This window comes from Bradyrhizobium sp. CCBAU 45389, assembly GCF_028128625.1.
Lineage (GTDB): Bacteria > Pseudomonadota > Alphaproteobacteria > Rhizobiales > Xanthobacteraceae > Bradyrhizobium > Bradyrhizobium liaoningense_B.
Window position 1 is genome coordinate 1 of the sequence record NZ_LBIY01000092.1, and the last position, 57,671, is coordinate 57,671.

The 57,671-nt window shown below is 61.6% G+C and carries 46 protein-coding genes and 3 pseudogenes (1 of these 49 running past the window's edge); 20 read left to right on the forward strand and 29 right to left on the reverse strand.

The window, feature by feature from the left end; genetic code table 11:
* Window positions 1–1,301: 1,301 nt before the first annotated feature.
* Complete coding sequence (locus XH79_RS22485; protein WP_271582965.1) at window positions 1,302–1,532, forward strand: DUF2188 domain-containing protein; 231 nt, start codon at window positions 1,302–1,304, stop codon at window positions 1,530–1,532.
* An 891-nt stretch (window positions 1,533–2,423) separates the two neighbouring features.
* On the opposite strand, the gene XH79_RS22495 is transcribed toward XH79_RS22485, so the two are convergent.
* Window positions 2,424–2,870, reverse strand: coding sequence for a tyrosine-type recombinase/integrase (locus XH79_RS22495; RefSeq protein ID WP_271582966.1), 447 nt, complete (start codon window positions 2,868–2,870; stop codon window positions 2,424–2,426).
* Window positions 2,806–3,528: a phage integrase central domain-containing protein gene (locus XH79_RS22500; protein WP_271582967.1), complete on the reverse strand. Its 723-nt coding sequence runs from the start codon at window positions 3,526–3,528 to the stop codon at window positions 2,806–2,808. Before XH79_RS22500 ends, XH79_RS22495 begins: the two co-directional genes overlap by 65 nt.
* 497 nt (window positions 3,529–4,025) lie before the next feature.
* On the opposite strand from XH79_RS22500, the gene XH79_RS22505 reads away from it, so the two are divergent.
* Complete coding sequence (locus tag XH79_RS22505; RefSeq protein WP_271582968.1) at window positions 4,026–4,235, forward strand: hypothetical protein; 210 nt, start codon at window positions 4,026–4,028, stop codon at window positions 4,233–4,235.
* Between the two features lie 159 nt (window positions 4,236–4,394).
* On the opposite strand, the gene XH79_RS22510 is transcribed toward XH79_RS22505, so the two are convergent.
* A complete protein-coding gene (locus XH79_RS22510; protein WP_271582969.1) occupies window positions 4,395–4,640 on the reverse strand; it encodes a hypothetical protein in 246 nt (81 codons plus the stop codon).
* A 1,832-nt stretch (window positions 4,641–6,472) separates the two neighbouring features.
* Here XH79_RS22510 and XH79_RS22515 point away from each other — a divergent pair.
* The gene (locus tag XH79_RS22515; RefSeq protein WP_271582970.1) at window positions 6,473–7,333 is read left to right on the forward strand and encodes an alpha/beta fold hydrolase; all 861 of its coding nucleotides are present in this window, start codon (window positions 6,473–6,475) and stop codon (window positions 7,331–7,333) included.
* A gap of 95 nt (window positions 7,334–7,428) precedes the next feature.
* Here XH79_RS22515 and XH79_RS22520 read toward each other — a convergent pair whose 3' ends face one another.
* Both XH79_RS22520 and XH79_RS22525 read right to left on the reverse strand, forming a co-directional pair.
* The gene (locus XH79_RS22520; protein ID WP_271582971.1) at window positions 7,429–8,595 is read right to left on the reverse strand and encodes an acyl-CoA dehydrogenase family protein; all 1,167 of its coding nucleotides are present in this window, start codon (window positions 8,593–8,595) and stop codon (window positions 7,429–7,431) included.
* Between the two features lie 112 nt (window positions 8,596–8,707).
* Complete coding sequence (locus XH79_RS22525; protein ID WP_271582972.1) at window positions 8,708–10,969, reverse strand: iron-containing redox enzyme family protein; 2,262 nt, start codon at window positions 10,967–10,969, stop codon at window positions 8,708–8,710.
* Window positions 10,970–11,071: 102 nt separating this feature from the next.
* Between XH79_RS22525 and XH79_RS22530 the strand changes: the two genes are divergently transcribed.
* Window positions 11,072–11,986 carry a hypothetical protein gene (locus tag XH79_RS22530; protein ID WP_271582973.1) on the forward strand — a complete coding sequence of 305 codons (915 nt, stop codon included), beginning with the start codon at window positions 11,072–11,074 and terminating at the stop codon, window positions 11,984–11,986.
* Between the two features lie 43 nt (window positions 11,987–12,029).
* On the opposite strand, the gene XH79_RS22535 is transcribed toward XH79_RS22530, so the two are convergent.
* The 9 genes from XH79_RS22535 to XH79_RS22575 are packed head-to-tail and all read right to left on the reverse strand — an operon-like array spanning window position 12,030 to window position 23,537.
* Window positions 12,030–13,064, reverse strand: a complete 1,035-nt coding sequence (locus XH79_RS22535; protein WP_271582974.1) for a C45 family autoproteolytic acyltransferase/hydolase — start codon at window positions 13,062–13,064, stop codon at window positions 12,030–12,032.
* Window positions 13,061–13,690 carry a GNAT family N-acetyltransferase gene (locus XH79_RS22540; protein ID WP_271582975.1) on the reverse strand — a complete coding sequence of 210 codons (630 nt, stop codon included), beginning with the start codon at window positions 13,688–13,690 and terminating at the stop codon, window positions 13,061–13,063. The genes XH79_RS22535 and XH79_RS22540 overlap by 4 nt, the downstream gene beginning before the upstream one ends.
* A 1-nt stretch (window position 13,691) precedes the next feature.
* The gene (locus tag XH79_RS22545) at window positions 13,692–13,946 is read right to left on the reverse strand and encodes an acyl carrier protein (RefSeq protein ID WP_271582976.1); all 255 of its coding nucleotides are present in this window, start codon (window positions 13,944–13,946) and stop codon (window positions 13,692–13,694) included.
* Window positions 13,943–15,451 carry an AMP-binding protein gene (locus XH79_RS22550; protein ID WP_271582977.1) on the reverse strand — a complete coding sequence of 503 codons (1,509 nt, stop codon included), beginning with the start codon at window positions 15,449–15,451 and terminating at the stop codon, window positions 13,943–13,945. The genes XH79_RS22545 and XH79_RS22550 overlap by 4 nt, the downstream gene beginning before the upstream one ends.
* A gap of 1 nt (window position 15,452) precedes the next feature.
* Window positions 15,453–18,812, reverse strand: a complete 3,360-nt coding sequence (locus tag XH79_RS22555) for a non-ribosomal peptide synthetase (RefSeq protein ID WP_271582978.1) — start codon at window positions 18,810–18,812, stop codon at window positions 15,453–15,455.
* Complete coding sequence (locus XH79_RS22560) at window positions 18,809–19,126, reverse strand: acyl carrier protein (protein ID WP_271582979.1); 318 nt, start codon at window positions 19,124–19,126, stop codon at window positions 18,809–18,811. Before XH79_RS22560 ends, XH79_RS22555 begins: the two co-directional genes overlap by 4 nt.
* Complete coding sequence (locus XH79_RS22565) at window positions 19,120–21,162, reverse strand: class I tRNA ligase family protein (protein WP_271582980.1); 2,043 nt, start codon at window positions 21,160–21,162, stop codon at window positions 19,120–19,122. Before XH79_RS22565 ends, XH79_RS22560 begins: the two co-directional genes overlap by 7 nt.
* Window positions 21,163–21,187: 25 nt before the next feature.
* The gene (locus XH79_RS22570; RefSeq protein WP_271582981.1) at window positions 21,188–22,225 is read right to left on the reverse strand and encodes an NAD(P)/FAD-dependent oxidoreductase; all 1,038 of its coding nucleotides are present in this window, start codon (window positions 22,223–22,225) and stop codon (window positions 21,188–21,190) included.
* Window positions 22,226–22,235: 10 nt separating this feature from the next.
* On the reverse strand, window positions 22,236–23,537 hold the full coding sequence (locus XH79_RS22575; protein WP_271582982.1) for a lysine N(6)-hydroxylase/L-ornithine N(5)-oxygenase family protein: 1,302 nt from the start codon (window positions 23,535–23,537) through the stop codon (window positions 22,236–22,238).
* A gap of 389 nt (window positions 23,538–23,926) precedes the next feature.
* On the opposite strand from XH79_RS22575, the gene XH79_RS22580 reads away from it, so the two are divergent.
* The 6 genes from XH79_RS22580 (at window position 23,927) to XH79_RS22605 (ending at window position 34,350) form a co-directional block, all read left to right on the forward strand.
* Window positions 23,927–24,157 (forward strand): MbtH family protein, encoded by a 231-nt coding sequence (locus XH79_RS22580; RefSeq protein WP_225143554.1) that lies wholly within the window; start codon window positions 23,927–23,929, stop codon window positions 24,155–24,157.
* A 376-nt stretch (window positions 24,158–24,533) separates the two neighbouring features.
* Window positions 24,534–24,884, forward strand: a complete 351-nt coding sequence (locus XH79_RS22585) for a hypothetical protein (RefSeq protein ID WP_271582983.1) — start codon at window positions 24,534–24,536, stop codon at window positions 24,882–24,884.
* Between the two features lie 143 nt (window positions 24,885–25,027).
* Complete coding sequence (locus XH79_RS22590) at window positions 25,028–25,501, forward strand: hypothetical protein (RefSeq protein WP_225143558.1); 474 nt, start codon at window positions 25,028–25,030, stop codon at window positions 25,499–25,501.
* 221 nt (window positions 25,502–25,722) lie between these two features.
* Window positions 25,723–27,489 carry an alpha/beta fold hydrolase gene (locus tag XH79_RS22595; RefSeq protein WP_271582984.1) on the forward strand — a complete coding sequence of 589 codons (1,767 nt, stop codon included), beginning with the start codon at window positions 25,723–25,725 and terminating at the stop codon, window positions 27,487–27,489.
* Between the two features lie 106 nt (window positions 27,490–27,595).
* Window positions 27,596–34,048 (forward strand): non-ribosomal peptide synthetase, encoded by a 6,453-nt coding sequence (locus tag XH79_RS22600; protein ID WP_271582985.1) that lies wholly within the window; start codon window positions 27,596–27,598, stop codon window positions 34,046–34,048.
* Between the two features lie 89 nt (window positions 34,049–34,137).
* The gene (locus tag XH79_RS22605; protein ID WP_271582986.1) at window positions 34,138–34,350 is read left to right on the forward strand and encodes an MbtH family protein; all 213 of its coding nucleotides are present in this window, start codon (window positions 34,138–34,140) and stop codon (window positions 34,348–34,350) included.
* A gap of 391 nt (window positions 34,351–34,741) precedes the next feature.
* Here XH79_RS22605 and XH79_RS22610 read toward each other — a convergent pair whose 3' ends face one another.
* The gene (locus XH79_RS22610) at window positions 34,742–35,467 is read right to left on the reverse strand and encodes a haloacid dehalogenase type II (RefSeq protein WP_271582987.1); all 726 of its coding nucleotides are present in this window, start codon (window positions 35,465–35,467) and stop codon (window positions 34,742–34,744) included.
* 29 nt (window positions 35,468–35,496) lie between these two features.
* Here XH79_RS22610 and XH79_RS22615 point away from each other — a divergent pair, with 29 nt between their 5' ends.
* Window positions 35,497–35,670 (forward strand): hypothetical protein, encoded by a 174-nt coding sequence (locus XH79_RS22615; protein ID WP_271582988.1) that lies wholly within the window; start codon window positions 35,497–35,499, stop codon window positions 35,668–35,670.
* 199 nt (window positions 35,671–35,869) lie between these two features.
* Here XH79_RS22615 and XH79_RS22620 read toward each other — a convergent pair.
* From XH79_RS22620 to XH79_RS22630, 3 pseudogenes are all read right to left on the reverse strand, one after another.
* A pseudogene (locus tag XH79_RS22620) lies at window positions 35,870–36,872 on the reverse strand (4-hydroxyproline epimerase).
* Between the two features lie 2 nt (window positions 36,873–36,874).
* Window positions 36,875–38,118, reverse strand: a pseudogene (locus XH79_RS22625) (NAD(P)/FAD-dependent oxidoreductase).
* 45 nt (window positions 38,119–38,163) lie between these two features.
* Window positions 38,164–38,340 (reverse strand): annotated as a pseudogene (locus XH79_RS22630) (dihydrodipicolinate synthase family protein); the annotation flags it as partial.
* Here XH79_RS22630 and XH79_RS22635 point away from each other — a divergent pair.
* On the forward strand, window positions 38,340–38,627 hold the full coding sequence (locus tag XH79_RS22635) for a hypothetical protein (protein ID WP_271582989.1): 288 nt from the start codon (window positions 38,340–38,342) through the stop codon (window positions 38,625–38,627). The pseudogene XH79_RS22630 and the gene XH79_RS22635 sit on opposite strands and share 1 nt — an antisense overlap.
* 219 nt (window positions 38,628–38,846) lie before the next feature.
* The gene (locus tag XH79_RS22640; protein ID WP_271582990.1) at window positions 38,847–39,149 is read left to right on the forward strand and encodes a hypothetical protein; all 303 of its coding nucleotides are present in this window, start codon (window positions 38,847–38,849) and stop codon (window positions 39,147–39,149) included.
* A 22-nt stretch (window positions 39,150–39,171) separates the two neighbouring features.
* On the opposite strand, the gene XH79_RS22645 is transcribed toward XH79_RS22640, so the two are convergent.
* Entirely contained in the window at window positions 39,172–39,633 is a 462-nt protein-coding gene (locus tag XH79_RS22645; protein WP_212341144.1) for a DUF6314 family protein, read from the reverse strand.
* 123 nt (window positions 39,634–39,756) lie between these two features.
* Here XH79_RS22645 and XH79_RS22650 point away from each other — a divergent pair, with 123 nt between their 5' ends.
* From XH79_RS22650 to XH79_RS22665, 4 genes are all read left to right on the forward strand, one after another.
* Window positions 39,757–39,990 (forward strand): hypothetical protein, encoded by a 234-nt coding sequence (locus XH79_RS22650; protein ID WP_271582991.1) that lies wholly within the window; start codon window positions 39,757–39,759, stop codon window positions 39,988–39,990.
* Window positions 39,991–40,221: 231 nt separating this feature from the next.
* Window positions 40,222–42,963: a DUF2235 domain-containing protein gene (locus XH79_RS22655; RefSeq protein ID WP_271582992.1), complete on the forward strand. Its 2,742-nt coding sequence runs from the start codon at window positions 40,222–40,224 to the stop codon at window positions 42,961–42,963.
* 123 nt (window positions 42,964–43,086) lie between these two features.
* The gene (locus XH79_RS22660) at window positions 43,087–43,770 is read left to right on the forward strand and encodes a response regulator (protein WP_271582993.1); all 684 of its coding nucleotides are present in this window, start codon (window positions 43,087–43,089) and stop codon (window positions 43,768–43,770) included.
* Window positions 43,767–45,686 carry a sensor histidine kinase gene (locus XH79_RS22665; RefSeq protein WP_271582994.1) on the forward strand — a complete coding sequence of 640 codons (1,920 nt, stop codon included), beginning with the start codon at window positions 43,767–43,769 and terminating at the stop codon, window positions 45,684–45,686. The genes XH79_RS22660 and XH79_RS22665 overlap by 4 nt, the downstream gene beginning before the upstream one ends.
* 149 nt (window positions 45,687–45,835) lie before the next feature.
* Here XH79_RS22665 and XH79_RS22670 read toward each other — a convergent pair whose 3' ends face one another.
* Entirely contained in the window at window positions 45,836–46,126 is a 291-nt protein-coding gene (locus XH79_RS22670) for a hypothetical protein (protein ID WP_212341154.1), read from the reverse strand.
* 235 nt (window positions 46,127–46,361) lie between these two features.
* Between XH79_RS22670 and XH79_RS22675 the strand changes: the two genes are divergently transcribed.
* Together XH79_RS22675 and XH79_RS22680 are read left to right on the forward strand one after the other, a co-directional pair.
* Complete coding sequence (locus XH79_RS22675) at window positions 46,362–46,586, forward strand: cysteine rich repeat-containing protein (protein WP_212341155.1); 225 nt, start codon at window positions 46,362–46,364, stop codon at window positions 46,584–46,586.
* A 112-nt stretch (window positions 46,587–46,698) separates the two neighbouring features.
* Window positions 46,699–48,279, forward strand: a complete 1,581-nt coding sequence (locus tag XH79_RS22680; protein ID WP_271582995.1) for a GMC family oxidoreductase — start codon at window positions 46,699–46,701, stop codon at window positions 48,277–48,279.
* Between the two features lie 104 nt (window positions 48,280–48,383).
* On the opposite strand, the gene XH79_RS22685 is transcribed toward XH79_RS22680, so the two are convergent.
* From XH79_RS22685 to XH79_RS22700, 4 genes are all read right to left on the reverse strand, one after another.
* The gene (locus XH79_RS22685) at window positions 48,384–49,061 is read right to left on the reverse strand and encodes a hypothetical protein (RefSeq protein ID WP_271582996.1); all 678 of its coding nucleotides are present in this window, start codon (window positions 49,059–49,061) and stop codon (window positions 48,384–48,386) included.
* Between the two features lie 89 nt (window positions 49,062–49,150).
* Entirely contained in the window at window positions 49,151–49,864 is a 714-nt protein-coding gene (locus XH79_RS22690) for a hypothetical protein (protein WP_271582997.1), read from the reverse strand.
* A gap of 133 nt (window positions 49,865–49,997) precedes the next feature.
* Window positions 49,998–50,246 (reverse strand): hypothetical protein, encoded by a 249-nt coding sequence (locus tag XH79_RS22695; RefSeq protein WP_130363391.1) that lies wholly within the window; start codon window positions 50,244–50,246, stop codon window positions 49,998–50,000.
* Between the two features lie 150 nt (window positions 50,247–50,396).
* Complete coding sequence (locus XH79_RS22700) at window positions 50,397–51,362, reverse strand: NAD(P)H-dependent flavin oxidoreductase (RefSeq protein WP_271582998.1); 966 nt, start codon at window positions 51,360–51,362, stop codon at window positions 50,397–50,399.
* A 108-nt stretch (window positions 51,363–51,470) separates the two neighbouring features.
* On the opposite strand from XH79_RS22700, the gene XH79_RS22705 reads away from it, so the two are divergent.
* Window positions 51,471–53,033, forward strand: a complete 1,563-nt coding sequence (locus XH79_RS22705; protein WP_212341162.1) for an AMP-binding protein — start codon at window positions 51,471–51,473, stop codon at window positions 53,031–53,033.
* A gap of 327 nt (window positions 53,034–53,360) precedes the next feature.
* Here XH79_RS22705 and XH79_RS22710 read toward each other — a convergent pair whose 3' ends face one another.
* The 5 genes from XH79_RS22710 to XH79_RS22730 form a co-directional block, all read right to left on the reverse strand.
* Window positions 53,361–54,134, reverse strand: a complete 774-nt coding sequence (locus XH79_RS22710; RefSeq protein WP_212341163.1) for a thioesterase family protein — start codon at window positions 54,132–54,134, stop codon at window positions 53,361–53,363.
* Between the two features lie 73 nt (window positions 54,135–54,207).
* A complete protein-coding gene (locus tag XH79_RS22715; protein ID WP_212341164.1) occupies window positions 54,208–55,176 on the reverse strand; it encodes an NAD(P)H-dependent flavin oxidoreductase in 969 nt (322 codons plus the stop codon).
* A 261-nt stretch (window positions 55,177–55,437) separates the two neighbouring features.
* Window positions 55,438–56,838 carry an aspartate ammonia-lyase gene (locus tag XH79_RS22720; RefSeq protein WP_271582999.1) on the reverse strand — a complete coding sequence of 467 codons (1,401 nt, stop codon included), beginning with the start codon at window positions 56,836–56,838 and terminating at the stop codon, window positions 55,438–55,440.
* Window positions 56,839–56,874: 36 nt separating this feature from the next.
* Window positions 56,875–57,414, reverse strand: a complete 540-nt coding sequence (locus tag XH79_RS22725; RefSeq protein ID WP_212341166.1) for a hypothetical protein — start codon at window positions 57,412–57,414, stop codon at window positions 56,875–56,877.
* Window positions 57,415–57,452: 38 nt separating this feature from the next.
* On the reverse strand, window positions 57,453–57,671 hold the 3' end of the coding sequence (locus XH79_RS22730) for a YqaA family protein (protein WP_212341167.1). It continues 384 nt past the right edge of the window; 219 of the gene's 603 nt are visible here — the last part of the coding sequence; its start codon lies off the right edge, out of view — the gene reads right to left on this strand; it ends in the stop codon at window positions 57,453–57,455.

The following is a 57,671-nucleotide window of genomic DNA, read 5'->3' on the forward strand; positions in this document are numbered from 1 at the left end:
CTTGGCCTTCAGAGGTTGCGGCAACTGAAGCAGAGATATGGGGAGATCAGCGCACAGTTCGCGGCGCTCTGATCGTTTCTGCATGCCCACCAATCCCGGTAGGCGATTGCTTGGCGGCGCCTTGCTAGAATCCACTACCGGGATTTGCGGCACGTGATAGGGACAGCGCCTTCCCTGCTTGCTCCATTCCAGGTGGAATGCGCCGAGTCACGTTCGTCGCCAACCTTCCCGGAAGTGCGGATGCGGCAGGCAGCGCCCCCTATCCAAGACCCCCTGGTCGATATGGGCGCCGAGTCGCATCCGCGCTGCTTTCCGCAGACATCGATTTATCAATGGGCGTAGTCTTCACCCCCTTACCGACTGAGGGTCGCAAGGTGGTTCAGTCTGTGTAAGGAATGTCACCCTACAAAAAGCCCCTAAAATCAGTGGCTTAAAGCGGATTTGGCGTTGACAGAAACGGCGCGGTTGTGCATTGTATGGTTGCACAGTCGATAGATTGCGCGGGGCCTAAGAACCCCATTAAAGGCGCCCACAGCGCCGAGCTTCGAACGGCGCTTTTTTGTGTCCGGCTTTCCGTTCAACGTTCCGCTATGGCGGGAGGGCCGCGAAATAAGGCTGGAAACAGCACGAATAAGCGCGCCTGTCCTCTACAGGTTCTTAGCCTCCCGCCGCCAGCGGAGGCTTCCATCAGTCTCTGCGGGGTTTCACTAAGAAGCCTGTAGGGGAACTAAAATGGAAGTCATTCGCAACGTCTCGAACTCGAAGATCGCCGAGACTGATCGCCCAAGCGCCTGGCGACGACCAGTCCTGGTAGTTGTGCCACGGGCTTTCCGGACGAGACTTTCCGCCGTCAGCTTCAGGCGCTTGAGGCTGGCCATGTTGAAGTTAGCGGCGCGTGGTAGGGGACAGCGCTTTTTCTCTAAGCGGGCGCCGAGTCATGTTGCCGCTAACTTCTACCATAGGTCCAAATGGACGGTGATCATCAGCGTGACAAACCTTCGCCCGCAGAGCTGAGACGTTCGGAGCGGATACTACGCGCCGATCAGATCGCGCCTCGGGGCCCCCACTAAGGCCGACGCGGGCCGCCTATTGTGGTTGCTCCAAGGACGCGTTCGACACGTGGATTAACGTGCGGGCCGGTGAGACACCCAGGTAACGAGATCGTCGACTTAAATGTCGCCCACCCCGCGCGTTAGCGACGCTACGAGGCGGCCACCAACTCGGGTAGTTGAGGCGACCGCGTCAGGTTTGCAAAGATCATCCGGACCAACGATCATAGAGGCGATGCTGGAGAAAGCTTTATGGCTGGCGTTCAATACTTCGTCACGCGCTACAAGGGCCAATGGGCGGTTTCGCTCAAGGATGTGTACTCCGGCCCCTATGCCACTGAGCAAGAGGCCATCGGTGTCGCAGTGAAAAACGCCCACGAGCAGGGGCAGGCAGGAAACGACGCGCAGGTTCTGGTCCAAAGCCACGACAATAGATTCAGAAGCGAGTGGGTATATGGGCGCGATCCGTACCCACCAGGTTAAACCGGGCCAACGGAATGCACATTTTCGAGCGGCACATCACAGCCCTACGGTCGCAAGCGCTTGAGGTGCTTGCAGCCAATCAGGCCCGCGCGGCCGATCAGTCTTTGAGCCTGGCAGATCGCCAAGTCGCGACATCTGATGCAGAGGAGGCTCAGGCAGTGTTGGGCATACTCGATAGTGTGAAGCCCAATCTTAGGCCGAAGGACGCGCGGCGGATCGCTGCACGCATACGCGATCTTCTAGAGGGTGAGGGGTGAGTGCCACCCGACCCTCTGGGGGCTAAAGGTCACAAGCTTTGCTTGTGATATGGCTGGCCACCGAGTTGGCGGCGCGAGACGCTCGTTTACTCGCGCAGGGCGAGTATGGATAACCGCCTTTTGTTTTTCAGAAATGCAAATTCTGCAAGGAGCGAAATTTCTGCGGCCTTGTCGATGGCTGCGATCTTTCGGTGGACAAAGTAGCCCGTTTATTTGACGACTCACCCTTAGTAAGGGTCGGCGGCTGGTCATATATGATTCCCCTCATTGCCACCTTTGCGGGTCTTGAGCTCAGGTGTCAATCCCGGAGAATGTCACGGCAAACGGCTATTTAATAGACAGCTTCCGAAAATCCGTGCGACTACAGGGCTGATGCTTGTCGCCCCTGAAGGTCTGCCGATGGTCAGAACGGAAAGCCCCAATCAATCCGCGTTCACGCGCCCTCGCAGGGGATTGCGACGTGAAGACGCGGAGTTCTACGTCGGGGTGTCTCCGTCCACATTCGATAACTGGGTTGAGGACGGCACGATGCCGAGGCCCATCAGGCGCGGCGGCATGGTCTTGTGGGACATGCGACTGATTGACCGCGCCTTCGAAGTTCTCTCGGGCGATGCGGAAGATGCGAACCCGTGGGCTAGTGTGAGCCTAACGCGGCAATAGCCTGCTTGGCGAGCAGCCTTTGCTCCGCAGCCTTCGTGTATCGTTCCAGCTCTTTCAAGCTGTCGTGGCCGGTGATGCTGGCAATCACCTTCAGTGACAACCCCAGCTCGGCAAGTCGACGGGCTGCCGCGAAGCGCAACGTGTGGGGGCTGCATTGCGTCGTGATCCCGGCCGCTTTGCCCCAGGCTGAAAACTTGCCGGTGAACGACTTGTCGCTGTAAGGCTTTCCGCGTTCAGTCAGGATGAATGCTGGCGCATCGGCTGCGATCTTGCAGGCCTTGAGCGCGGCTGCGAGTTGTGCAGCTAGTGGGATTTCCAGCTCTTTGCCGGTCTTGTTTTGTCGGACTTCGATGCTGCTATCGTAGGTTATCGAGATCGAACTTGCCGCCGACCACGCTGTGAGGCCCGAGCCTGACCGCATCGCCGCGCCGTTGGCCGGTGTAGGGCAGTACGGTCATAGCGAGATGTTGCCGAGTGCCGAGGGACCACCGCTCGAAAAACTCGGCTATGTTGGTTTCCGACAGCGTGTCCCAACCTTTCTTCGCGCCTTTCGGTCGACGCTTCTTTTTGATGTCCTTGGCCGGATTGTCCTTTCGGTACTTGTGGTCCTTGGCGAACGCCATGAGCAGCCGGAAGATTCGCCGCGTACTGTTCCCGGCCTCTATGCCGCCTTCAGCAGCCCGTTCGTCGACCATGCGCTGAATGTCCTCCTCCGTGATCTTGGCGACGGGCAGGCTTCCAGCGGCCTCTTCGAGCCGGGCAAATAGGCGGGTGTAGTTGTCCTGAGTGACTTGGCCCAGCTCGGGGAACTTGGACTTTTTGTAATGCCGGATAAGGGCCGCCATACTGCCAGCGGGAACGGTTTTGACGGGCGTGCGCCGCTTGCCAGCTTCAGGCGCGCTCGTTGCCTGTCCGGCCTTGCTGCCCTCCTCCAGGGCGGTTGCGTAGGCCCGCATAAACTCTTCCGACCAGGGCAGCCCGGGCAGGGTGGCGCGCGGTATGCCCTTCTTTCGGACGTAGTGTCGCAGATGGCCGTGGCTGTCTAAAAAGCCTTGCACATACCTTGCATGCCTGAGCATGGGGGGAATGCGGCCGGAACTGTCAAGGTGGCCGTTCCTAAGGTCCCTCGGTTGACACTCAGCCTAAAAATGTAAGTAAAATCAATGCTTTCCTCTGATCTTGGCGCTCCCTAGGGGAATCGAACCCCTGTTTCAGCCTTGAGAGGGTAAAGTTGTTCCGCATGATGTTCGTGAGAGAGTCCTGCGATGAAGACCTTACTCGGCTCTTCTGCATGAGCACGCGTTACTGCACCAGTTTCGCACCAGAAACGCACTTGGTACCCAGTTCGGTGTGAGCATAAGGACGACGGGTTTCGAGCTTGCCAACAGCGCTTCCGATTAGTCCAATTTGCATGCCAGAGCGCGCAGGGGTTAGTGGCGGAATGAGAATGCCTTTTGCTCGGCACCGTGGGCGATAAAGTTCAATAGATCCCGGATAGTTGGGCTCGGCATAGAAATGCCCACGTCGCTCGATGGGGCCTAATCCGATCGTGGCAGAGATTATCGAAGCACATACCATGATTGACAATGATAACAACAGCCGGCGCCGACTCGCCGAGTTCAAAGACGGTTGCCGCTATGGCAAGTTCGGAAAGACTAAGGCTTACGAGTTGATCGCCCACGAGAGGATCAGGGCCTACAAGATGGGAGGTAAGACTCTGATCGACCTCGACAGTGTGGATGAATATCACGCTTCGCTGCCGAGGGTCGAAACGAGAGCGAGCTAGGCCCCTAATCTGTGCGGCGATCCAGTCTGCGCACCGTCGCGCCCGCGTCGAAGCGATCAGACCCATTCGGCCAAATAGACCGCACGGTTATCGACAATTTCAGATCAGGCCTGATGACAGCCGTCGCTACTCTCGTGAGGATCGTTGCAAGCTGCCCGATCACAGAAGTAGCTTTTTCCTCGCGGCCAAAAGCATCTCTGGCGGAATCTTGTAGACGTTGACGATGCGTGCTTTCTCACATTGGAAAGCGGTCCCTGGCGCGTCAGGATCATCTTCGACCACGCACTCGACTTCAACTTCATAAATTCGCGGATACTCGTGGTGAGCTGCCCAAATTGCCGCTTGGTCGAATAGCTTTACCATGTAGATGCGATCGTCGACGAATTTCTGGCGAAACATCGCCATTTTGCGGTACGCCGGTCACCGACCGCGGCAGAATATATTCTCCTATCTGCAGACCGAAGTTGCCGCCATGGAAGTAGCGTGGTGGTTTCTTGCGAGGAAGCAATCCCTTTGGCGGCGAGACGCCTGCGTTTCCGTTTCCCCATTCTTTCGTTCATGGCCCGCCGACCGACTTTGCTTCTTGCTCGGTGCGAAACATATAGCACTGGCGAGAGCGGCGGCTATGGGACGTTGAACATTGCCGCGGCTTCGCTTTTGTCAAGCAAAGAGACCGTTTCCGGACGGTCACTCCTGACCGCCATACGAAAATCGGCGCCGCGCGATCAGCTTTTCGTGGGCGGTCTCTCGCGCCAAGCGCAAGCCGAGTCGCCTCACACGAGGTGTCTCGCTCGCCTCCGTGGGGAACGATGGATGGAGTACTCATGACAAGAGCCCCCTGACCCGCCGATATTGCGCTAGATTGATCCCGCCCGGATTTCGACTAGTGCCGGATTCGATCACGGTCGGGGCGATTGTGGAGACCGAAATGGCCTGATTGCTTGGGGAATGTTTTTGTCAGCTAATACCGAGCGTCATCTTGTTGGTATTTGTGTTGGTATTGACAGCGATTGGCGATGAAAATCGCTTCCAATTCAATTGGTTATGGTATTAGGTGATTGCCGTCGCAAGCGTTCGCAGCCATCCGCGCAGCGCCCCAACCCCTTGAAAAATTAGGACTTCCGCGTACATCGGCGCTCATCACCGATTGTTCTCGTCCGCTCCGAGCCGCCCGATTTATCGTGTTGGTATCGGCAGAACAAACGTTCGCGCTGACTTTCGCTATTCCGAATGAGGGAATTGAGCAGATGGCCCGCAAAAAACGACGGCGCGCACGCCCAACCCAAAGCAGATCAAGACGGACGTTGACTGCCGCAACGCCCGGCCAAAATTCGGCGGGGCCCGTGGAGCCCGGCCAAGATTCCCGACGTGACCGACGGCGGCCTCTATCTCTTCGTCACGCCGGACGTGAGCAGGCCCGGCAACGCTGCTTCTAAACTCTGGCGGATGGCTATCGCTTCCACAGCCGCCAGAAAAACTACTCCATCGGTCCTTACGGCAATCAGTGAGTCTCCTTCCGAACGTTGCCGCGAGATCCGAATGAGATCGCATCTCGCCAAAATGGAGCGCTTTTCGTCACGTTAAGAACGCCATTCGTCCCAGCACGCATTCATTCATCCCGGCTCCAGCGCCGGCGCCCCCCAATCCTTGTCCGCCCGAACGGTTCAATCACAGTCGGGCTTCCCTCCCCGGGAAATCCCAGTGGCAAGACCACGGTTTAACCAATAGCAGCGGCAAGGTGCGAGACGGATGCAGACAGGATACATCTCCCGATGAGCCGTTGTCCTTCGCCTGCAGATTCCGATCGGCTACGCGTTGGGGTACGCCAGCTATTCCAGCACGTCTCCGATCCCGGCGTTTACCTCGTGGCTACCCAACCTCTTGATCGTCGCTCTGTATTCCACCTTGGAGGTTCGATGGCGCTCCCGGTGGATTCAATGAACGCTCGCCAGGCCGTCGGCCCGATCGTGCGATCAGGCGTCGTTCGCCTCGACCATCGCAAGCGAGGCTTCACGGAGCTCGATCAGGTGGCTGCGCTATTGAGACCCTCAACCCACTATCGGTATATAGCTAATTTTGCTACTTTTGCTAGAACTCTTGTTTGTCTTTTTAAGCGCTTGGCCCCCCGTGATCGAGCGCATAGAGCCATCCATCTTATGGGGTGATGACGATATCGTTGCAGATTTAGACACTGGATCGGAGCTGCCCTTCATCTAACGAACGATAAGGTGCTATCTATGAAAGAGCCGGACCTGTTGCACACGCCGGCGCCCGGGGGAGACCAATTCTCTTTCCGCATAGAGCAGTGTGGTCGTGGAGACGCGACTTGCATACTCCTTCATGGCTTCGGCGAAGGTGGCTATGTATGGTACGACTTTGCACCTCGCTTGCCGAAAAAATACCGTGCCATAATCATCGATTTCAGGGGGCACGGAGATTCCGATGAAGATCCAACAGGAAATTATGGCGTTGGCCCCTATTCCACAGACGTTCTCGATCTTATTCAGAAATACAAACTTGGTAATGTTTCTCTTGTAGGGCATTCCCTTGGTGCGGCCGTGGCGCTTCAAGTTGCTGCAGCCGTCCCTCACCTTGTAACAGACTTGGTTCTTGTAGATTTCTCTTTGAGCACCGAACCGGACGTTTGCGAAAATATTCTCTCGCAGTTCCACGAGCAATGCGATGGCTACAACTCGCTCGCCGAGTACGCCGACTGGATATCGGCCAAGCGACCGCTGACTCATCCACGAATGCTTCGTCACATCGTAGACAACGCTCTGCGCGAGACCGCCGATGGAAGATTTGTACTCAAAGTCGATCAGAGGATTCAGCAACTAATAAGCACAGGATCGGCGCGAACGGATGATGTTCGGGCTATTTTTTCTAAGATCTTATGCCGAACATTATTGATAAGAGGCCGAGGATCTGCGGTCCTTTGCAAAAAAGAAGCACTAGATATCATACGCTTGTTGAAAGATGGCCAGCTGTGCGAAGTTTCTCGTGCCGGCCACGCGGTGATGGTCGAAGATCCAGACGAATTTGCCGATGCGGTCAACCGGTTTCTTCTCGGACCGCGCTCCTCACGCAGTGAGTTGTGACCGGTTGGGAGTTGTTGGCCCCGAGATCCCTGCCCGTTTCGTAGAGCCCCGCGGTCACGCCGCCGAATCTGCCTGCCGCCCTTCACGCGGGAGGCCTATCCGATGTCAGGATGCTGGAGATAGCTTGCGATGATCAGGCGCTGAATCTCCGAGGTTCCTTCGTAGATGCGCAGCGATCGGATCTGCCGATAGAGACGTTCGGGCACGGCATCCTTCACGATTCCCGCGGCGCCGAAGATCTGTACTGCATCATCGATGATCCGCTGTGCATGTTCAGTCGCAAACAGTTTCGCGATGCTGGAGTGCTTTCCAAAGCCACGGATCTGCTGGTCAATTTCCCACGCCGCCTGGGCGACGAGCAATGCGCTGGCGGTCAGCGCCACCTCGCTGTCGGCGAGCTTCGATTTAGTCAATTGCATGTCCCAGACCGTGCCGGTCGAGAGGCGCCTAGAGCGAGCCCATTTTAGCGCTGCGCTCCGCGCCCGGCGGGCGAAACCGGTCGCGGCAGCGCCAACCGTCATCCGATACTGCTCAAGGATTTCGCCCGCGATTTGGAAGCCGAGTCCCGGCTTTCCGATCATTTGGGCCGCCGGGACGATGCACTCGTCAAAGCTCAGGCTGCCAAAGGAGCGCCGCGCCATCGCCTCAATCGTCTCCGCGACACGCATCCCAGGCGATTGAGCGCGCACGAAAAACAAGCTGAGCCCCAGTGGCCCCGACTGGTCAGCCGTTCGGGCCAGGACAATCGCGAAATCGGCAATGTCGGCGTTGGAAATCCAGGTTTTCGTCCCGTTCAGGACATAGGACTCGCAACGACGTTCGGCACGCAGCGAAACGTTGGCAATGTCCGAGCCGACGTCGGGTTCGGATAAGGCCAGACACCCGATCGACCGCCCTGCCAGTATGTCCGGGAGCAGAGTCGCGCGCTGTTCCGTAGAACCGTACCGGACCAGCGGCGCAGCGGCCAGGGCCTGAATCGAGAAGGCGAAATCGCACAAATCATGGATGAACGAGAAGCCCTCGCGAATCAAGCAGATACTGCGGAAATCAGGGGCCGCATCGGCGCCGCCGACGGCCGCGTACCAGTCGGTTCGCCCGAACAGGGCCGTTAGATGACGGCCCATCTCGGCGGGCGAGCGACCTTCGATCTCGCCAAGTTCTGGCGAGATCTCGTCAGCCCAGCTTTCAATTCGCCTCGCGAGTTGCCGATGCCGTTCCTCGTAGAGCGGCAGTCTAAGAACCGAGGTGTCGAATATTTTCACGGCGGCCCCTTCGACCCGGTGTTGCAAAACTCTCCCGAAGGCAAGGCGGTGGCCTCGTGGCGGCACCGCCCGCCAGGATCCGGTCATCCGCTGGCACCGGCTCGCCGAACGGTCAGAGCGTCAAAGCACAATGATCGCCGATCGCATCATCGTCGATCATGACAGAGTGGGGCGATTCCAGCGTCCCACCTTCCATGAAATAGGAAAACGCAGCATAGCCATTCCAAATGCGGCGCCATTCGGCGGCGACTGCAGCGGTGCCGTATCGCCGCTCCGTTTCGTCGAGATGCGCCTGGATGATCGTCACCGCCTGCCGTGAATGTCCGGCGGAGAGGTTGTCGATGGAGAGGTGCACATCCTCGTAAATGTGGTCGAAGCCCCAGTGCTTCAGCTTTTGGATCTCATGCAGCCGCACCTCGCCGAGGCCAAACATTTCGACGCCCAGATTGTAGCCGAGAATCTCAGGGTGAAAGCGGTTCGGAAATAGGCCGAGTGACAGCTGGTTCAATGGAAAAGTATAGAAGTTGTCGGGGATTTCGTCCTGATCGATGAACGCTTCGTCACGGATATGCGGCAGGTCGATCTCCAGGCTCCTCAGGACCCGATAGATCAGCGTGATGTGGTTCTTCTGAATATCACCCAAGCCCATCTCATCGGCATAGATGCTGAACAAAGTCGCATCTGCGGCTCGCTCGAAGCGGCCCGTGCCGCTGCTTCGAAATGCCCAGCAGCCATCGATCAGGTTGCCCAGCGCAAAGTATTTCTGACCGAACACAACTTCGTCACGAGGCGGAATGTCGTTGAGTGGCGCATAGGGTTCGACGAGCTTGTGCCAATAGATCGACTCGACCCGAGCTTCCAGGGCCTCGGGGGAATACTCGAAAAAGCGAGCGTCTGTATATCGCCCCGTGGCCTCGTTGTTGAAAAGGACCTCCGCCCGAGCCAACCCCGCGCGTGCGCGCTCCAGCGCAACCGATAATGTGTTCGCGAAATTTTCTATATTGACCAGCCGGTAGAACAGCGTCCTGTCATCGAGATCTGGGGCAGATTCGAACACAGTGTCGCGGGGTGGGCGATTCCGGATGCTGGCGAGCCACAATCGCGTGACCGATTCGTCATGCCCTTCCGGTACCAGGATTATCGGCTCGTCGATCGTTTGAGCCGCTCGCTGGAACCACGATTTGAGGACGCACGCTTCCTGTTCGGAAAATATGCCGAACATCGGCCCGCCGAATTTGATGGCGTCGACGAAGCGGCAACTTCCTTTCGCATCGGCTCGCAGATAGCTGGAGCGCTTGAAATCCCGCAGGAAGACGGCGAGATCCAAATTGGTTTCAGCAAAACTCTCGGAGAGCAGCTTTCCGCCGATCCGGACGCGCCCATGCTGTTTCCCGGCAAACGGCGCGTGGCGCCGGATGATCTCGGCGACCTGCAGATCAAGGGAACGGTCCGTCGATTGCCCGGCCAGTTCCGCCAGCATCGCCAGCATCGTCACCTGTCGCCTTTCGAGGCCGACAAAGACACGCATCGCATCGACGAGGCGGCGGGACAAGGCTTCACCCGCCGGGTCATCTTGCAGCCCGTCGACGTAGGTGTCGAGGGCCTCCCATGCCGTTTCGGGTGTCACAAAGGGGGCTAGCCCCGCCACGCGGTCATCGATCCCCAGGGCGTGGTAGGCAGCGTGGATTCCGACCAACTCGGGGAGGTAGGTCGCCGGGTAGCGAGACAGCGACAGCAAGAAAGCGGCCTGCAGTGACGTCATCGGCTCCGTCGCGGCCGCGCGGAAGAAGCCCGCATCGGAGATCGACGGCAGGAAAATGCCGGCCTCTTCGAGGGACCGACGGCGCAAAGCGACACATGACCGGGCTGGGCAGCCCTCGCCAAGAAGCAGCCATCTTTGGCCGAACAGGATGTTGACGATGGCGGCAGGCTGGGTCGCGGGTTGCGACACGGTGTCGAGCCAGCAATCGCCGAGTAACGACAGCGCAGCCCGCCCACGAAGAAGAGAGTGTTTCGCAGCCGTTCCTAAGGCGACCACGCCGTCGAGCGCCGCCGTGGTGGCGATACGGTGCTCTTCGAGCCAGTGCCACAGCCGTTCCCGATCTACGCGGCCGCCGCGGAGGACGGGCGCCTGCGCCATTGCTTCCAGCGCTCCATCGTCCCACTCCGCGACACTCAGCGTGGCATCCAGAATCTGCTTGGCGACCAGTAGCATCGCCTCACTTTCGCAATCTTTCAACAGGAGTGCGGCGATCTCGGCCGGCTCCGCGGCCAATGCGGCATCGGCCAACGGTCGAGCCGCCGGATCGAAATGGAACAGACCGATCATGCCACCAAGGAAGCGATGTATGGCGGCGCCTTGAACATCATTCAAGGCCGCATCCGATTTGGATGATATACCGGTTGATGGTAGGCCTTTCATTTCACAACCTCGCTATGGTGACTCCTATAACACCAACCGGCGGATCGACGCGGCATGGAAAACCAGAAATTGTATCTTCACGGCTGTCACTATTTCCTCGGGGAAGAAGAGCGGCGTGTGACGGAGATTCCCGGTCTGGCCACGTGGCTCGCGCGAAACCAGATGATCGACGACCCGGGTTTGTGGGGCTGGGATCGTTTTCGCGTTACGGCCAGGCCGACGGTCGAGCTGCTGGCCGAAACGGCGCGCCGGAGCTTGGCGGATTTTGGCGCCCGTCAGCCATCGGTCGATGCAGTCATCCTGTGCGCAACGCACTTTCCAACCGATGTCGACGGACATGCCGATTTCATCGGCCGGCTGCTCGAGACTCTGGGCCTGCACCAAGCCATACCGTACGGCGTTACCCTGAATCGCTGCGCGACCCTCACATCCGCTCTTGGCCTGGCCGAGACGCTGGTCCGCAGCGGGCGGCACCAGGCGATCCTGGTGGCGGCCGGAGATACAATCGGCGCGCATGATGAAAGGCTGCGCCCTTTCGCGGTGTTCAGCGATGGAGCGGCAAGCTGCATCGTCAGCGCCGGACAAAGTGGCGAATTCCAACTGCTTGGCACAGCCGCGGCGGTTGATGCCCGAATGATGAGGCCAAATGCCGAAATCTCGGCCGACCTGACGCGGCGGGCGGATGCCGAACTGTTCGCGCTGGCGGAGGTTGGCCTCCGCGACATCAAGCGCCTCGCGCACAACAATCTGTGGAAGCCGATCGTGGTCATGAAGGAGCAGCAGGCTGGCTTCCGCCGCGACCAGCTCCATCTCGACAATATTCCACGTATCGGCCACGTCTTCTCCTGCGATCCACTGATCAATATGATCGACTTGGCGGCAAGCGGTTCGGTGGCGTCGGGCGAGCTGCTGGCCCTGGGATCGAGCGTATCCGGTGCCCGCTTCGGTGCATTGCTGCGCAAGAGTTGAATTTGGGCCTGGGCCGGCTGAAACGGCGGGGTGACGGGCCATCTCACACGGCCAGACAGAATTTTTCGGTTCGAGCCAGCGCGGGATTGCCGCGCCGGATATGGAGTATGCCATCCTTTGGCAACATGACCACGGCGCCGACGGTCTTCTCGCGGCATATATTGCCGGTGTCGGGCACGCAGATCGGCTCCTGGCATAAAAGGGCCATGTAGTCCTCCGGGCCTCCGTGACTGCCCGGACGATCAAGCTGCGCGACACACGCTTCCAGCCGGCGCACCGAGGAATTGCGCGAGAATGGGTTCATCTGGTCCATTGCGACAAAGTCTTCCAACAGGAAATGATTGGTGTGCACAAGCGTGGTACCGGCTCGGACGGAAAGCTTCCCGTCGCAGAGTTCGACGGTAACGCTGCGGTGTGCATCGCATAGCAGGAGTGAACGCGAACTGGCGAGCCGCACCCTCGACAACCAATCCAGGCATGAATCGATATCGCTGCTGCTGTCGAGCAAATGGCGGATAGCAAGATAGGGTGGGATGCCGGGGCGCCATGTACCGCCGAGCACAAGGTTGAGCCCGATCGCCAAACCGTCGCTGTTGAGGCCGAGATACCCGAGCAGTCCCGTGAAACTCAGCAGCAAGACCCGCCGCGGACTCGACCGATGAGCAATCCGGAGAATGACTATCTGGTCGTCCAGATTGCCATTGAGGTCGATCGTCTGGGCAAGCACGGGGCCGTCTTCGCCACGCCGGCACAGTGTCGTGCAGTCGCCTGCCGTATGAAACCGCGAATAGCCCATCACCTCGCGGCGTATCTGCAGCAACATCGCTTCGTCCGGCGCGATCTCGGCGCCTTCGGCCAAGCCCTCGATTTCTTCGGCAAGCGACGGCATCGCCGCGGCGATCTCGCGGCGATAGGCCGCAATCTCCGGCTCCAGTGTCGTGAGGCTGATCTGCCGCGGCAAGACGCGATTGAGCCGCGCCAGATCGTCATCGAGAAAGGTGCGGATCTGCTGCCGGAGCGACACTCCATGGGCGCGTCCGAGCTCGCGCGGCAGGCCCTCGAGGCACAGCGGCTTCACTGCCCCGCACCAACCAGTTCGCTGGCTGCCCTGGTCAGTTTCGCTTCTTTGAGCAGGCCGGACCGAACGATCGGCCATTCGTGGCGCAGGATGCTGTAATGGATCGCATCGCGGCGACGCCCGTCCTGCATGTAGTTGAAGCTCCGCAGCACCCCCTCCTGGGTCGCACCGATATTCTGCAAGCCCTTGCGCGCCTGGAGATTGAGCACGTCAGTCTTGAACTCGACGCGTTCGCAGTCCAGCCGTTCGAAGGCGTGCTGCAGCAGCAGAAATTTCACCCAACGATTGAGCCGCTTCCCTCGATAGGCGCGGCCGAGCCAAGACCAGCCAATTTCGAGGCGCCGGTCGGCCTCAGCCAAATTGCCGTAGGCCATGCTGCCGGCCACCGAGCCCGTCGCCTTGTCGATGACGGCAAAGACGACCCGGCGGGTGGCAGCGGTGTCTTCGACCGCTTGCTGGATGAAGCGGTCAAGATCTACGTCCGCATCGATCTGCTGCACGAAATAACGCCAGATATCGGCATCGAAAGCGATTTCGGCGAGCGACGCACGATCGGTGAAAGCGATTGGCCGCAGCCGCGCATAATCGTTTTCAAGCCGCACCTCGGCGAGGTCCTTCCAAGCCATGTCAAGCCTCCTGGCGGCCGGCAGTTGCGAACAGGGTGACAACATCGCGCGGGGTCCTGAGGCTGGCGATGTCCTTGTCGGTAAAGCTGAAAACGGGGATGCCCGTCTCCTCGCACAGCGACGTCACGAGCAGCACCAGATTGAGCGACGTCAGCCCGTATTCATCGGAAAGATTTGCATCGAGGGCGATCCGATCGACGTCGACATCAAGTAGTTCTGCGAGATTTCTTTTGACGGTGGACTGAAGATTGCTCATATCAAGCCCCTTGACGCTTGGGTGATTTCATTCGCAAATCGAGCCAGAATGGCCCTGCGCTTTGGTTTGTATTGCGAGGTCAGCAGCCCGTTTTCGATGCTAAACGGCTCGTCCACGATGAGGAACGTGCCGATCCGCTCATCCGGCCGGCTCGTGTCGTTGAGATCGGCAATATGACGCTTGATGACGTCGCGCGCCGCCTCGCCGTGCGGCGCGCAAAGGATCGCCGAAAGGCGATCCTCTCCTGAACCGAGAACGATGCAGTTCTCGACCTCGGGACAGGTCCGAAGCTTTTCCTCGATCGGCCGGACCAGGACGTTGCGCCCATTGGTGAGCACGACGATATCGTCGGCTCGGCCCAGAATGTAGAGAAACCCGTCCTCGTCGAAGCGGCCGAGATCGCCGGTGCGCACCGAGCCGTCCGGCTGGAAGATGCGCTCCGAGTCGCCAGGCGCGCAGAACAGGTAGCTCGTATTCACCGGGAAAGCGCTGTGCACGACGACAATGCCCTCTTCGTCGATCGAGACACGTTTGCCGTCGATCGGTTTGCCGACGCTGCCGCGTCGATGGGCACCTGGCGCATTCTTGGTGACGATGCAGGTCTCGTTCATGCCATAGCCTTCAAAGATCGGCGTGCCGCAATCCTCGAAGAAGCGCAACATGTCCGGGCTGGCCGGCGCAGAGCCGGTCCAGAGATAACGGATCCGAGATCCCATGGCCTCGATTGCGGCGCGGCGGAGCGCCGCCGGATCGTCGCTCTCGACCCGCGCTGCGATCGCTTTGCGCAGCGTCTCGAAGAAGGCGGGAACACCCATCACGACCGTCGGCGCCTCGCGCGACAGCGCGTAGTACGCCAATTCGTAAGTCGACAGCACGACATCATGCCCGTAGACGAGCGCGGAATAGACCCAATAGCGCTGCTGCAGCAGCGACAGCGGCAAGAAAACAAAAATCTTGTCTTCAGACGAATGATTGAACAGCGCCTGTGTCGCAGTAATCGAGCTGTCGATGCTGCCGACCGTGGCCGCCAAGCCCTTAGGCTCACCAGTGCTCCCAGACGTGAATTTGATCGTCGTCACGTCACTAGGCGCAAAGGCGACGGGAGGGAGGTCGAGATCCTCCGGCAGCGCTTCCAGCGTGGCAAGCAGGTTGTCCATCGGCAGAATGCAAGATGCGTCCGACGCTTCATCGCTGAAGACGATGCGCAGCGCGTATCGCTCGGCGAGTGCGGCCGCCGGGAATTTCCCCGCCTCGAAAGCGGCGGTGACTGCCTTAAGCTTCAGCGCGGCCAAGTCGAGCAGCAGCCATTCGAGCCGGTTCCTGGCCACGATGCCGATCCGATCCCCGGCGGAAATACCAAGGCGCTGGAGATAGACAGCCATCTTCCGAGCAAGCCGGTCGAGTTCGGATAGCGACAGTACGGTTCGCCCGCCCGGGCCATAGATGGCGATCGACTTTGCGGCCGAGGGCCGACCATTCGCGACCCGGTTGATGATCTGTTCCATGTCACGAGGTCTTCACGTGCGATTGCGCTTGGTCGAGGTGGCTTGCCATCTTACGCGGCGTGTCGAGGCGCGGCAGTTTGGCGATCGGCACGGAGATACCGAATTCCTTGCGTATGCGGGCGAGGAGCCGGACACCCGACAGCGACGTGCCGCCCAGTTGGTAGAATCCACTGACTGGATCAATCGCGTCACAACGCAATATATCGGACCAGATCTGGATGATCTTCGCTTCGAGTTCGGTTGGCGGGGCCGGAGCGGCTTCAGTGGCCGTGTCCGGCGCGTCCGGCATCGCAGTCTGGGCAAGGAAGGCTCGGTCGACCTTGCCGTTTCCGGTCAACGCCAAGCGCTCTAGCCAAACGAATTGGCGCGGCACCATGTACTCGGGCAGTGCCGCTTCGAGCGCTGCAGTCAAAGTGCATTCGGCTACCGTGGTCCCGTCGCCGGTTTCGACGAGACAGGCGACGAGGCGCGGACCGTCTCGCGTGCTGCGGCCAACCACGGCGGCAGCGGCGATACCCGGCTGATTGATCAGCACGGCTTCGATCTCCGCCGGGTCGATGCGATAGCCATTGAGCTTGATCTGGAAATCGACCCGGCCAAGGATTTCGATGTTTCCGTCCGGCCGATAGCGGGCGCTGTCGCCCGTACGATAGAGCCGTTCGCGCAGCGGCTCGTGGTCAAAGAAGGCGGCGGCGGTCAGGGCCGGATTACCCAAATAGCCCTTAGCGAGCCCCTCGCCGGCGGCATGGAGTTCGCCCGGCACCCAGTCGGGACATTCGCGGCGCTGCGCATCGAGGATATAGGCACGGTTATTGGCGTTCGGCTTGCCGTACGGTATCGGTCCGTCGATCGAGCCGGGGTGGTCGATCGGGTAAAGAATGTTCCATACCGTCGTCTCCGTCGGGCCGCCCAGGCTGACTATCCGAACATCTGGCTGGAGTGCCGCGATCCGCCCCGGCAGCGTCGCTGGAATGCGGTCTCCGCTCATGAGCACGAAGCGCAGCGTCTGTGGCAGCGCCCGGCCGGACGCAACGGCCTCATCTACCAGCAAACCAACGATCGCCGGCACCGAATTCCACACTGTGACGCCGGCCCGCGCGGCCAGGTCGAGCCAATGTCCCGGATCTGCCGCGCGCGCCGCGTCGGGGATGACCAGCGCAGCACCGACCGAGAGCGCACCGAATATGTCGAAAACGGACAGGTCGAAGCTGCAGCTGCTGACCGCGAAGAAGCGGTCCTTGGCACAAATCTCGAAGCGCTTTGTCGTATCGGCGACCAGATTGATCAGGTTGCGCCGAGTGACCATCACGCCCTTCGGCACGCCGGTCGAGCCGGAGGTATAAAGAACATAGGCAAGATCGCCTTGTGCCGAATCGACCGGAGCGAGATCCTCGGGCCGCGTATCCGCTTCCGTGTGCTGAGCTCGCTCCAGGAAGGCGCCATCGACGGTCAAGCTCACCGTGCCCTCGCAGACTTGCATCGCGGTATCCTGCACCAGCGAGCACCGTATTGGCCCGTTCGACAGCAGAGCCTCGAGCCGCGCCGCTGGAAGCCCCGCCTCAATCGGCACATAGGCGGCGCCGGCGAGGCCTACACCGAGGATCGCGACGATCTGCTCCCACCCTTTGTGCATCACGACGCCGACCAGGTCGTCGCGGCCGATGCGGTTGCCTTTGAGCCAGCGCGCTACCGCGCATGCACCGGCGCGCAATTCGCCATAGCTCAGGCGCCTCGTGCCGCAATCGATCGCCAGGGCGTCTGGTGCTGCGGCGGCATGCTGCAGAAAGCGGGCATAGGGCTGCCCGGGAGGAATTGCGACGGCCGTGTCGTTGGCTGCCCGGCGTTGAGCGAACTGGTCCTGCGGCAGGAGCCCCTGATCGATGCGGCACCACGCCGCGTCACCGGCGGCGAGCGCGACGAGAAGCCGCTCATAGCCCTCGGTCAGAGCGGTGACCAGCCCTGCCGGAAACAGCGCGTCCACCGAATCCATCTGGATAACGAGAGCGCCGTCACTCTCCAGTGCGAAGGCATTGAGCCAAACTTGCGGTGTCTGGCTTACCGAATAGACTTCGCGCCCCCAGGCGGCGATCGCCGAACCGTCCGGCACAGCTCCGAGTGTGCTATTGAAGGTGAACGGCATAGGCACTGCCTGACCGGTGCAGGCACGCTGGCCGATTTCTCGCATGACGTCGAGACCGGAGAATTGACGATGATCCAGTCCCTCGCGCAGGCGGGTCTGGATTGCGACGGCGCGCTCTGCGAAATCGGCTCGGACATCGATCTCGATCGGCAGCAGCATGCAATCGGTGAAATTGCCGATGACGCGGTCGATATCGGGATGGATCGGTAGGCGGTTCGCCAGGGTGATGTTGAGCGTAAAGCGCTCGCCGGCGCCCCAAAGCGACAAGACCTCTGCATAGGCGGCAACAAGCACGGCATTCGGTGTCAGCGTGCGGCGGACCGCCTGCGCCTTGAGCGCGGACCAGCGCTCCGGCTCGATACGGAATCCATGACGAACCGAGACCGGCGCGCTTATTGCCGCCGGGTTGCCGCACAACGGCAGCTGCGGATGGGGCGGAATCTTTTCCAGCTGGCTTAGCCAGTAATTGCGCGCACGCATATATTCCGGTGCGGCGTGCGACGCCGCGAGCGCGCGAACGTAGTCGAAAAACGATACTTGCAAGGCGTCACGCAAGCCCGGCCGGTCCGTCGCGACATAGGCCCGGCGCCAATCCTCGAAGAACAGGAATGCGCTGCTGCCATCAATGACGAGCCCGTCATGACTGACATGAAGGATCATATTGGCTTCGCCCAGGATTGTCAGCCGTACTTCGATGAGCGGCGAGCGGTTGGCCGGCAACACCTGCTGGGCCATTTCAGCCCGCGTACGATCCCGCATTGCTTGCTGGTCGGCACCCTTCAGGCCGCGCAGATCCGCCACAGCGATCCGCACCGGCTGACACTCGGCGGCACTATCTTCGACCTGCGTCGCATCGTCGGCGAAGCGGGTGCGCAGCATGCCGTGCCGCTCGACGACCTCGGCCAGGGCCGCTTCGAGCCGAGCGGCATCAAACACGCCTTCAATCTCGCGGTAGACATGGGAGGACACGCCACCCATCGAGAAGTGATCCTGGCGACCATAGTAATAGCTTGCCTGCATCGGTGTCAGAGCGATGCACCCGCCGTCGTCCCTCGCCACGGCCCGCAAATGCTCGATCAGCTCGGATTTGGCGCTGCGGATCAGTCCAATCAGCGCCGGGTCAATCGCTGATCGAGGCCCCTCGAGGCGCAGGTTCGAGCCGTTGCGCAACAAGACGAGGCCGCGCTCAGCGACAACTCTCAGAATGCTCTCGGCACTCATATTACTATTCCTTCTTGCTGACAGGCGGCGCGCCGCGCGATCGCCAGAGCGAAGAGTGTGTCGACCGTCTCTGCCTTCAGAATATCGCCGACAGAAAGCTCGATGCCCCAGTTGGTCTGCAGCTTGTATTGCAACGTCATCGCGCCGAGCGAGGTGAGGCCAAGATCACCCGGCGCCTGTGACCGGATTGGTGCATCAGGGGCGAGGTGCAGGATCGCTCGGAGAGTCGCTTCAAATTCCGTCCGTATGACCGCTTCCGGATCGGATGGCGACAGGTCTTGTATCTCGATTTGTATCTGAGGCTGCCTCAGCATGACCGGGCGCTCCTAACGAGTTGTCCGGCGTCGTCAGACGATGCCGCTCCGGGAACAGCGAAGAAACACGCCGTGGCAAGCGCAATTTTGGTGCCGGGCCGCAGCAGCATCACCCGATCCGACCAATGCGACGTGGCGTCATCGGTGCCGATCGCCTCGGCCAGCTTGCCGGCGAAGCGCGGCATCACCGGGGTGGCGCATTGAGCGAGCAACCGGACTGTTGCCAGCTCGAGCGCGATAACGGTGCGCCACTCGTCATAGGCGTCGGAATTGCCGGACAGGCACTGGTGCGTCGTCGTGAAATGGATCACGTCGTCAACCAATCCATTGAGCTCGCGCATCACGCCATTGAGCGAAAAGCCGTCAGCGCCATAATGTACCGCGATCGCGTCGAGCCTCGTCTGCAACCGCGCGAGGAAAGCGCTCTGTATGGGTGACCAGACGCCCGCATCCGGAGCATGGCCGGCGAAGTGCGAGGCGATACGACCGCCCAGCCCGTTCAGCCAGGTTTGCCATCGCCCGATCAATGTCCCAGAGATGACGGCCTGGCAGCTCTTCAGCTCGAAATTGGTTCGCTCCGTTTCGCCGCGCGTCAGGGCGAGATAATAGCGCACGGCATCGACCGTCTCCGGCGACAGAATATCCTTGCCCCAAATCGCATGCCGCCGGCTGGTCGAAAACTTCTTGCCATCGAGCAGGTAGAACTCGTTGACGTTATATTCGATGTCGCAAGACCAATCCGGATAAGCGAGAGCGTACAGCACCGGATACAGGATCGTGTGGTAAAAGCTGTTGTCGTAACCGAAGAAGTGGACGATCTTCCAGTTGCGCTGCGGCGCGTCCGCCGACCAATCTTGGCCGTAGCGGCGGCCAAGCTCAGCAATGCCATGCAGGAATCCATAAGCCATTTCTGGCCAGACCCAGATGACTTGGCGCCCTTCGACCGGTTCTACCGGCGGCACTCCCCACTCGGCTGGGTGGGTGACGGGCAAATGGATTTCCCCCCGCGCAAAGACGCGCCGGGCGAGATCCTGGAGCCGCGGCGAAACCTTACCGGTCCGGTGATGAGCCATCACGGTGTCGCGGAAATCATGCAGCGGCAGAGAGTAGCGTTCAGCCGTCCCGCGCGCTGGTGCCGCCACGGAAAGCTTGGATTTGGCGTTGACAATATCGACGCAGAGATTGGGCTCGCCGCATTCCTCGCAGATGTTACCGCCGGTCGGCGCCGAGCAACTCGGGCACAGTCCGCCGATATCGACCTCATAGAGATACGTCTGGGTCGCTCCATCGAAGAGCGACCGATCCTTCCGCCGCTGCACCGCGCCGGAGCCGACCAGACGCGAAAAGAAATTTTGCAGCCCTCCCCGGTAGGTCGGGTCCGTTCCGGTAACGGTGAATTGGTCGACCATGATGTCCATGAGAGAAAGCGTCGCGCGAATCTCTGCGGCATAGTGTGCGGCGACGCGCAGAGGTTCGGTGTTTTCCTCGTTGGCGCGGGCGACCACGTAGCTTTGGAAATCGTCGCTGCCGGTGAGGTGATAGGCTGCGACCCCGTTCATGCGTTGGAAGCGGACGAAGACGTCGGCGCCGAGATAGGGGCCGGAGAGATGTCCCAGATGAAGATCGCCGTTTGGTGTGGGCGGCGTCGAAAAGACGAATACAGGCCGACCGGCAAAGCGTTCCTTGCCGGTATTCTTGGCCGCTTCGGCCGCGCGGACTGGATCGCGGCCATACAGATCCAAGAATTCCAGCGGCACGCTACCCGGATTTCGCAGCGTGTGCGTTTCAAAGGGCTCGAATACCGCCACCGAGCCCGGACCGACGCCATGGATGACGTTGTCGACGACCACTTCGCCCTTGCCCTTGAGTATGACGAATGCCTCGGCTTCGTCATGCTGGTGCGGTGTTGTCTCGCCCCCCGGTAAGACACGCCCGAAACTTGCGGCACCGCCTGGGCCGGCAAGGCCACCAACCGGCGCCATCTCGATGCCGAACGCAGCAGAGTAGGCGCTTTCGTCCAAGGTTATGATTTTCATAGCGTGCGTTCCTTGGGCCAAGTGATCAGTTGTCGAGCAGCCGCAACGTCTCGGCAGCGATGGCCGGTGCGAGACGGTAGCCGGATCCGTTTGCAGCGCCGGCGAAAATGATCCGGCCGCTTGCGCCGACCGTGGCGACAATCGGTTCCCGACTCGGGCTATACGCGTCGCAGAACACACGGCCGGACCGCAATTTCTCGACCAGCTCCGGTGCGTAACGTCGAAGCACCTTCTGCGCCTCATCGAGATTCTGTCGATTCACACCAGGCTGCGGCGCGTCCGGATCGACATCCCAATCGAGGCACGTATAACTAAAAAGCCAATGGCCACGATACTGCAGCGGCAGCAGGAAAGCATCCTCCTCCGGGAACACGACTGCAGCGTCTGCTTTGTCCGCCGGAGCATCCAGATGGAGGGCGATGATTTTCTTGCTCCGGATGCCGAGCGGCGCGACCAGCGCACGCCATGCCGGTGCATTCACCCACGGGCCCGGCGCCAGGATCAATCGGTCCGCCCTCAACGTCTCGCCGGTCGAGAGCACCAGTACGGCGGCGCCTGTCTCCTCCTGGATACTTGCGACGGCGACGCCCTCAAGCAGCGAGATCATGGACCGGAAATCACGGACAAGGCGACCTGCCAGGGTCGCGACATCGGTGTAGTGGCAACCTGGGACCGACCAGACAGAAGCGCCGACCGGTTGGCCCATCGCCGCCCGTCGACAGGCTGGCGATGTTTCGATCGGCCCCGCCTTGATGAAATTGCGCCATGCCGCCTCGGCAGCTGTGCCGAAGGCAACCGCATGCATTGCTACTGGATAGATCGGCAGGCTGGGATCGCGGGCTGCGAGCGCTTGATAGTAGCGCTCGCTCATTTCGGTCATGGCGCGTACGCGCTCGGTCCGGCCAACCGGAAAATGCAGCCCAGCAGAACGCCGTGATGCGCCTGAGCCGACCAAGTCCCGGTCGATCGCGATGATCTCCGCGCCAGGTCGCTCGGCCAAGATCTGTCGAACGATGACGGAACCGATAATCCCCGCGCCCGCAACGACGACCCGTTCGCGCATGGCCGCCCCCTCACACCGCACGGTGCTGGCGCTCGGACCAAGCATTGATCGGCTGCCAGGTCATAAAGGACCGCTTCTGGGCTGCGCGCGTGCAGCCTGCCCCGCTCAGCATCGCCTCAATCACGCATTGGCTGCGCCAAGCGATCAGGCTGAGATTGGGCTCAGCCAACCCGCGTTGCCGCCGCGCGGCGTTCAGCATGAAGATGCGTCGATTGGTCGGACCGTCCCAGACCGCCGCAAAATTGGCGTCGATGCGAACCTCAACGTCTTCGTATTCAAGGCGCGACACGAGCGGATCGAGAAATGGCATGCGGGCGCCGCGGAAGCCGGTCGCCCATATGACGATGTCGGCGTAGACAGGCTCCTCTTCCGATTTGGTCGCATCGTGGGTCACGGCCAGCCCCCATTGCCGCCCGTCGTGCCATACCTGCTCGACCGTTCGGCCCGGCATCAGCACGGACACATTGTCGCAATCCTCGATAAAGCGGAGCACGTAAAGCCGCTGATAGATTTCCCGGAGTGTCTTTTCCGAGATGCCATCGCTCGCCAGAACATTCCGTTCGAGGAACGCTCTCTTGAAATCGGCATCCTGACCGAAAAAGTACTCGGAAAAGCTCGGCATGAAATAGTCGTTGACGAAAGGAGAATCGTCCAATGGCAGGAAATTCTCTCGGCGCGATATCCAGATTACCTGCTTCGGCAGCAGGTCGCGCTCGCTGGTGATGACGTCGAGAAACGCTTCGGCGCCGGACTGACCACCTCCGACGATAGCGACGCGCTTAGCCTTGAGCGACTTAGCCTTGGCGCCATATTCGCTGACATGGAATTGCGTTGGGCCGATATGGCTCCGGGCGAAGCTGGGAATATGGGCCTCTGTGCCGACGCCGACGGCAATGTTCTCGGCTCGGATACAGCGCCTCTCCGTTTCTACGACAAAGTGCCCGTCGAATCGGATCTGCGTGACCTCTTCACCGAAATGGACGTTCTCGTTCGAATCGCTCGCCCATTTCAGATAGTTCCGGAACTCACGCCGCGGCACCGATTCGAATCGAGCGTTGAGAAAGTGATGAATCTTACCCTCAGCATGCAGGTAAGAAATAAACGAGAAAGGATTTGTCGGGTCTGAGAGCGTTACCAAATCTTTGAACAGCGAGACTTGCAGCGTCGCACCAGGGAAATACATCCCGTCATGCCACGCGAATTCCGGCTTTCGATCGAAGAAGGCGCTGAGCACGCCCTTATACGGATAGAGAAGCGAGGCAAGACTTAAGTTCGACGGTCCGATGCCGATCCCGACACACTGATAGATCATGGCACTCTCTCGATGATAAGAGCCAAATCCCGTTATGAACTTGTGGTTTGACGAATAGCGCGCACCGGTCGGATGCAACCGCGGCCGGTGATCCGAACACTTCGTGGTTGCCGTCGATATCAATGGCTATCGACGCCCTCGCAATATCAATGGGAGATTCCAATGTCTTCCTCCCTCGATGTATTTCGCTAGGTACGCAAGCCTCAACGGGGCAATCTACCGACGTACCCGCAACACCGCACAAATTCAAAAATCGGCGTCTAAGATTTCCACGAACTTGATACTACTCTTAGTTTCTTCATCTAACAATATCCTACTTTCAGTTGTTATGGAAGTATCCGATGATCGGAATCGTAATTTGGCGCTGAACGTTTTACGGGAGAGCTGACATGTTTGATGACAGGCAAATGAAAGTCGTAATCAATCATGGAGAGCAGTATTCGATTTGGCCGGTTGACCGGGACAATCCGCTTGGCTGGCGGGATGCGGGTAAGGTTGGCTCGAAGGAGGAGTGCCTTGCCTATGTCGAGCAAGTCTGGACTGACATGCGCCCGCTGAGCCTCAGGCAGCACATGGCGCAGCTGACGGATCAGGAAGCTTCGGCTGATAAGAAGCACTGAGAGAAATCTTCGTGCAGGCCTTATGGCGTAGTCTGTGACCAATCAATAACCGATTGATCGGGTCCTTATTTTTGTAGTCTTGAAGCAATCGTCGCCGCAAGAAAGCGGGGATCGCGCGCGGTCTCATGGGCGAAGGCGAAACCAAGACGACGCCTGGCTTCCGATCTTTCGAATGGGATGCGCAAATTTCATTCACGGTAGCGCGTAGAATGTGATAATACAATCTCTGGGTGAGCGGCGAGATTGTTATCCCCGCGAGGAACAATATTTGGACTCGCTCGGAGATCGCTGAACACCCGGAAGACCGCGCATCTTTGACACGCTGGTAACAACCCGAAGTGCGCGGGAGATCAAGGAGAGCCTCTCCGGGAGCATATTGTTTTTAGTGTTCTGGCCATCCGTCGGGTCGATGCTCAGAGCAGAAAGGCAAGCGCGCTTTGGTTCGATCATCGCCCATCCTTGGCGAGGCTTCGGCAGCGGCCGAGCCAACCGATATCATCCGTCCGACGATTTGGTGCTCGGGCGGGATGACGGATTTGCTAGCGCCACGCCCTTTGAGGATTTCGACGATCTCGACATCGACCTGCCGACAGTTGATATCCGCTTTCAGCAGAGAGCGTCGGCAAGAACAGGAACATTCCGAACAAGCTTGCCACCACCAGCACGCCACCATCGCGATCTTATCGGTGGAACGGATCATGGCGTGCATCGGAAAGCCAAAAGATAGCAAACGATTCCAAGGACTCGAGATCCTTTTTTGGATCGACGCTAAGGACCGACATGGGTCCACCGGTGTTTTAGGCACAACTAGGAGACAGCGCGTGGCGCTACCGTAATTGACCCAATCCAACCGAACGTAGGGAGGCTTCTATGACGCAGACAAACCAAGACCAATCAAACGAGCCACTGTACAGGCAGCTGCAGTTGATCCACGAAAGATATTTCCGGGATGTGGCTGATGCCTGGGCGGACTCACAAAGCCGGTGTCGCAGCATCCAGACCGAATTCGAACGCGGGGTCGAAAAGGCCTATCAGAGCCAACAGCCAGAGCAGTTCCGCGCCGCGCAAGAGGAATATCAACAGAAGGTACAATCGCTTTACAGCAATCCGACCCTGCCGCAGCAATACGCCGAGGCGTATGACAGGTACAAGGCCGCATTGAAACAACTGATCGCCGAGAGCGACATCAACGACCTGGGTTTTACGGATGTGAGAAATCTGGGCCAAAGCCTGCTTTCCGTTTCAGCGACGGCGATGAGCTTGGTGGGGCCGACTTCTTCTAGTGCGCCTGCTGCCAGCGATCCCTTCACACCCCCGGGCGGGGCACCTAGAGCAGCCGCTTGATGCACCGCCAGGGCGGATGACGTTGTGGGTACCTCGGCATGTCGCAAGAGAGTGCTGTTTTCACTGGGACGCTTGGCCTCTTGGCGGCCTTCATCGCCGCCGAGCGGTTGTCGCGTTCCCAGCGACTAGGCGTCATCGCACCATCGGGGGCGTACGCGCGCTTCGAGTCCTTGGTGCGGCAAATTTCGCTCCGCCGAGACCCAAGGGCTGAGGTGGGACAGATGGAGCACCTCGCCTCATTGGAAAACGCTGCCGGCGCGGAAGTATGGCACTTCGCGTCGAGTGATGAATCCGTTTCCGGATCATTGCGCGAAACCTTTCAGCTTGCCCCCATCGGTGCGCTGAATGTGGTTATGACACCTTATTGCGGTGGCCAGCGTTGGCGCTGGATTCTGCCGCGAGGCGGGTCGGTCGTCTATAACAATCCGGCGACGTTCGATTTCCCCGTGACGAGGACGTTCCGAACGACGCTCACGCTTGATATCGCCCCTCCCGACGACATCGCACAAGAAGGGGTCCTTCATTTCCTGTCCACCCTATTCGACCTCAAGACGGAAGTCGATGAACGGGCTGATGATCTATTCGAATACCGAGGGCTCCGATGCCTGATCGCGCCGACGGCCCGGGTCAATGTACTGAGAACTGAGCAAGCAGCAGCAATCATAATGGCGATTGCTGATCGGACCGAGGGCGGTAACTACGTCGTCGCGGGGGCGGAGAGCCTGTCGGCGGAGGATTTTCTCGAGCGGGTAGGTAACATTTACGGCGTAAGCCTACTGCCATTGGACGGCAAGGCACTGTTCTCTCAGCGGCTAACTGCCATCGACGCGCTGTTCGATCGACGGTTGATGAATTTCGCCGAACACCTGGGTCAGCCAGACTGCGAAGCGATCGAACATGCCTACAACGCCGCAGGTATGAGGTCTGTTCAACCTGGCCTGGATCCAGCCGAGTTCGATGATTTAGTGGAATTGGCGCATCAGGCGCAGTTGTCCGAACATAGCGCATTCGTTTCTCACGCATCGAAGCTGCCGGACATCCGAACGACGCATCGTGGCGACCGAGAGCTTTCTTATAGTTCTACCGGCAGCGATGGCGAGGCGGTTGTGCTGCTCAATGCCCTGGGCCAGGGACCGAAGCCATGGTCTCGGCTGATAGCTCATCTGCGCCCGCGGTTTCGGGTACTGAGTTGGGATCCGCGCGGGCTCGATGAGTCAGAATCTCAGCTCTCGCTTCTCGATCATGTTGCCGATCTAGCGTCGATCATCGAGCGGGAGTCGGTGACTCGCGTCCATTTGGTCGGATGGTGCACTGGCCCTAAAATCGCGGCAGAATTCGCTCTACGTCACCCTGATCGGTTGCTCTCCATGACTTTCCTGAATATGCAGGTGAAGTGTCTCGAGAGCTCGCTCGATTTTGATACGCCGTATGAAACTGATTTTCAGGCCCTTTTCAGCGAGCTTGAGCAAAGTCCGTCGACGGCCTCGTCGATAGCGGCTTCTCTCACGTCACGTGCGAGTGAGGCCGGCCTGGACCTGATGATAGAGACAGAAACCGAGGAGTCGGAGGCCGTTCTCCGCGCCATGAACCGTGACCTGAGAATGCCGGTTCTACGGCCGTTTCGCGACGCGAACACAACGATCAGATTTGCGCATCAGATGATCGACTTTTGGCACTACGATGTTAGCCAGGTCGCGGGCCAAATCGACGTTCCGATCTTGCTTTTCGCGTCGGAGTACGACCGTATCGCAGCGCCCAAAGCTTCGGAATGGGCGCGCGGGTTATTTCCCCGGGCTCGTCTGCTGCAGGCTCCGGGAGCGACGCATTACTTTCTCTATGATCGAGCTGACGTCGTGGCACGCATGATTGAATGGTTTGCCTCCGGTGATGGAGTGCCCGAACGTAGCGATGGACAGATGCTTTCGCTGGATCCCACATATGTGAGCAACCCAGCTGACACGGCCGGGTTGATCCGGGCCGGTGAGTGAGCCGGGAAGACAAAGATCGGGTGCCTCGCCGGGCGGCGATGTCCCCAAATGACAGCGGCACGGGCTAGGTTCAGACGTCGGGATTTCCCGCAAAAGTGGAGGTGCAATGTTGTCCACGATCTCTCAGGCACCAGATCAATCGCACGGCTCCGCGTCCCAGTTCGTCAAGGATGGCGAGCGGCGTGCTCGTCCTTTGTCCTTTGCGCAATCCCGGTTGTGGATTCTCGACCGATTTCAACCGGGCAATCCCGCGTACAACATTGCGACATCGGTCCCGCTGTATGGTCGGGTTGACGTAACGGTTCTCGAACGAACCATAAATGAAATCGTGCGACGGCACGAAGCCTTGAGGACGACATTCGAGGTGGTCGATGGGCAACCCGCACAGGTCGTCAAGGCTTCCTTGAAGCTCAAGCTCGCCATCGTGGATCTGCGTTCGCGTTCCGGGGTGGCCCAAGAGGAGGATGTGAGCCGCTTCGTCTATGCGGAAAGCCGACGGCCGTTCGATCTTAGAACAGGCCCATTGCTATATGCTTCGCTGGTGCACCTTAATTCCAACCAGAGCTTTCTGATGCTGGTGATGCATCACATCGTCTCCGATGGTTGGTCGATGTCGGTGCTCAATCGGGAATTGACGACGATATATATGGCATTTTTGCGCAGGAGTCCCTCTCCATTGCCGGAACTAACGGTTCAATACCCGGACTTCGCGGTATGGCAGGCAGAGTGGTTCCGCGGCGAGCTTCTGCAAAAGCAGCTCGGTTACTGGCGCAAGCAGCTCAGCGGCCTGCGGCCTGTGCTCAATCTTCCCACCGATCGTCGCAGACCGCCCGTGCAGACCAGTAACGGGTCGGTCCGCGTCTTCACGCTGGACCAGAAACTGTGCGAAGCACTCAAGACGCTCGGCAACGCCAGCCGCGCCTCGCTGTTCATGACGCTGCTCGCCGCGCTCAAGGTGTTGCTCCACCGTTTGAGTGGTGAAACCGACATCGCCGTCGGATCGCCTATCGCCAACCGGACCCGTTCGGAGCTTGAAGGATTGATCGGCTTCTTTGTCAACACGTTGGTGTTGCGGACCGATCTCTCGGGCGATCCAACCTTTGTCGAGTTGCTTGTGCGCGAGCGTGACGTGGCGCTGGAAGCCTATGGCAATCAGGACATGCCGTTCGAGAAGTTGGTAGACGAACTTCAGCTCGACCGAGACTTGAGCCGCAATCCATTTTTCCAGATTCTGTTCGGGGTCCAAAACATCGGAACGGTAGACCGCAGCGCGGCTCCTATCCAGCCGTTGGGATCCCAGATTCAGGCTGGCTCGGTCGGCAACGGTACTGCCAAGTTCGATTTGACGATGTCGGTGCTTGATACCGGAGCCGGTGCACAAGGAGCTCTTGAATTTAACACCGACCTTTTCGACGAATCGACTGCCGAGATCATGATCGGGCGCTATATAGCGTTGCTGCACAGAATTGTGGAGAATCCTCACGAAACGCTGTCGCGCCTCTCCGTATGGATGCCCGACGAGGTCATCAAGACCGCGGATTCGGCCAACGCCCCGGAAACACCGGCGGTGCCGACGGAAGTCCTGGGAGCGCGCATCGCCGCCCATGCGGCACGCTCACCGACAGCCCTTGCCACCATCGATCCCAGTGGTACGTGCACCTATTTCGAGCTGAACCAACGGGCGAACCGGATCGCGCGTACATCTTTCCTCGGGAAACTGAGCGCCGGCAGCACCGTCGCGATCGCTTCTAGGCCCGGATCGGGAGGGCTCGCGGTCATCTTGGGGATCTTGAAGGCGGGTTTGGTCTGGGCTCCGATCGATCCTGCCGACATCTTGGCATCAGGCGGAATCCCGCTGAACTCCAATCGGGCGGAGCGCATCCTGACGGCGCTTCGGCCGGCATTGGTGGTCGTAGACGAAGCTACCGAGCCGTGCTTCCGACAATTCGGAGTAGAGACGGTCCGGCTTGACGAAGTTTGGGCAGATTCGGCGACCCAACCGGACGATGAACTCACAACCTGCGTAACGCCCGACTCGCCCGCCGTGATGCTTGTCCAGGTTGACGGCACAGCCAAAATGACCACTGTGCGCCTCAGCCATCGGATGCTTAGCCGCGCCGGATGTGACCGTTTCCTTTGCCTTTCGCCGGAGGATCGCGTTGCGCATCTTTCCAATATCGGCTCCGACTGCGCGCGGTACGAAATCTTCGGTGCGCTGGCCGCCGGGGCGGCAATCGTATTTGTGCCGCCCGAATTGTCGTTTCGCTCGCGGCGCTTTGCAACACTGCTGCATGAGGCCTCCGTTACCGTCATGTCTCTCGCTCTGGCGGATTTGGAGCGGTTAGCCCGGGAATTTCCGCGGTCCTTGCGGAGCGTTCGGCTGGTGCTTTCTGCCGAGCGCGGGTTGGATTGGGGCCAACTTCAGGAAGCGCTCACGCCTGAGCTAATCGGACGGATTCATATGGTGTCGGGCGATCCGGCCGCGGGTGGCTTTTATTTGATACAACCACTGGCGCTGCTCAAGCCGGATGCCGCGGTCATTCCACTTGGAATTCCAGCTGCCGGCGTCCGAATCGACCTTCTAGGACGCGACCTCGAGCCCGTGCCGGGGCGAGTGCCTGGAGACATCTATGTACAAAATCCCGATTTGCCCCACCCCGAGCCAGGCTATCGGACGAGTGACTTCGCTCGGCTCGAGGACGGGCAGTTTGTCCTGCATGGGCATATGGACGATGCTCTGCTAACGGGAAATTCGAAGATCAGCTTTGTCGAGATCGAGGCTGCTCTTTGCGACCATCCGGCAGTGGAGGCAGCGGCCGTTGCGGCAAGAACCCGCCAGGGGTTGCATGACCGGGGGTTGGTCGCATTTCTAAAGCTGTCTAGGGATGTTCCCGTATCGGAGCTACAGAGCTTCTTGGCTGCGCGGATACCGGCGCGGCTGATGCCCTCGACGTTCGAACTTAAGCGAAAGATTACCTATAACGGCGAAGGCGGCATCGACCGGTGTGCGTTGGCAGAAATCGTCGCGCGCCTCGACGCCCCAATATCCGGCGTCGAAGAATATCTCGCGCCGCGCGACAATTTAGAAATTCACCTGACGCAGATCTGGATGGACGTCCTCCACACGGACGTGGTCGGAATCCGCGACAATTTCTTTCGGCTTGGCGGCCATTCTTTGATCGCCACACAGATCATCGCGCGGATTAGCGATACTTTGCAGATCGAAGTACCACTCCAGCGCTTATTCGAAGCGCCGACGATCGAGCAACTGGCGGCAATTATCAAGCCGCTCGTTGGCTCAGATCCTCAGCCCCAAGTCTCCACGATCGCTCGAGTGGCTAGGGATCGGCCGATCCCGCTATCATTTGCGCAGCAGCGCCTATGGTTCTTGGATCAGTTCGATCCGGGGAGCGCCGTTTACAACATCGCGATGCCGGTGCGCTTCGCAGCGCTCGACGTGGCAGTGCTCGAAGGCGCCCTCAATGACCTCATTGTGCGCCACGAAACGCTGCGCACAACTTTTGACACGGTCGCGGACGAGCCAGTGCAAGTGATCGCTCCGTCTCTCAAAATCAAGATGCCCGTTCATGATCTTCGCAACATGCCCGAGGAGACCAGAAAACTCGAGTCACAACGTCTGACTACGCAGCAGATGCGGATGCCGTTCGACCTCAAGCACGGACCGGTCTTGCGGGCTGAACTCATACGTCTGCACAATAATGACAATCGATTCCTTCTAACCATCCACCACATAGCCGCGGATGGTTGGTCGATGGACATCATATCCCGAGAGCTTGTCGCATTTTACGAAGCCCGGCTTAGCCGGAGGTCTCCATCGTTGCCCGACCTTCCGATCCAGTATGCGGACTTCGCCTGCTGGCAGCGTCGATACTTGTCCGGCCCGGTGCTGCAGCGCGATGTCAACTACTGGAAAAACAAACTCGAAGGTGTACCTCCGCTGCTCGACTTGCCGGCGGACAGACCACGGCCGGCGATGCAAACCTTCACCGGAGGCTTGTACCCGTTCACCATACCCCCATCGCTCCTGAAGAGCGTCAAGAACTTCTCCGAGCAGGAGCAAGTAACCCTTTTTTCGACATTGCTGTCAGCGTTTTATGTTCTTCTCTATCGCTATACTGGCCGCGAAGACTTGGTGGTGGGGTCTCCGATTGCCAACCGGGTACGCCCCGAACTCGAAGGGTTGATTGGTTTTATGGCCAATACACTCGTGCTCCGCACCCAATTTTCGGCAAATTCCACTTTCCGCGCCCTCGTTTCCGAGGTGCGCGATGTGACGATGGAAGCCTTCGCGCACCAGGGTATTCCTTTCGAGAGGCTGGTCGAGGAGATCCAACCGGAGAGAAACCTCTCTTACAATCCGCTCTTCCAGGTCATGATTGCCTTGCAGAACACCGGCCGCCCCATGGAAACCGGCGGCGTGCTCGATGAGGATACGTCGACACTGAGCGCCGGTGTGGCCAAATTCGACCTGACCATGTTCCTGTCGGAAACGGCGAGCGACCTTTGTGCCGGAATCGAATACAATTCCGATCTATTCGACCTGTCGTCGGTTGTGCGCATTGCGGGACATTATGGTGCCTTGCTCGCCGCGGCGATGGACGAGCCGGACCGTCCGATATGGTCGCTGCCAATGCTTCTGCCGACCGAGACAACAGCTCTGGCGGACTGGAACGACACCGAGGACCCGATTCAACCGGAAATGTGCCATGTGCTGTTCGAGAGGCAGGCTGAGCTCTTGCCGGATACAGTTGCGCTTGTCGCAGGAGAGGAAAAAACCACCTACAAGGAACTCAACTGTCGCGCCAATGCTCTGGCGCACCGCCTGATTGGGCTTGGCGTCGGACCGGGCTCTCGCGTCGCTATTTGCGTCGATCGTGGTGTGGATATGATCGTCGCCCTTATCGCAACGCTAAAGGCTGGGGCGGCTTACGTTCCGATCGACCCTTCCTATCCGAAAGAGCGCATCGCCTTTATGGCGGCAGACGCGCGCGTCGCACTGGTGCTGACGCAGAGTGCGCGACGCAGTGAATTGTCGGGAGCGACTGGCGCGCTCCTAGCCATCGATGACCCTGAACCCGCTATGTTCCCTCACGACAATCCAGCCGTGCCCGTTTCTGCCGGCAGTCTCGCTTATGTCATCTATACATCCGGGTCGACGGGCAAGCCGAAAGGCGTAGCAATGCCGCATGGTCCACTCGCATCGCTGATCCGCTGGCAAATCGCCCGATCCGCGCTGCCGACGGCAGCGCCAACCTTACAATTCGCCTCCTTGAGTTTCGACGTCTCGTTTCAGGAAATATTCTCGACGTTGGACGCCGGCGGAACGCTCGTACTCATAACAGAGGAGCAGCGCAGGGACCCGCCCGCTCTATGGAAATTGCTGTATCAGGAAAATGTGCGTCGGCTCTTCCTTCCTTACGTCGCGCTCCAGCAACTGGCAGAGCACGCTCGACATGCCGCCGACCTTCCGCATTCGTTGACAGAGATTATAACGGCCGGCGAACAACTGCAGATCACACCGCAGATAGCTGCAATGATGACTCGGCTCGGCGCGGATCTGTATAATCAGTACGGACCTACCGAGTCTCATGTCGTTACCGAACTCAGGCTGACCGGGGCGGCAAGCGACTGGCCGGCGCGCCCGTCGATTGGCCGGGTGATCCCCAATGCGGTGATCCAGATCCTTGACTCGCATGGACAGCTTTGCCCGATCGGTATTCCGGGCGAGCTTTGCATTGGCGGTTCTGTACTGGCGCACGGCTATCTGGAACGGCGCGCCCTGACGGCCGAGCGCTTCGTCCCGGATGGGCAAAGTACGAGAGGGGGACGATTGTATCGGACAGGCGACCGCGCGCGATTTTTGTCGAACGGAGAGCTTGAGTACCTCGGACGGGCGGACCAACAGGTCAAGATTCGTGGTTTTCGCGTTGAACTCGGCGAGATTGAAGTTGCTCTACGGACGCACCCGTCGGTCCGCGAAGCCGTTGTGGTTGCGCGCGAAAGTCGCGGGGAGCTTCGTCTGTTCGGCTACATTCAGGCCGATCCGGAATCGCCCGCGTCAACCGAGGACCTCCGGGCGCATCTTCGAGCCATATTGCCCGAACAAATGATTCCGGCGACCTATGTCGTTGTGGGATCACTGCCGCTTACGCCGAGTGGCAAGCTTAGCCGAAGCAACCTGCCCGACCCGCAAGGGGAAGCGTCCCATTCCGTCACCGGCGCAGTCCCGAGGACGCCCGTGGAAATTGCGCTGGCACGCATGTGGAGTGAGATCCTTCAGGTGCCGAGCGTTGGCATTAAAGATAATTTCTTTGAGCTCGGGGGGCATTCATTGTTGGCCACTCGCGTCATTTCTCGGATCAGGGATGAGTTTGGGGCCGAACTGCCCGTCCGCCTTATGTTCGATAATCCCACGGTCGAAGCGCTGGCACTGGCGACCGTCGAATCCATGCTGGAGAAACGGGGGGACGATCAAATCGATCGCCTGCTCGCGGAGCTTGAGCAAATGCCAGAGGAGGCCGCCCACAGCCTCACTTGAAGATCGCCGTCCCGCGAACCGGGCCCGCCTGCAAGATTTGCTTCTAACACTCCTGTATCCAAACCAAGCAATTGAACGAGGAGAATCCGGTGAACAGGCAAGAGAACCAGGACGGCCAATTCCAGGTCGTCGTCAACGGCGAGGAACAGTATTCAATCTGGCCGCTCGGGCGCGAAGTGCCGTCCGGCTGGCAGCTCGCCCCGAAAACGGGCAACAAGGAGGAATGTCTGACCTACGTTGAGCAAGTTTGGGGCGATATGCGGCCCGCAAGCCTCCGCGGCGAACGCTCGCCAGAGCGATGATTTCTGCGAGCCCTGCTCGCCGTCCGTCGGTCGCCCACGCAAGCCATCAACGTCGTTGCCAGCTAATTCCACTGGAATTGCCTACGGTTCGGATAGGAACGCACGCGAAAATTCGCTTGATTTTCTGGTCGCGGGAGACCGCTACCGCCTTTCTCCACACGAACCAAACCTACTTCGCCCGAGGCAGTTTGTGGGTGCCTCAACCGGGCTCATCCCGCGAGCTGTTCGGGGAAACCGCGCCCTCGTTACCGGTCGGAACCCAGGGCTTAACCGGCCAAAAATGGGCATCCTCGCATGCCGCCGCGCAATCTTCCGCCGGGGCTCTGGGTCTAGCAGCACAATGCCCTTCGAAACGCGAAAGGAGGCTTGGTGATCCCCGTTCGCTCGGCCATCACTTTACCCGCAATTGCTCCTGATGCGCCTTCGCCAGGTCGTGCATGCTGTTGAACCGGAAGTCGACGTGCGGCATCTGGTCAGGATTCATGGTGGCTCCGAAGCCCTGCTGGGCGTGACGACGATAGATCCAGCACGACTTCAAGCCGTGCTCGTTTGCCGGCTTATGGTCGTGGAACATGCTCTCCGCCGTGTGCAGGATCTTCTCCTTCCTAACGCCGATCTCGCCCAGCTTTTCGATCATGTAGTCGAAGTTTCGGGGCGATGGCTTGTAGGATCCGATGTCCTCGGCGGTGTAGATCGCATCGAACTCCGCCTGGAGCCTGCGGTTGCTCGCCTGGAACGTCTCGTTGTCCACATTGGAAAGGATGACGAGCTTGAAATATTTCTTCAGATACTGGAGCGCGCCCGGGGAGTCCTCGAACGCCGGCCAATTTCCGACGGACTGGCCATACCCGACGCAATCTTCGTGTGTCGCGTGCACGCCCCACTCCTCGGCGAGGCGCTTGTAGACGATCGGCAGCAGATCCCGATATCGCTTCGCCGGGGTGTACTTCTGCTGGCTTGATTCATGGCGCGCATGCGCTTCCAGAATCTGGTCGCGTGTGAGCGGACGCTTCACCCTATCCGTAAGGCTCTTCAGAGCCTCGACCATCCCGCTCTCCCAATCGATCAAGGTGCCGTAGCAGTCGAAGGTCAGCGCGTCGAAATCGGTGAGCAACATGTCGATGTCTCCTCTTTGCTTGTACCAGTATGGGTGGCACGGATGGCAGGGTCGCCGCGTCGACGCGGTCGGGTCCGCAGAACCGATCGGATTTCGGCTTCGGGACGGCACCATCTGCCGCTATCCCCGACATCATCCAGATCCTCGACGAAATCCCGAAGACGATCTCCAAAAAGCCGATCGAGCGCGCCTGCATCGAGTAGCTGCGTGGGTGCTGGGCGGCTAGACTGAAGCCCGAGTCCACGCTCTTGACCAATCAGGTTTCAGGTGTGGCCTCCGCCGATGACCAACTTCACGAGCAAGCCACGCCCGCATATCAGAGAACGAGCAAGCGGCTCCCTGGCCGTCTCGTGATCCCGCTGGATGACAATAACCACGCGCGGCTATCGTGGCCTCGGACTTTCACTTCACGACGAAGCCGTGAGCATAGGGATCGCGATCGTCGATGAAGATCGTGTTGATGCCGGTCATGCGGGCCCAACCGGCAATCGAGGGGACGATCGAATCCCGGTTGGCGACCTTGACGGCGGCCTCGACTCGTCCCTTGAACAGCGAGCCGATGATCGATTCATGCACGAACTCGTCGCCGACCTTCAGCTTGCCTTTGGCAGCGAGCTGCGCCATCCGCGCCGAGCTGCCGGTACCGCATGGCGACCCGGTCGATGGCCTTTTCGCCGTAGAAGACGGCGTTACGCCCATGCGCCTCCGGCTTCGTCGGCTTGCCCGTCCACTGAATATGGCTGAGGCCCTTGATCTCCGGATGCTCGGGGTGGACGAAGTCGTACTTCCGGTTGAGCGCTGCGCGTAGGCGCGGCGACCAGCCCACCAGTTCCCCCGCCGTATGATCGGCCATGTCGCGGAAGTTTCTTTGCGGCTCGACGATGGCATAGAAATTGCCGCCATAGGCGACGTCGACGACGACTTCGCCGAGACCATCGACCTCAGCCGTCAATCCCTCAGCGTAGAGAAAGCCCGGAACGTTGGTGAGGCGCACCTCCTCGACAAAGCGGCCTTCCTGGCGGTAGGTGATATCGACCTTGCCGGCCGGCGCGTCGATCGAGAGCTTTCCGGGTTCGCGCGGTGTGATGAGGCCATTCTCGATGCCCATCGTGACAGTTCCGATAGTGCCGTGACCGCACATCGGCAGACAGCCGGATGTCTCGATGAACAGCACCGCAAGATCACAATCGGGGCGCGTCGGCGGATAGAGGATCGAGCCAGACATCATGTCGTGACCACGCGGTTCGAACATCAGGCCGGTGCGGATTCAGTCATAGTCGCGCAGAAAGTGGGCGCGCTTTTCAAGCATGCTCGCGCCGTCCAGACGCGGCCCCCCACCGGAGACCAGACGAACCGGGTTGCCGCAGGTATGCCCGTCGATGCAGGAGAAGGTATGGGTGGCCATGGTCAGAATCTTCGAAGCGAGAAAGGAGAAAGGTCGATGGCGGGCATTCGCCCCGCGACCAGGTCGGCGACAGTCGAGCGGTGCCCGGCCGACTGCGTCAGACCGAGATGGCCGGGACCGAAAGCGTAGATGATGCGCGGTGTCGCTCGAGAGCGACCGATCACCGGGAGGCTGTCGGGCATGGACGGACGAAATCCCATCCATTCGACGCCGCCGCCGGTCTTCAAACCCGGAAGGAAGGCGCTGGCCTTGGTGAGCATGGCGCGGGAGCGCGCGAAGTTCGGTGGCAGCGAAAGGCCACCAAGCTTGACTGCGCCACCAACGCGGATGCCGGTGGAGAGGCGCGTGACGACGAAGCCGTGCCCGCCGAATGTAATCTGCCTGCGCAGGTCGAAAGCATCGATCGGAAGTGTCGCGTTATATCCTCGCTCGGTCTCAAGCGGGATGCGTTCGCTCATGGTGTGGGCGATCTTATGCGAGAAGGCCCCTGCCGCCACGATCACGTGATCGGCGCGGCGCGCGACGCCGGCTAACACCTCGACACCGTTATCGAGCGGGTGCGGAGCAGACACCTCGGCGCGTTCAATGATGCCGCCATCGGCAGTGAAGCGCTCGGCAAGAGCTAACGTGTAAAGCTTCGGATCGGAGATCGAGTACCAGCCCGAAGTGAACGTGCCGCGGGTAAAGCGCGGGGCAATGCCGGGCTGGATGTCCGCCATCTCCGCTGCCGTCATGTGCTGGAATGCAATTCCGTGATCGGCGCGCGCCTGCCACCCGGGCAGCGATGCGCGGAACTCGGACTCGCTCTCATAGACCTGCAAATGCCTTCCTTGCGCAGCATGGCGAAACGTGCCGGTCCGCTGCAGAAAGGGCTCGAGTTCGGCTTTGGACAAGTCCATCGGCGATCTCTGCGCCGCCGTCGATTGCGCCACACGATCCGGCGCGTAAGCGCGCCAGAAGCGGAGCATCCATGGCACGATCCGCAGCGCATAGGCTGGCGGGACCGACAGCGGCCCAAGGGGGTTGAGCAGCCATTTTGGCGCCTTGCGCAGAATGCCGGGCGAGGCGAGCGGCAAGATGTCCGTAAAGCAAAGGCGCCCGCGTTGCCGGCGGATGCCCCCACAGCCGGACCTTCCCGGTCCAGCACGACGACCCGGCGCCCCTCGGCCTGTAGAGCCAGCGCAGCAGACAGGCCGACGGCGCCTGCGCCGATCACGATCGTGTCGCGAACTGCCGTGCTGGACATCGTCTGCTCACTCAGCTCCCGCTGAAAGGCTTTTCGTATTTGTCGTCAGGCCGCTTGCTTTTGCGAGGCGCCGAGCTCTTTCGACCACTGAGCATACCAGGTATCGAACAGTTTCAGCTGAGCCTCGACATAGCCGCGCTGGCTGTCGGTCAGCGCATCGGCCTCGTTGAAGTGAAGCTTGTATCCGGGACTACCCTTCAGCACCATCATATGGTTGAAGTATGGAAGCGTTCGTCATTGGGATGCGGCTGAGCTTGCGCGCCATGCTCTTCATCGAACTCTGTCCTCGGACCCCACGCTCCGAAGCCACGGTTTACGCGGTGACGAGGAGTAACGTCGCGGAACCGCGCCGTAACAACCATGGTCGCGCCGTTCACCGATTTGCTGTTGCTTCGAACGGCCGGCTACAATGGAGAAGCAATGGAATTATTCTTGCCAGCGAAGACCGCGCCTGGCTTGTTGGTATTTCTGTTGGCATCGGCAGCAACCAACGCCAAGAATTACCCTGAATTCAAACAGTTATGGCATTGAGCGGTTGTCGGCCAGGGGCACCAGCCTTCGCTGCTTCGCAGCTACGGCTGGGCGAGCCAAGCTCTGCAGCATCGCTGTCCCGCCGAAGTCTTGGCGAAGGCGGACTGTCTCGGCAAAGCTGATCTCCCCCTCCCTAGCAATCGTCACATCCCCACTGTATAAGCCGGTAGCTTCTTCCGTAATTCGAAGGAGCTCACATGAACGACCTGCACGCGTGGCTTTCCGAACAGCACCACGGCCTGCGCACCTTCCGGACATTCCAGCAGAAGCTCGAGACGCTCGGCCGGGACGATCCCGCCCAGCGCGGCCTGTGCCGTCTGCTGAGCAGCCTCGTCGGCAGCTATGTCGAGGCCTATGACGAGGCCCCGCTGCCGGTCGAGGTCGCCGACAGCGCCTATCACCGCCTGCTGACGCTGGTCGCGAGCATCGATCTGAACGCGGGTGCCGACCGCAGGCTCGCCGACATCAACCGCGTGGCGGAGAGCCAGCTCTGGCAGTGAGGCGAGGCTGCCGCGCGCTTGATCACGACAGGCGGGTGTAGGTCGTGTTTATCGTGTAGTCCTTGCTTGGACCCGATGCCACATGACGAACGACGAACGTTCCATCCGGCAGGAACATGTAGGCCGACCGATACTCGTCGCGCCTGCAGAGATGGCGCGCATGTCCGCTCAACTCTCCCCCGGGGGACGCGGACAGTGAAATTTCGTGAAACAGCCGCGGTGGATCTTCCCGAAAGAAGACCTTGAATCCTCCGTCGCTGTTGCTGAAGACGTATTCGCGTTCGGCCTGCACCGCGGTGCCGTTCGCGAGCTTCAGTTGTCCCCGCTCGCGATAGGCCAACCGCTCCCCGTCGAGTGGCGTGAAGGTCGCGATACCCTGCATCGTGGCCTGGCCTTCGATGACCCGATTGAAGGACCACGAGCCGACCAGCTTTTTCGTGACTTTAGAGGCCTCACCCCAGCGACCGATCGTGGCTTCGTTCATATCTTCAGGCCCGCGCGTTAACCAACCGGTCTAGACTTGCAAGAGCCTCAGCCGGGAGTTCGACTTCAGCGAACCGATACCTATATCCTATCGCAACGGATGGTGATGCAGCGAGCAGCTTTGATGGCCAGAAGACGCACGACGGAAGCGGAGGCCGACGACCTCCCCCGCTATTTCGTCTGGGTCCGGGGCCTCGAAGGCCCCGAGCCGCAGAAATGGATGACGATGGATTTCGGCATCGGCGACTGGAAGCGGCCGCAGGTGCTGGCGTATCTGGAGTTGCCGGAAGGCGAACGGCACCTGCCGCTGTCGACCCTGGCGCGGCGTTATCCGCCGCCGCGGATGGACGTTCTGTAGAGCAGGTTGGGCCCGGCGGTGCCCACCGCTTCCCTGTTCGCTGAAACTGAAGCTGGCCGCGACGACATTCCACGAGCCCGACCGCGGCGCGTCGAAACGTCCCCGCTTGCTACCTCAGCGGGATTGTGTGCAGAATACATCTGATTTCATGACGCAACCATTGATTGAATCAAGGGAATGCAACCCGGCCGGGCCTGAGGTGCTTTCCCGCGAAATCGCCGGAGAAGCCCCATGTCACATGGCGCGCCGAACATTGATACTGCCCGACCGGAACACCCACATCGCGACATCAATGCCGGCGGGACGGCCGACGCCGCCCCGGCAAAGCGCAAGCTGGTGCTGTTCGCCGACGGTACGGGCAACGCGTTCACGACCCAAGAATCCAGTGTCTGGCGTCTCTACGAGGCGCTCGATCACACCCAGCCGGACCAGATCTCCCACTACATCAAGGGCGTAGGCACCGCCGGCTGGGCGCCGCTCGCAGCCCTCGACGGCGCCACCGGCTTCGGCGTGCCCTCCAACGTCCGCAAGCTCTATCGCTTCCTGTGCTGGAATTGGCGCGAGGGCGACGAGATCTACATATTCGGCTTCAGCCGCGGCGCCTTCACCGCGCGCACGCTGGCGTCACTGATTGCAAGCCAAGGCCTGGTGCCGGCGGAGATCAAAGGCGAGCCGGTCTCGCATGCCGAGATGGAGCGCAACGCCATGTCCGCATGGCGGGAATACCGCAAGGAATCGGTGGGCTATTGGAGCCTGCCGACGATCTGGATCACGCGCTGGATTCGCGACTTGCTGCTCATCATCTACCATTTCGTCTGTCGGCACCGCTCCTATCGCACGGTCCGCAACGCCATGGCCGGTCGCAAGAACGTCACGATCGAATTTCTTGGCCTGTTCGACACGGTCGAGGCTTTCGGCGTCCCGATCGAGGAGCTGCGCGTCGCGATCGACTGGGCAATCTGGCCGATTTCGTTCCGCAATCACCGGCCCTCCCATAAGGCGAAGCACATCTGTCACGCGCTCGCGCTCGACGACGAGCGCACCACCTTTCATCCGCTGCGGATCGACCAGAGCCGTCTCGCGACTGACCAGACCGTCAAGGAGGTGTGGTTCGCGGGCGTCCATTCCGACATTGGCGGCGGTTATCCAGAATCCACCCTCTCCTTCGTTCCGCTGGTCTGGATGACCGAGCAGCTCGGTGGCCAATTGCGCTTCCAGGAGGGCACGATCGAGCGTTTCCGCGAGTATCAATCGGCGATCGGGCCAAAGCACGATTCACGCAGCGGCGCCGCCGTGCTTTACCGCTATGGTCCGCGGCCGATCCTCGAAGGCGATGTGAACGGCGGCACACCGGTGGTTCACTTCGCCGTGGTCGAACGAATGCTGTTCGGATGCGACGATTATGCGCCGATCATGCTACCCGCAAACGCGCGGGTGCTGATGCCCGACGGAAGCATCAGGGAGCTCACCAATGGCGGCTCGCATCAGGCCATGCATGACGCCTATGTGAAGAAGGCGAAGGGCCCGATAAGCAAGGAGGAATCCGACGCCTTCTTCGGGATGAAAGCACCAGACGCGGACATGGCGAATCTCGCGCGCGGCGCGGTGTGGTGGCGACGCGTGGCCTATTTCGCGCTCCTGATCATGACGGGCGTCATCGCCGTCTGGCCGTGGATCGCCCACATGATCATAGATACATTCAGCAAGAGCCTGCGCGATTCCGTCAGCGACATCGACTGGGGTTTCAGCGCTGTGCTCGGCTCCGTCGCGAACCTGCTCAAGAACGTGTTGCCCTCTTATGCAGGGCCATGGCTCAATATCGCACTCTATTATCCTCTCGCGACCTCACTCGTCGTGCTCGTCACGTGGTGGGTCTGGAAGATCAACGCCTCGCTGCGTGACGGCATCCAGGAGCGCGCGCGGCTCGCCTGGTACCGGCCCGAGCGCAAGGCGAGCGCAAAAAACCTCAGCCGGATGAGTCCGTTGTTCAGGTTCGGCGGCTTGATGCAGCGAAATGCACAATGGATGAGCTTTCCATTCACCAAGATCATCTTTCCCATCGTCTCCATCGTCGCCATCTACGGCGCGGCCCTGCTGATCGCCTCGAGCAGCTTCTTCACCTGGCGCGTCGCGACCGGGCAGGTTTGCGAGAGCCCGGAAACAAAAGCCGCAGCGGCGAAGAAAAAGGGAGTGAACGTCGCGACGAACATTCCGCCGGCGAGGCCGGTGGGCGACGACGCGCTTCCCGCGACCGAGCTGTTCAACGTCAACCAGTTCTGCTGGGCAAGCAGGCTCGCCGTGGAGAAGGGCCGCAAATACCGGGTCTGGATCGATATCGACCAACGCTGGTTCGACCGCACGATCACGACCGGGGTCAACGGATTCCAGACCTACGAAAACCACCACTACGTCGCCCTCCCGGCCCGGCGACTGCTCGGCGCGGACTGGTTCCGGCCGGTCGTACGCGTCGGCGAGAAGGGCCTGAACGATCAGCCGCTGCAGGCCGTGAACGTGATGTCGGCAGATGAGCTGCCGCGCCGCATTGACCCGACCCTTCCCGCGGAAAAGGCGGAGGATGAGCCGAAGAACAGATATCCCGTCCGCCTCGAAAACGCTGAGGAATCGAGCACGGACGATGCGACGAAGCTGACGAAACTCAAGGCCGATATCGCCAAGATGGGCACATTCGATGCGCTTCCCCCAGACGAGACGGCGCGCAAGGTCTGGGACACGCAGAAACTTGCAGACCGGATGGTGGCCGAATTCACCGCACCTGATTCCGGCGAGCTGTTCTTCTACGTCAACGACGCCGTGCAGATCGTCCCGGGCTTCCTGAGATGGCTGGCTCCGTCAAAATATGCCGACTATTTCGGGCCGGACGAACAATACTACAAGAACAACAGCGGCACGGCGCGGATCACGGTACAGCGCCTGCCCGCGCCGCCGACACCATCGACTGCGGCAAAGCAGTAGGCGCCGTCCACGACGGAGCGGAAGGAAGACATCGCGCCCCCATGATTATGGGTGTCGCACCTTCCGCGCTGCGGCTAAGCTTGGCCTCGCGCCGCGGGGGACACGTGGTGCGGGACCATGAACATGAGCGAACAGGGCGAGACGGGTGAGGCCATCACCATCCTCCTCGTCGAGGACGATGCGCCGACCTGCTGGCGGCTCCAGGACGCGCTGGTCAAGGCCGGCTACGAGGTGCGCAGCGCCGGCACGCTGGCAGAGGCCCGCTCGGCGCTGACCGAAGCGGCCCCGCGCGTGCTGCTCACCGACCTCAGGCTTCCCGATGGCCATGGCGTCGAACTGATCCGCGAGATCCGGCGGCGCTTTCCCGACACCGAGATCATGGTGATCTCGGCGCTCGGCGACGAGGAGAGCGTGATCTCGGCGATCACGGTCGGCGCCACCGGCTACCTGCTCAAGGACGCCTTCCCCACCGATATCGCCACCACCGTGCGCGATCTGGTCGCCGGCCACTCCCCGATCTCGGCCTCGATCGCCCGGTTCATCGTGCGGCGGACGCAAGGTGCCGCGCAGAGCTCGGCCGAGCCGTCGCCGGGTCCCGTGCTCAACACGGCAAAGCTGACGCCGCGCGAAATCGACATCCTCTGGGGCATCGCAAAGGGCTTCAGCTACGCCGAGATCGCGAGCCATCTCGGCCTGTCCAGGCAGACCGTGCCCGGGCACATCAAGAACATCTATCGCAAGCTCGAGGTGCACACGCGCGGCGAAGCGGTATTCGAGGCGGTGCAGCAGGGCCTGATCAAGCTGTGAGCGAGATCGCGGCGAAGGCACCGACACGCCCGCGGCGCCGGCTGATCGTGTCGCGTCTCGTGCCCTATCTGCTGCTCCAGGCGCTGATCGTGATCGCCACCATCCTCGGGCTGCGGCTGCTCCAGCCCAGCGACCCCGATGATTTCGCGATCAGCGGGTTTTCGCTGCGCGAGGACGGCGCGAGCCGCCCGGTCATCTTGCCGCATTTCACATCGTCGCGCTATTCGCTGGCCGATCCGCCGCTCTATACCGGTGCCTTCACGTTCCGACGTGACGACGCCGCGGCGGGATGGTCGGTGTTCCTGCCACGCTTCAGCAACGCGGTGGAGGTCGCCGTCAACGGCGTCGTCGTGCTCGACTCCCGCCGCGACGCCAACGCCAACCGGCCGGACCGCAACACGCCGCAGATCGCGCTGATCCCGGCTTCCTTGCTGCGCGACGGCAGCAATGAGATCACGGTGCGGCTGTTCGTATGGGGTCCGTTGAAGGGTTTCCTCGACACCGTCTATGTCGGGCCCGACGCGGCCCTGCGCCCGGCCTTTGAAACCCGCACGCTGCTGTTCGTGACGTTGCAGGTGGTGTTCTCCGCGTGGCAGTCGATCCTCGCCGTTATCCTCGCGATCATGTGGCTGATGCGGCGGCACGAGCCTGTTTACGGCGTGCTGGCCGTGGCGATGGTGCTCGGCGTCGTGCAGGCCTTCGTGCCGCCGCCGGTCCCTCCGGCGCTCACGCCACGCCTGGCCGCGGTCCTGCTGGCATCGGCGCCGACCGAGAGCGCGCTGATCGTCATGTTCGGCGTGCTGTTCTTCGGCTGGCGCTGGCCGCGTTACGGCACGTTGCTGTTCGCTCCGGGCCTCATCATCTTCGTGGTCGGGCTGATCGCCGGCCCGCCGCTGCCGCGCATTCTCTTTCTCGTGCTCGGCATCCCCACCGTGGGGATCTCGCTATTCCTCATGGCCTGCGTGACCGCGACCGCGGTGGTGCGGCGGCAGGACGCGGCGAGCTTCACGATCGGCTGCGCGGTGACCATCGTGCTGACCTGCTGGGTCCACGACATGCTGTCGGTGTTCGAGATCGTGACCAACGAACGCATCTTCGTCTCGCGCCTGTCCTATTCGGCGATGCTGGTCGCGATCGGCGCCGGGCTAACCTGGCGCTTCGCCCGCGCGCTGAACCAGGTCGACAGCTTTGCCGGGCAGCTCGTGACGCGCGTGCGCGAGGCCGAGGAGCGGCTGAAGGCGAGCTTTGCCCGCGAGGAGGAGCGCGCCCGCGCGGCCGCGCTCGCCAACGAGCGCACAAGGCTGATGCGCGACCTCCATGACGGCCTCGGCGGCCAGCTCGTCAGCATCGTCGCGCTCTCCGAGCGCGGCCAGGAGGGCGCGACCATCACGGACGCCGCGCGCGCAGCGCTGAAGGATCTGCGCCTCGTCATCGACTCCATGGACGACATCGGCGGCGATCTCATGCTTGCGCTCGGCTCCTGGCGCGAGCGCGCGACGGCGCAGTTGCGGCCGCACGACATTGCGCTCGACTGGCGCGTGGCGACGCCACAGGGGCTGCCGCTGCATCCGGAGCTGCGACCATGGCACGTGATCCAGATCGTGCGCATCCTCGACGAGGCCGTGACCAATGCCGTCAAGCACGCGCAGGCCCGCAACATCGCGGTGACCATCGAGACGCTCGACGGAGGACAGGGACCATATGGCGTGATCAGCGTGAGCGACGACGGTTGTGGATTTGCGCAGACCGGCGGCGAGACCGCCGGCGCGAGCCAGACCGCACCGGGCTTACGCAACATGAGAAGCCGCGCCGCTCGCTGTGGCGCGGCGCTCGATCTCGGCTCGGACGCCTCGGGCACACGGGTGCGGCTGCAATTGCCGCAAATCTTTCCCGACAGCGACGCCGCCGGTGGCTGAAAAGCCCCCTCCCCGAACGTGTGGGACGCGCGGAGAGAGGGAACGGGCCGGAGTTTTTTGCCTGCGGAGGACGGGGGGTTCGTCCGCTGGGCTCCTTTGCCCGAAACTCTTCTCCCTCTCCCCGCTTGCGGGGAGAGGTGAAGAAAAGCTCAGCGGACGCCGACGCGATTGACCGGACCGCCGCGATTCATCGGCGTGCCGGCACGGACACCAACGCCGGGCGCACCGACGCCGGGTGTCGCGACCGCAGCCGCCGCAACCGGGGCGACCGGTGCAACCACAACCGCCGCCGTCGGCCGCACCACGCAGCCCTTGGGCACGCCGACGGTCTTGCAATAGACCACGGCCTGCGCCGGGCTCGTGCCCAGCGACACCATCGCCGCACCCGCCAGCACCATGACCGTCAGCCCGGCGCTCAGCGCTCCCGCTCTTTTCGACATCTTGCTCTCCTGCTTCCCGTTCGGCGCCCGATGCAATTCACCGGGTCTCGCAGCCGACGTGCAGCGTGAATGGCAAAAGACGGCGCGCCGATACATGCCATGAAGATGGGGGTGCGGCGGCGGAGGCGACGCGCCGATGCCATGAACATGGCATGGACCGCGACCCGCCCTTCGCGAGATGGTCCGGCCCGCTTGATCCCGAACGGGACCACCGACAATCCCAAAGAGGTGCTTTATGAAGATTTCAGCTCTTGCCGCGCTGCTGCTCGCCGCCACCGCCCTGCCCGCCGCAGCGCAATCCGGCCCGACGCCACAGGAGCAGATGGCCTGCCGCAGCGACGCCAGCAAGTTCTGCGCCGAGCACATCGGCAAGCCGCCGCAGATGAACGCCTGCCTGCGCGAGAACAAGTCGAAGCTTTCCGACGGCTGCCGCAAGGTCGTCGAGTCGCACGGAGGCTAGACGCGGCGTTTCTTACCCTCCCCTGGAGGGGAGGGTGAGCAAACTACGACCTCTCCCAAAGCACAAATCTTGCAAGCACTCCGCGACGTGAATGTCTTCGGAGTGCTCTTCAATGTACGACACCATCATCGTAGGCGCCGGCTCGGCCGGCTGTGTGCTGGCCAACCGGCTGTCAGCCGATCCGCATCGCAAGGTTCTGGTGCTGGAAGCCGGCCGGGCGGCGCCGCTCGCTTCCGACATTCCCTCGGACTGGCCGACGATGTTCAACACATCGGTCGACTGGGGCTATTACACCGAGCCGCAAGCGGGCTGCCGCGGACGGCGCATCTTCTGGCCGCGCGGCAAGATGATCGGCGGCTCCGGCGCGATGAATGCGATGATCTATATCCGTGGCCTGCCGTCCGACTACGACGGCTGGGAAAAGGCGGGCTGCGCAGGCTGGGCCTGGCGCCACGTTCTGCCGAAATTCATCGCCTTCGAGAGCAATGCGCGCTTCACCGACGATCCCTTCCACGGCACGCGTGGTCCCCTGCACGTCGCCGACGTTCCCCATGTCGATCCTAACGAGCTGAAATGGCTGGAGGCAGCGCTAGGTGCGGGGCTTCCGCACAATCCCGACTTCAACGGCGCCACCCAGGAAGGGGCAGGCTTCTTCCAGTTCGTCATCAAGGACGGCGAACGTTTCGGCACCGGCAAGGCCTATTTGCGCCCGGCGCTGGCGCGGGCCAATCTCACGCTGAAGACAGGCGTGCGGGTCACCCGCATCATCATCGAGCGCTCCCGCGCGATCGGCGTCGAATATCTCGAGAATGGGCAGCCCAAGAGCGCCTTCGCCACCAGCGAAGTGGTGCTCGCCTCCGGCGCCATCGGGTCGGCGCAGCAACTGCTGCTCTCAGGCGTCGGTCCGGCCGACGAATTGAAGGCGGCCGGCGTGAGCGTGCTGCATGATCTGCCCGGCGTCGGCCGTGATCTCCAGGATCACATCAACATTCCCATCACCTTCTATACGAAAGAGAAGATCGGTGTCGGCGCCTGGACGGAGGAGAGTCTCGCCGCAAGCCTTGCCGAGTGGGAAACCCGCCGCAGCGGCCCGCGCACGTCGCCCTGGGTCGCCGCCGGCGCGCATGTGCGAAGCCGCCCCGACGTCGAGCCCGACCTGCAGCTCTATGGCGCGATCAGCCCGCACCGCGACTACGTCCGCTTCCTGTCGTCGAAATCCGGCATCACCCTGCATGCGACGTTGCAGCGGCCGAACAGCCGCGGCCGGATCACGCTGCGCTCGGCCGATCCGATCGAACATCCCGCGATCGACCCCGGCTATTTCGCATCGGATGCGAGCGGCAGCGACATCGCGACCATGATCGAAGGCGTGCGCATCAACCGCCGCATCGCGGCGCAATCGCCGCTGAAGGAGATGATCGAGGGGGAGATCACGCCGAGCGCGGAAGCGGTCAGCGACGCCGAGATCGCCGACTACATCCGCGGCCATTGCACGACGCTCTATCATGCCGCCTCGACCTGCCGCATGGGCACGGACGATCTGGCGGTCGTCGATCCGAAACGGTTGCAGGTGCGCGGTCTCGACGGCCTGCATGTGGCCGATGCCTCGGTGATCCCGATCATGATCTCAGGCAACATCCAGACGCCGACGATCCTGATTGCCGAATGCGCGGCGGCCGCGATCCTCGGCTAAAGCATGATCCGGAAAAGTGCGAAGCGGTTTTCCGGAAAGATCATGCGCAAACAGCAACCTAAAGCGCGATGACGCTTCATCCAAATCTCATCGCGCTTTAGGCGCTAGTCGTCGTCAGGCCCGAACAGCCTGATCTGCGGAACACCGCTGCGCGGCCGGCTTGCATAGTCGCGCGCATCGGAATCTTCGCGGATATTGCGCGCCACGTCGTCCCAATCGGTGCGATCGCGCATGCCGCGCGGCTCGCGGGAGTCGTAGCGGTGACGTTCCGCCCAGCGCTCGCGGCGTTCGGCTCGCCGCCGTTCGGACGCGGCGCGCCTCAGGTCGGAATCCCTGGCCTTTGCATAGGCGTTATCGGAAGAGGAGGATTGGGTCGTCGAAGCCTGCTGCTCGGCAGGCTTCGCAGACGTCGCCGGTGCCGGCTTCGGCGGCTCAACGACGGCCGCTTGCGAAGGCTGCGGCGCTGCTGGTTCAGCGTTCGCCTGAGTGGTCTGCGTGTCGGGCCTTACGGTTTCAGGCTTTGCTTCGGCCTGCGCCGGCGCGGCGATGATCGTGCCGAAGGCCTGCGATCCCGTGAGATATTGCACGCGCTCCGACGGCGCATTGGTCTGGGCTGAGGCGCTGGCGGCTTCCGCGCGCTGCGCCATCTTGCTGGTATCCGGCCCTTGCTTGGGCGCGATCGGATTCATGATGTTGCCGGCGACGATGCCGCCGCCGAGGCCTATGGCAATAGCGACAACAATCGTTCCGGCACCGACGAAATAGGCTGTCGAGGCGCGCATTGATCCACTCCCTCTTTGGGGCGGGCAACGCGTGGGGATTGCCAGATGTTCCTGATGGCTACGGTTCCCCAAATAGGAAACCGCGCGTATCAGATCTGCTGCGCGACCTTCTCGAGCCCGATGAGGCGGGCGAGCTTGCGCACTTCTTCCTTCTGGTCGTCGCGCAACTGGAACAGCAGCGGCATCGCGGCCGACTTCAACTGCTGAACCTCGTCGCAATTCGGATCGATCTGCGCGCTGGGCGGCGCATTCGGATTCGACAGCTTGTTCGCCTGGATCCTGCGCGCGACGTTGCGCAGCGCGGTCTCGACCGAAGGCCAGTAATATTCCTGCGACGACGACAGCTTCAGGCGATCCTTGATGCCCGAAATCTGAACGTCGGAGAGCAGCGAATAGGATTTCTGCGGCTGCGGCTTGGCGACGACTTTCGGCTTGGCCGGGACCTCGACGGCGGGAACGTCCGCCGCAGCAGGCGCATCATGCGCATTTGCTTTCGGCATCGGGAAATCGGACGGCGTCGCGGCGGCAAAGGCCTGGCGCAGCGGCTCGGTCAGGACAGGCGCCTGCGCGAGCTTGTCGGCGGGCACCTGAACCGGCTCGATCGCGGCCGAGGCCAAAGCGAGCGTCGGAACCAGTCGATCGGCCTTGGCGGCGCGGTTGGTCGTGAGCGGCTTCGCGGGCGGGGCTTCGGTGATCATCTCGGCACTGACGCTGGGCACGCTGTCCCGGCCGAGGATGGCGGTGGTGGCGGCGCCAAGGACCAGGAAACAGGTCAGCACAACAATGGTGATGGCTTTGGACAAACGTCCCTCCGCGCCCACAACTTCAAGTCCACGTGATCACTGCCCGGAAACTGGGCGATAATTAAGGCCTAACCGTGCCATCGCGGCGGCAATCGCGCGGACTGCGGCGACATCGCCGAAAAACCCAAGAAAATCAGGCAGCTGCCGCCAGATCATAGGCGTCCTGGATGTCGGCGACGATCTCGGAGGCCTCCCACACGGCGCGCGGCTCGACCGATTGCAGCGTGACCGTCCAGTTGCCGCCACGGCGGGTGCGGGGGACGCTGACGATGTCGAAGCGCACGTTGCGGCACAGCGGGTGACGGGCCAGCGCATGGGCGACGCGGACGCGGATCTCGTCCAACGATGCCGCCGTCTTGGTGTTGAGATAATCGAAGTCCATCGCCTGTCCCTCTCGGTCCTGATTGGCGGCCTTGAGAGGGATTCTTGGCGGGGCTTGGTTAATCCGCAGTTAAGTGGGCCGGCCCGGAGGTATGCGGGATTAACTGTGACCGATGCGTCTCTGTTCTTGCGGGGAGAGGGAGAGGATCGCCTACCGCCCGCCTGCCTCGCGATATTCCGCGATGGTCCGCGCGACAAGTTCATCGACGGCGAGCACGTCAGTCACGCCCGACGTCGAGTGCCCGCCGCTCCAGATGTCGCGCCAGCGCTTGGGCCGGTTCTCGCGCGCGGTGACGTCGATATCCTCAGCGATGTCGATCGCGCCACGTGCCGGTAGGTCGTCGGGATCGAGACCCGCAGCGACGATCGACGGCTTCAGCATGCTGGTCTGGAGGCCCGTGAACGCGGTGGTAAGCAGGATGTCGTCGGCGCTGCTCTCGACCAGCATTCGCTTGTAACGATCATCCGCCATGCTTTCGCGCGTCGCGATGAACTTCGTGCCCATATAGCCGAGATCGCAGCCGAGCACCTCGGCCGCATGCAGCGCGCGTCCGTCGCTGATGCCACCCGCCAGCACGATGATGCCGTCATAGAACGCACTGACCGCGCGGACGAAGGCGAACGGATTGAGCCAGCCGGTCTGTCCGCCCGCGCCCGCGGTGAGCAGCACGAGCCCATCGGCGCCCGCTTCCGCTGCGCGCTCGGCGTGGCGGATCGAGGCAACGTCCGCGAACACCAGCGCGCCGGCGTCGTGCAGCGGCCTCAACACCGGCGACGGCGAGCCGACCGAGGTGATGACGATCTCAGGCTTGTGCCGCAGCAGCACCGCGAGATCCTGCTCCAGCCGAACATTGGAGCGGTGCACGATCAGGTTCGGGCACAGCGGCGCTGCCTTGCGGCCGGCCTGTTGTTCATGCTGCAGCAGCCGCGCTTCGATCTCAGTGAGCCATGCGTCGAGCTGTTCCGTGCTGCGGCAATTCGCAGTCGGGAAGCTGCCGATCACGCCGCTCCGGCAGGCCGCGACCATGAGCTCGACGCCCGACACCAGAAACATCGGCGCCGCGATCAGCGGCAGGGCGAGACGATCGCCGAAACGTTGCAGTCGATCTAACGTCACGCATGCCTCCCTCACGCGGGCTTTGTCGTTTCCTCCCGCATTCCCTGTGCTAGCGTTGCGGCCAACATTGGCACGCTAGAGGCCGATCACAAAGCAACGAGGAAACATATGCCCGATCCGCTCCACGCATCGTCCCCGACTTGTGCGCAGACGCTACGGGCACTGTCACGCTATCCCGACCGCACTGCTTTCGCCTGGCCCGGCGGATCGCTGAGCTACCGCGGCACGATCGACCTGATCGGACGCATCCAGGGCGTGTTCATGCGGCTTGGCTTGCAGCCCGGCGCGCGCGTCGCCTTCCTCACCGCGAACCGCGCCGACACCTGGTGCGCCGGCGTCGCCGCGCAATTGTCGCGGCTCTGCATCACCTGGCTGCATCCTTTGGGATCGCGAGGAGACCAGCTGTTCCAGCTGGAGGATTCCGAGGCCGAGGTGCTCGTGGTCGATGCGGCCGCCTTCCGCGATCGCGGCGGCGAGCTCGCCGCGAGCGCGGGCCGGCTCAAGGCGGTCTTCACCATGGGGCCGGCCGACTATGGCGTCGACCTGTTGCAGGCGATCGAGATCGAAGGCCACAGCAGCGCGCATTGCCTCGCCGGCCCCGACGACCTTTCCACGCTGAACTACACCGGCGGCACGACCGGTAAATCCAAGGGCGCGCTGCGCTACCACCGCGAAAATGCCGGAGCGGCCGCCGCGATCCTCGCCGACTTCGAAATTCCGGAGGGTGCGCGCTATCTGACGGTCGCGCCGATCAGCCATGTCGCCGGCACGAAGGTGCTGCCGACCCTGATGCGCGGCGGCACCGTGCACATGCTGAAAGGTTTCGATCCCGAGGCCGTGCTGGCGACGATCGCGCGCGAGCGCATCAACTTCACGCTGTTCGTGCCCACCATGATCTATGTGCTGCTCGACCATCCTGCGCTGGGCAGGACCGATTTGTCCTCGCTCGAGCTCGTGCTGTACGGCGCCTCGGCGATGTCGCCGAGCCGGCTGGTCGAAGGCATCGAGCGCATCGGCCCGGTATTCTCGCAGCTCTACGGGCAGACCGAATGCTATCCGATCTCGGTGCTGCGTAAGGCCGATCACGATCCGAGGACGCCCGAGCTGTTCCTGTCCTGCGGCTTCCCGATCGCGGCCTGCGAGGTCAAGCTCCTCGACGACGACGACCAGGAGGTGGCGACGGGCGACGCCGGCGAAATCTGCGTGCGCGCCCCGCATGCGATGGCGGAATACTGGAAGCGCCCCGACATCACCGCCGAGACGCTGAAGAACGGCTGGGTCCACACCGGCGACATCGCGCGCAAGGATGAGCGCGGCTACATGTTCATCCTCGACCGCAAGAAGGACATGATCGTGTCCGGCGGCTTCAACATCTTCCCGCGCGAGGTCGAGGATGTGCTGTCGCAGCATGCGGACGTGGCGATGGTCGCGGTCGTCGGTATCCCCGACGAGAAATGGGGCGAAGCCGTTACCGCCGTCGTCGTGCCGCGCGAGGGCGCAAAGCCCGATCCGGACGAGCTGATCAACCTCGTGAAGACGCGAAAAGGCTCGGCGCATGCGCCCAAGCAGATTCAGTTCGTCAAGCAGCTGCCGATGACCGGCGTCGGCAAGGTCGACAAGAAGGTATTGCGTGCGGGGTTCTGGAGCGGACGGGACCGTATGGTGGGGTAAATACCCCGGACTTCTACGGTGTCGTTGTGGCCCCGGCACCACAGCGCGCAACGGAATATGCGGCGGCGATGCCCGCACAATTGCCGACGAATCAGGGAATCACCTAGACCGCTGATGGGGCTGGGAAGCGGAGAGTAGAATGAGAGTCGCTTCCCTGGAAAGTGCAGTCGCCGCGGTCACGTTGATCACGGCTATCATCGTGGTGCTGTGGGAGATCAAGATCTTCTACGGTTTGTGAACTGGCAGGATGCCGAGCATCCCTTCCGCGGCGGCGGAAGTCTGCCGTTCAATCGGCTCCTGGCGTGGCCATGTCGCCTGCCATCACCCTCACCGCTTCTCGATCACAAGGCTCTGCACAGCGCGGCCGAAATAACCCTGCCGGTCGGCAAGACGCGACATCGCAAGGCCCGCGCCATCAGGACCGATCCAGGAGTCGCCGTCGAGCAAAATCCATTCGCCGACCGGCTGGCGCGCAAGGCTCACGGTGAGATCGGCGTTGATGTAGGTCCACGCGCGGAAATCGAGCGTCGAGGCAGTGCCGTTGGAGAAGTCGGCGGCGACCACGGCGCGCATGGCCTGCGAGATCGCTTGGCCCTCGATCAGCGGATGGTCGACGCGAAACCAGATCGCACCGGCACCGGCCTGGCCGAAGCGGCCGCGCGCGGCCCGCATCGAGACCGACCGCACGAACGGGCTGGTGGCGGCATGACCGTCCTCCACCAGCGAGTCCTCCGGCGAGGGTAGCGTGACCGGCAGCTCCTTGACCTCATCCGGCAGCGGCTGCGCCTGGCGCCTGATCTTGAGCACGGTGGCACCGACCACCTGCACGCCGTCAGCGAGCAGCTTGATCTCGCAGAGCTGGATCTTGCGGCCCTCGCGCAGCACTTCGGTCGCAATCGTGAGCGGCGCCACCGGGACCGGCCGCATCAGATCGATGGTGACGCGCGCGATGTCCATCGCAACAGGCGTCGGGATGCGCTCGGCCGCCCATGTCACCAGCGACGCCGGTGCCGAGCCGTGCTGCATGCGCCGGTCCCAGGGACCGGCGGCATCCGGGCTGGTGACGACGCTGTTGCCGTCGACGCGGTAGATGGGGGGCATGCTTTCACCGTGGCGCACAGTCGCGGTTCAGAAGACGGTGTCGTCCCGGCGAAGGCCGGGACGACAAAGAAGATCACAGCGGCGGATCGATCGCTTCGTCGTATTCCTTCTTGAAGCGCGCGATCAGCTCGGCGGCGGGCACGATGCCCTCGACGCTGCCGATGCCCTGGCCCGAGCCCCAGATCTCCTTCCAGGCCTTCGGCTTGGCGCGCTCGCCCGAGGCGTCGGTGCCGAAATTCATCTTGGAGGGATCGGATGTCGGCAGATTCTCCGGATCCATGCCGGCGGCGAGGATCGAGGGCTTCAGATAGTTGCCGTGCACGCCGGTGAAGAGGTTCGAATAGACGATGTCGTCGGCCGTCGAGCCCGCGATCATCTCCTTGTACTTCTCGACCGCGTTGGCTTCCTTGGTCGCGATGAAGGCCGAGCCGATATAGGCGAAGTCGGCCCCCAGGATGCGCGCGGCGCGGATCGCCTTGCCGTTGCCGATGGCGCCCGACAGCGCGATCGGGCCGTCGAACCACTTGCGCGTCTCGGCGACGAAGGCCAGCGGCGAGATCGTGCCGGCATGACCGCCGGCGCCGGCCGCGACCAGGATCAGGCCGTCGGCGCCCTTCTCGATCGCCTTGTGGGCGAATTTCTGGTTGATCACGTCGTGGAAGACGATGCCGCCCCAGCCGTGCACGGCCTGGTTCAGTTCCTCGCGCGCGCCGAGCGAAGAGATGATCATCGGCACCTTGTACTTGGCGCAGAGCTGCATGTCGTGATCGAGCCGGTTGTTCGACTTGTGCACGATCTGGTTGACCGCGAACGGCGCCGACGGCTTGTCGGGATGCGCGCGGTCATAGGCCGCGAGCTCTTCGGTGATCCGCGCCAGCCATTCGTCGAGCAGCTCCGGCGGCCGCGCGTTCAGCGCCGGAAAGGAGCCGACCACACCCGCCTTGCACTGCGCGATCACGAGATCGGGCACCGAGATGATGAAGAGCGGCGAGCCGATCACGGGGATCGACAGGCGTCCCTTGAACAAGGCAGGCATGGACATTGCGGAACGATCCTCTTCTAGCGGTCAAACGAAGGTTGGGAGCCATACCAACAAGGCAATCTTTCCACTGTCAAGTATTGCGTTTTGACGCCGCAGCGGATGCCGTTACCGCAATTCCAAGCAGCGGAATTCCTCTTCCGTCATTCCGGGGCGCGCGAAAGCGCGAGCCCGGAATCCATTTCGCTATTTGCGCCGAGGCCCGATGGGATTCCGGGCTCGACGCTGCGCGTCGCCCCGGAATGACGAGGGAGAGACCCGCGTCTACCCAATCAAATCCGGGTTGATCAGCCGCTCGAACGAGAACATCTCGTCCCACTTCTCCTGTGTCAGCAGCTTGCGCTCGGTGACGACGATCTGGTGCAGCGACTTGCCGCTCTTGTAGCCCTCGCGCGCGATCTCGGCGCATTGCTTGTAGCCGAGCAGCGGCTTCAGCACCGTGACGATGCCGAGCGAATTCAGCACCATGTTGCGGGTGTGGTCTGCGTTGGCGGTGATGCCGACGACGCAGTTCTCGCGCAGGCTGTTGACCGCGCGCTCCATGGTGCGGATCGAGAAGAACAGCGCGAACGAGATCACCGGCTCCATCACGTTGAGCTGGAGCTGGCCGGCGCTCGCGGCCAGCGTCACGGTGGTGTCGAGGCCGATGACGAGGAAACTGGTCTGGTTGACCACCTCAGGAATGACCGGATTGACCTTGCCCGGCATGATCGAGGAGCCGGGCTGCAGCTGCGGCAGGTTGATCTCGTTGAAGCCGGCGCGCGGGCCGGAGGCGAGCAGGCGGATGTCGTTGCAGATCTTGGTCAGCTTGCTCGCGGTGCGCTTCAGCACGCCCGAGAGCTGCACATAGGCGCCGGTGTCCGAGGTCGCCTCGACGAGGTCGCCGGCAAGGATGAAGTCGACGCCGGTCAGCGCGCTCAGATGCCGGACCGCGAGCTTGGGATAACCGACCGCCGCGGTGACGGAGGTGCCGATCGCGGTGGCGCCGAGATTGATCTCGCGCAGCAGCGCGCGTGCTTCCGAGATGCGATCGACCTCCTCGCCGATCGTGGTGCCCCAGCCCCGGAATTCGGCGCCGAGCGACATCGGCACGGCGTCCTGGAGATGCGTGCGGCCCATCTTCAGCACGCGATCGAACTCGCGGCCCTTGGCGAAGAAGGCCTCCTGGAGCTGCCGCAGCGCCGTCATGTAGCTCTCGAGCCGCAGGATCAGCGCGAGGCGAAAGGCGGTCGGATAGGTGTCGTTGGTGGACTGGCCGTAATTGACGTGATCGTTGGGGCTGACGTGCTGATAGTCGCCCTTGCTGAAACCGAGCGATTCCAGCGCGAGGTTGGCGATCACCTCGTTGGCGTTCATGTTGGTCGAGGTGCCGGCGCCGCCCTGGATGAAGTCGGTGACGAACTGGTCCATCATGTCGCCGGCGATGACGCGGTCGCAGCCGAGGATGATCGCATCCGCCACCTTGGCGTCGATCGCGCCGAGGTCGCGGTTGGCCATCGCGGCGGCCTTCTTCACGTAACCAAGCGCCTTCACGAAGTAAGGCTCCTGGTTCATGGGAATGCCGGTGATGTGGAAGTTCTCCTTCCCGCGGATGGTCTGGACGCCGTAGTAGATGTCGTCGGCGATCTCACGCTGTCCGAGGAAATCCTGCTCCGTACGACTCATAGGCGCTCCTTGTTGCATGCGCGCGAGGCCATCACGTCAGTTCTGGCACAGCGCGCTGGTCACGAAAGTGTCGGTGCGGCAGTCGTCCGGCTTGCGTTGCCTGCCCGGGATGAGAACCTTGGCCGAGCATTTCTCGGCGGAGTCGGCGTTGAGGCTCTTGCCTTCCCTGTAACCCTTGCCCTGGCAGAGCTGGTCGGCGGCCTGCTTGCAGTCGGGCGCGCCGTTCGACGAGACCGGGCAGACCACGCGCCCCGACACCATGGTCGAGGGCTGGGCCAGCCGCGACAGGTCATTCATGGTTTCGCCGGGGCTTTTGATCGGGGGCAGGATCGAGGGCAGCTTGTCGAACAGCTTGCCCATTTCGTTGATCAGCCCGGGATTCTCCTCGCCCGCCGGCGGCGCCGATGGAGCCGGTGTCGACGGCGGCGGCCCGGCCTGCGGCCCCTGCTCCTGGAGGCCGAGCGAGGGCGGCCGAGATTGCGGCCATCCCGCCCCGCCGGCACCAAGCAGGATCAACACCATTGTTGCCATCAGCGTCCCGAACCGCACGGCCGGATTGCCGGATCGAACCATCATGACGGCAACCGTAGCCGAAGCCGGCACGGCGGCAAAGGTTAGATCAGCTTGACCGCCACCACGAAGCCGAGCACCAGCACGACGGCGCCGATCGTCACCCACAATCCGAGATGCTCCTCGAGCTTGTGCCGGATCCAGTCGCCGTAGCGGTTGAGCAGGATCGCCACGATGAAGAAGCGTCCGCCGCGCGCGACGATCGAGCACAGGGTGAAGAGAATGAGATTATAGCCGGCAAAGCCCGAGGTGATGGTGACGAG

Bases quoted from the DNA above. Each gene is read 5' to 3' on its own strand.
- XH79_RS22485 (WP_271582965.1), top strand. From the start codon at position 1,302: ATGGCTGGCGTTCAATACTTCGTCACGCGCTACAAGGGCCAATGGGCG.
- XH79_RS22495 (WP_271582966.1), bottom strand. From the start codon at position 2,870: ATGCGGTCAGGCTCGGGCCTCACAGCGTGGTCGGCGGCAAGTTCGATC.
- XH79_RS22500 (WP_271582967.1), bottom strand. From the start codon at position 3,528: ATGCTCAGGCATGCAAGGTATGTGCAAGGCTTTTTAGACAGCCACGGC.
- XH79_RS22505 (WP_271582968.1), top strand. From the start codon at position 4,026: ATGATTGACAATGATAACAACAGCCGGCGCCGACTCGCCGAGTTCAAA.
- XH79_RS22510 (WP_271582969.1), bottom strand. From the start codon at position 4,640: ATGGCGATGTTTCGCCAGAAATTCGTCGACGATCGCATCTACATGGTA.
- XH79_RS22515 (WP_271582970.1), top strand. From the start codon at position 6,473: ATGAAAGAGCCGGACCTGTTGCACACGCCGGCGCCCGGGGGAGACCAA.
- XH79_RS22530 (WP_271582973.1), top strand. From the start codon at position 11,072: ATGGAAAACCAGAAATTGTATCTTCACGGCTGTCACTATTTCCTCGGG.
- XH79_RS22540 (WP_271582975.1), bottom strand. From the start codon at position 13,690: ATGGCTTGGAAGGACCTCGCCGAGGTGCGGCTTGAAAACGATTATGCG.
- XH79_RS22545 (WP_271582976.1), bottom strand. From the start codon at position 13,946: ATGAGCAATCTTCAGTCCACCGTCAAAAGAAATCTCGCAGAACTACTT.
- XH79_RS22550 (WP_271582977.1), bottom strand. From the start codon at position 15,451: ATGGAACAGATCATCAACCGGGTCGCGAATGGTCGGCCCTCGGCCGCA.
- XH79_RS22555 (WP_271582978.1), bottom strand. From the start codon at position 18,812: ATGAGTGCCGAGAGCATTCTGAGAGTTGTCGCTGAGCGCGGCCTCGTC.
- XH79_RS22560 (WP_271582979.1), bottom strand. From the start codon at position 19,126: ATGCTGAGGCAGCCTCAGATACAAATCGAGATACAAGACCTGTCGCCA.
- XH79_RS22565 (WP_271582980.1), bottom strand. From the start codon at position 21,162: ATGAAAATCATAACCTTGGACGAAAGCGCCTACTCTGCTGCGTTCGGC.
- XH79_RS22570 (WP_271582981.1), bottom strand. From the start codon at position 22,225: ATGCGCGAACGGGTCGTCGTTGCGGGCGCGGGGATTATCGGTTCCGTC.
- XH79_RS22575 (WP_271582982.1), bottom strand. From the start codon at position 23,537: ATGATCTATCAGTGTGTCGGGATCGGCATCGGACCGTCGAACTTAAGT.
- XH79_RS22580 (WP_225143554.1), top strand. From the start codon at position 23,927: ATGTTTGATGACAGGCAAATGAAAGTCGTAATCAATCATGGAGAGCAG.
- XH79_RS22590 (WP_225143558.1), top strand. From the start codon at position 25,028: ATGACGCAGACAAACCAAGACCAATCAAACGAGCCACTGTACAGGCAG.
- XH79_RS22595 (WP_271582984.1), top strand. From the start codon at position 25,723: ATGGAGCACCTCGCCTCATTGGAAAACGCTGCCGGCGCGGAAGTATGG.
- XH79_RS22600 (WP_271582985.1), top strand. From the start codon at position 27,596: ATGTTGTCCACGATCTCTCAGGCACCAGATCAATCGCACGGCTCCGCG.
- XH79_RS22610 (WP_271582987.1), bottom strand. From the start codon at position 35,467: ATGTTGCTCACCGATTTCGACGCGCTGACCTTCGACTGCTACGGCACC.
- XH79_RS22615 (WP_271582988.1), top strand. From the start codon at position 35,497: ATGGGTGGCACGGATGGCAGGGTCGCCGCGTCGACGCGGTCGGGTCCG.
- XH79_RS22635 (WP_271582989.1), top strand. From the start codon at position 38,340: ATGGAAGCGTTCGTCATTGGGATGCGGCTGAGCTTGCGCGCCATGCTC.
- XH79_RS22640 (WP_271582990.1), top strand. From the start codon at position 38,847: ATGAACGACCTGCACGCGTGGCTTTCCGAACAGCACCACGGCCTGCGC.
- XH79_RS22645 (WP_212341144.1), bottom strand. From the start codon at position 39,633: ATGAACGAAGCCACGATCGGTCGCTGGGGTGAGGCCTCTAAAGTCACG.
- XH79_RS22650 (WP_271582991.1), top strand. From the start codon at position 39,757: ATGGCCAGAAGACGCACGACGGAAGCGGAGGCCGACGACCTCCCCCGC.
- XH79_RS22655 (WP_271582992.1), top strand. From the start codon at position 40,222: ATGTCACATGGCGCGCCGAACATTGATACTGCCCGACCGGAACACCCA.
- XH79_RS22660 (WP_271582993.1), top strand. From the start codon at position 43,087: ATGAGCGAACAGGGCGAGACGGGTGAGGCCATCACCATCCTCCTCGTC.
- XH79_RS22670 (WP_212341154.1), bottom strand. From the start codon at position 46,126: ATGTCGAAAAGAGCGGGAGCGCTGAGCGCCGGGCTGACGGTCATGGTG.
- XH79_RS22675 (WP_212341155.1), top strand. From the start codon at position 46,362: ATGAAGATTTCAGCTCTTGCCGCGCTGCTGCTCGCCGCCACCGCCCTG.
- XH79_RS22680 (WP_271582995.1), top strand. From the start codon at position 46,699: ATGTACGACACCATCATCGTAGGCGCCGGCTCGGCCGGCTGTGTGCTG.
- XH79_RS22685 (WP_271582996.1), bottom strand. From the start codon at position 49,061: ATGCGCGCCTCGACAGCCTATTTCGTCGGTGCCGGAACGATTGTTGTC.
- XH79_RS22695 (WP_130363391.1), bottom strand. From the start codon at position 50,246: ATGGACTTCGATTATCTCAACACCAAGACGGCGGCATCGTTGGACGAG.
- XH79_RS22705 (WP_212341162.1), top strand. From the start codon at position 51,471: ATGCCCGATCCGCTCCACGCATCGTCCCCGACTTGTGCGCAGACGCTA.
- XH79_RS22710 (WP_212341163.1), bottom strand. From the start codon at position 54,134: ATGCCCCCCATCTACCGCGTCGACGGCAACAGCGTCGTCACCAGCCCG.
- XH79_RS22715 (WP_212341164.1), bottom strand. From the start codon at position 55,176: ATGTCCATGCCTGCCTTGTTCAAGGGACGCCTGTCGATCCCCGTGATC.
- XH79_RS22720 (WP_271582999.1), bottom strand. From the start codon at position 56,838: ATGAGTCGTACGGAGCAGGATTTCCTCGGACAGCGTGAGATCGCCGAC.
- XH79_RS22725 (WP_212341166.1), bottom strand. From the start codon at position 57,414: ATGATGGTTCGATCCGGCAATCCGGCCGTGCGGTTCGGGACGCTGATG.